This window comes from Ralstonia pickettii (genome assembly GCF_001699815.1).
In the GTDB taxonomy this organism is placed as follows: Bacteria; Pseudomonadota; Gammaproteobacteria; order Burkholderiales; family Burkholderiaceae; genus Ralstonia; species Ralstonia thomasii.
The window spans coordinates 1-56231 of sequence record NZ_MCGB01000087.1; the positions used below are offsets into that span (position 1 = coordinate 1).

General features: G+C 65.2%; 51 protein-coding genes and 2 pseudogenes (1 of these 53 running past the window's edge). 32 read left to right on the forward strand and 21 right to left on the reverse strand.

The window, feature by feature from the left end; genetic code table 11:
- The first annotated feature begins 426 nt into the window (after positions 1–426).
- The 3 genes from leuA (at position 427) to cadR (ending at position 3147) form a co-directional block, all read left to right on the forward strand.
- Positions 427–2139 carry a 2-isopropylmalate synthase gene (leuA, locus tag BEK68_RS18245; protein ID WP_004631387.1) on the forward strand — a complete coding sequence of 571 codons (1713 nt, stop codon included), beginning with the start codon at positions 427–429 and terminating at the stop codon, positions 2137–2139.
- A 127-nt stretch (positions 2140–2266) separates the two neighbouring features.
- Positions 2267–2653 carry a four-helix bundle copper-binding protein gene (locus BEK68_RS18250; protein ID WP_004631386.1) on the forward strand — a complete coding sequence of 129 codons (387 nt, stop codon included), beginning with the start codon at positions 2267–2269 and terminating at the stop codon, positions 2651–2653.
- A gap of 17 nt (positions 2654–2670) precedes the next feature.
- Positions 2671–3147, forward strand: a complete 477-nt coding sequence (cadR, locus tag BEK68_RS18255) for a Cd(II)/Pb(II)-responsive transcriptional regulator (protein WP_004631385.1) — start codon at positions 2671–2673, stop codon at positions 3145–3147.
- A 170-nt stretch (positions 3148–3317) separates the two neighbouring features.
- Here cadR and BEK68_RS18260 read toward each other — a convergent pair whose 3' ends face one another.
- Both BEK68_RS18260 and BEK68_RS18265 read right to left on the reverse strand, forming a co-directional pair.
- Complete coding sequence (locus BEK68_RS18260; RefSeq protein WP_024542115.1) at positions 3318–5687, reverse strand: heavy metal translocating P-type ATPase; 2370 nt, start codon at positions 5685–5687, stop codon at positions 3318–3320.
- A gap of 56 nt (positions 5688–5743) precedes the next feature.
- Positions 5744–6292 (reverse strand): RBBP9/YdeN family alpha/beta hydrolase, encoded by a 549-nt coding sequence (locus BEK68_RS18265; RefSeq protein WP_024542116.1) that lies wholly within the window; start codon positions 6290–6292, stop codon positions 5744–5746.
- A 196-nt stretch (positions 6293–6488) separates the two neighbouring features.
- Between BEK68_RS18265 and BEK68_RS18270 the strand changes: the two genes are divergently transcribed.
- The 7 genes from BEK68_RS18270 (at position 6489) to BEK68_RS18300 (ending at position 12562) form a co-directional block, all read left to right on the forward strand.
- Complete coding sequence (locus BEK68_RS18270; RefSeq protein WP_024542117.1) at positions 6489–7787, forward strand: CitMHS family transporter; 1299 nt, start codon at positions 6489–6491, stop codon at positions 7785–7787.
- A 4-nt stretch (positions 7788–7791) separates the two neighbouring features.
- Complete coding sequence (locus BEK68_RS18275) at positions 7792–9147, forward strand: acyclic terpene utilization AtuA family protein (protein ID WP_029768939.1); 1356 nt, start codon at positions 7792–7794, stop codon at positions 9145–9147.
- 1 nt (position 9148) lies between these two features.
- Positions 9149–9469, forward strand: coding sequence for an AtuA-related protein (locus BEK68_RS18280; RefSeq protein WP_004631380.1), 321 nt, complete (start codon positions 9149–9151; stop codon positions 9467–9469).
- A gap of 26 nt (positions 9470–9495) precedes the next feature.
- Entirely contained in the window at positions 9496–10395 is a 900-nt protein-coding gene (locus tag BEK68_RS18285) for a LysR family transcriptional regulator (protein ID WP_024542119.1), read from the forward strand.
- A 91-nt stretch (positions 10396–10486) separates the two neighbouring features.
- The gene (locus BEK68_RS18290) at positions 10487–10954 is read left to right on the forward strand and encodes a universal stress protein (protein WP_024542120.1); all 468 of its coding nucleotides are present in this window, start codon (positions 10487–10489) and stop codon (positions 10952–10954) included.
- Between the two features lie 105 nt (positions 10955–11059).
- Positions 11060–11503 carry a nuclear transport factor 2 family protein gene (locus BEK68_RS18295; protein ID WP_024542121.1) on the forward strand — a complete coding sequence of 148 codons (444 nt, stop codon included), beginning with the start codon at positions 11060–11062 and terminating at the stop codon, positions 11501–11503.
- Positions 11504–11557: 54 nt separating this feature from the next.
- Positions 11558–12562: an NAD(P)H-dependent flavin oxidoreductase gene (locus BEK68_RS18300; RefSeq protein ID WP_004631376.1), complete on the forward strand. Its 1005-nt coding sequence runs from the start codon at positions 11558–11560 to the stop codon at positions 12560–12562.
- Positions 12563–12565: 3 nt separating this feature from the next.
- Here the strand turns inward: BEK68_RS18300 and BEK68_RS18305 are convergent, their stop codons facing one another.
- Positions 12566–13102 carry a PadR family transcriptional regulator gene (locus BEK68_RS18305; RefSeq protein WP_004631375.1) on the reverse strand — a complete coding sequence of 179 codons (537 nt, stop codon included), beginning with the start codon at positions 13100–13102 and terminating at the stop codon, positions 12566–12568.
- A 179-nt stretch (positions 13103–13281) separates the two neighbouring features.
- Entirely contained in the window at positions 13282–14202 is a 921-nt protein-coding gene (locus BEK68_RS18310; protein WP_024542122.1) for a LysR family transcriptional regulator, read from the reverse strand.
- 136 nt (positions 14203–14338) lie between these two features.
- Between BEK68_RS18310 and hglS the strand changes: the two genes are divergently transcribed.
- From hglS to BEK68_RS18325, 3 genes are read left to right on the forward strand one after another with little or no spacing between them, the layout of a single operon-like run.
- Entirely contained in the window at positions 14339–15748 is a 1410-nt protein-coding gene (gene hglS / locus BEK68_RS18315; RefSeq protein ID WP_024542123.1) for a 2-oxoadipate dioxygenase/decarboxylase HglS, read from the forward strand.
- Positions 15745–16995: a PLP-dependent aminotransferase family protein gene (locus BEK68_RS18320; RefSeq protein WP_004631372.1), complete on the forward strand. Its 1251-nt coding sequence runs from the start codon at positions 15745–15747 to the stop codon at positions 16993–16995. Before hglS ends, BEK68_RS18320 begins: the two co-directional genes overlap by 4 nt.
- 37 nt (positions 16996–17032) lie before the next feature.
- Positions 17033–18472: an FAD-binding oxidoreductase gene (locus BEK68_RS18325; protein WP_024542124.1), complete on the forward strand. Its 1440-nt coding sequence runs from the start codon at positions 17033–17035 to the stop codon at positions 18470–18472.
- Here the strand turns inward: BEK68_RS18325 and BEK68_RS18330 are convergent.
- Positions 18457–19299 (reverse strand): IclR family transcriptional regulator, encoded by an 843-nt coding sequence (locus tag BEK68_RS18330; RefSeq protein ID WP_024542125.1) that lies wholly within the window; start codon positions 19297–19299, stop codon positions 18457–18459. The genes BEK68_RS18325 and BEK68_RS18330 overlap by 16 nt on opposite strands.
- Before the next feature lie 186 nt (positions 19300–19485).
- On the opposite strand from BEK68_RS18330, the gene BEK68_RS18335 reads away from it, so the two are divergent.
- The 8 genes and pseudogenes from BEK68_RS18335 (at position 19486) to amaB (ending at position 27796) form a co-directional block, all read left to right on the forward strand.
- Positions 19486–20550, forward strand: coding sequence for an ABC transporter ATP-binding protein (locus BEK68_RS18335; protein ID WP_024542126.1), 1065 nt, complete (start codon positions 19486–19488; stop codon positions 20548–20550).
- Positions 20547–21404, forward strand: coding sequence for an ABC transporter permease (locus tag BEK68_RS18340; RefSeq protein WP_024542127.1), 858 nt, complete (start codon positions 20547–20549; stop codon positions 21402–21404). Before BEK68_RS18335 ends, BEK68_RS18340 begins: the two co-directional genes overlap by 4 nt.
- A 10-nt stretch (positions 21405–21414) precedes the next feature.
- Positions 21415–22209, forward strand: a complete 795-nt coding sequence (locus BEK68_RS18345) for an ABC transporter permease (RefSeq protein ID WP_024542128.1) — start codon at positions 21415–21417, stop codon at positions 22207–22209.
- Positions 22210–22222: 13 nt separating this feature from the next.
- Positions 22223–22549: a (2Fe-2S)-binding protein gene (locus BEK68_RS18350; RefSeq protein ID WP_024542129.1), complete on the forward strand. Its 327-nt coding sequence runs from the start codon at positions 22223–22225 to the stop codon at positions 22547–22549.
- Positions 22549–23979 carry an NAD(P)/FAD-dependent oxidoreductase gene (locus BEK68_RS18355; RefSeq protein WP_024542130.1) on the forward strand — a complete coding sequence of 477 codons (1431 nt, stop codon included), beginning with the start codon at positions 22549–22551 and terminating at the stop codon, positions 23977–23979. The genes BEK68_RS18350 and BEK68_RS18355 overlap by 1 nt, the downstream gene beginning before the upstream one ends.
- A complete protein-coding gene (locus tag BEK68_RS18360; protein ID WP_024542131.1) occupies positions 23972–25105 on the forward strand; it encodes an NAD(P)/FAD-dependent oxidoreductase in 1134 nt (377 codons plus the stop codon). Before BEK68_RS18355 ends, BEK68_RS18360 begins: the two co-directional genes overlap by 8 nt.
- A gap of 26 nt (positions 25106–25131) precedes the next feature.
- Positions 25132–26197 (forward strand): annotated as a pseudogene (locus tag BEK68_RS18365) (ABC transporter substrate-binding protein).
- A 66-nt stretch (positions 26198–26263) separates the two neighbouring features.
- Positions 26264–27796: an L-piperidine-6-carboxylate dehydrogenase gene (amaB, locus tag BEK68_RS18370; protein WP_027693108.1), complete on the forward strand. Its 1533-nt coding sequence runs from the start codon at positions 26264–26266 to the stop codon at positions 27794–27796.
- A 71-nt stretch (positions 27797–27867) separates the two neighbouring features.
- Here the strand turns inward: amaB and BEK68_RS18375 are convergent, their stop codons facing one another.
- Complete coding sequence (locus tag BEK68_RS18375; protein WP_024542134.1) at positions 27868–29133, reverse strand: serine hydrolase domain-containing protein; 1266 nt, start codon at positions 29131–29133, stop codon at positions 27868–27870.
- Between the two features lie 158 nt (positions 29134–29291).
- Here BEK68_RS18375 and BEK68_RS18380 point away from each other — a divergent pair, with 158 nt between their 5' ends.
- On the forward strand, positions 29292–30209 hold the full coding sequence (locus BEK68_RS18380; RefSeq protein WP_024542135.1) for a LysR family transcriptional regulator: 918 nt from the start codon (positions 29292–29294) through the stop codon (positions 30207–30209).
- An 8-nt stretch (positions 30210–30217) separates the two neighbouring features.
- On the opposite strand, the gene BEK68_RS18385 is transcribed toward BEK68_RS18380, so the two are convergent.
- Together BEK68_RS18385 and BEK68_RS18390 are read right to left on the reverse strand one after the other, a co-directional pair.
- A complete protein-coding gene (locus tag BEK68_RS18385; RefSeq protein ID WP_024542136.1) occupies positions 30218–31126 on the reverse strand; it encodes an alpha/beta fold hydrolase in 909 nt (302 codons plus the stop codon).
- 173 nt (positions 31127–31299) lie between these two features.
- Positions 31300–32370 (reverse strand): NAD(P)H-dependent flavin oxidoreductase, encoded by a 1071-nt coding sequence (locus BEK68_RS18390; RefSeq protein ID WP_024542137.1) that lies wholly within the window; start codon positions 32368–32370, stop codon positions 31300–31302.
- Positions 32371–32517: 147 nt separating this feature from the next.
- Between BEK68_RS18390 and BEK68_RS18395 the strand changes: the two genes are divergently transcribed.
- Both BEK68_RS18395 and BEK68_RS18400 read left to right on the forward strand, forming a co-directional pair.
- Positions 32518–33099 (forward strand): CGNR zinc finger domain-containing protein, encoded by a 582-nt coding sequence (locus BEK68_RS18395; RefSeq protein WP_024542138.1) that lies wholly within the window; start codon positions 32518–32520, stop codon positions 33097–33099.
- A gap of 117 nt (positions 33100–33216) precedes the next feature.
- Positions 33217–33987 (forward strand): SDR family NAD(P)-dependent oxidoreductase, encoded by a 771-nt coding sequence (locus BEK68_RS18400; RefSeq protein WP_024542139.1) that lies wholly within the window; start codon positions 33217–33219, stop codon positions 33985–33987.
- 322 nt (positions 33988–34309) lie between these two features.
- On the opposite strand, the pseudogene BEK68_RS18405 reads toward BEK68_RS18400, so the two are convergent.
- The 5 genes and pseudogenes from BEK68_RS18405 to BEK68_RS18420 all read right to left on the reverse strand — a co-directional run.
- Positions 34310–35161 (reverse strand): annotated as a pseudogene (locus BEK68_RS18405) (M20/M25/M40 family metallo-hydrolase); the annotation flags it as partial.
- Between the two features lie 56 nt (positions 35162–35217).
- Entirely contained in the window at positions 35218–35394 is a 177-nt protein-coding gene (locus tag BEK68_RS26485) for a hypothetical protein (protein ID WP_310735948.1), read from the reverse strand.
- A gap of 57 nt (positions 35395–35451) precedes the next feature.
- Positions 35452–35709 (reverse strand): hypothetical protein, encoded by a 258-nt coding sequence (locus tag BEK68_RS26490; RefSeq protein WP_156506995.1) that lies wholly within the window; start codon positions 35707–35709, stop codon positions 35452–35454.
- A 2-nt stretch (positions 35710–35711) separates the two neighbouring features.
- The gene (locus BEK68_RS18415; RefSeq protein WP_024542141.1) at positions 35712–37118 is read right to left on the reverse strand and encodes an alkaline phosphatase family protein; all 1407 of its coding nucleotides are present in this window, start codon (positions 37116–37118) and stop codon (positions 35712–35714) included.
- 75 nt (positions 37119–37193) lie between these two features.
- The gene (locus BEK68_RS18420; RefSeq protein ID WP_065851846.1) at positions 37194–38453 is read right to left on the reverse strand and encodes an MFS transporter; all 1260 of its coding nucleotides are present in this window, start codon (positions 38451–38453) and stop codon (positions 37194–37196) included.
- Positions 38454–38542: 89 nt separating this feature from the next.
- Here BEK68_RS18420 and BEK68_RS18425 point away from each other — a divergent pair, with 89 nt between their 5' ends.
- The 3 genes from BEK68_RS18425 to BEK68_RS18435 all read left to right on the forward strand — a co-directional run bounded on the left by BEK68_RS18425 (position 38543) and on the right by BEK68_RS18435 (position 41152).
- Positions 38543–39514, forward strand: coding sequence for a GlxA family transcriptional regulator (locus BEK68_RS18425; protein ID WP_024542143.1), 972 nt, complete (start codon positions 38543–38545; stop codon positions 39512–39514).
- A 63-nt stretch (positions 39515–39577) separates the two neighbouring features.
- On the forward strand, positions 39578–40243 hold the full coding sequence (locus BEK68_RS18430) for a glutathione S-transferase (RefSeq protein WP_027693107.1): 666 nt from the start codon (positions 39578–39580) through the stop codon (positions 40241–40243).
- Positions 40244–40291: 48 nt separating this feature from the next.
- Positions 40292–41152: a class I SAM-dependent methyltransferase gene (locus BEK68_RS18435; RefSeq protein ID WP_004631348.1), complete on the forward strand. Its 861-nt coding sequence runs from the start codon at positions 40292–40294 to the stop codon at positions 41150–41152.
- A 12-nt stretch (positions 41153–41164) separates the two neighbouring features.
- On the opposite strand, the gene BEK68_RS18440 is transcribed toward BEK68_RS18435, so the two are convergent.
- The 5 genes from BEK68_RS18440 to BEK68_RS18460 all read right to left on the reverse strand — a co-directional run bounded on the left by BEK68_RS18440 (position 41165) and on the right by BEK68_RS18460 (position 45656).
- Complete coding sequence (locus BEK68_RS18440; protein ID WP_004631347.1) at positions 41165–41497, reverse strand: hypothetical protein; 333 nt, start codon at positions 41495–41497, stop codon at positions 41165–41167.
- A 118-nt stretch (positions 41498–41615) separates the two neighbouring features.
- Positions 41616–41981: a response regulator gene (locus BEK68_RS18445; RefSeq protein ID WP_004631346.1), complete on the reverse strand. Its 366-nt coding sequence runs from the start codon at positions 41979–41981 to the stop codon at positions 41616–41618.
- A gap of 29 nt (positions 41982–42010) precedes the next feature.
- Positions 42011–42544 carry a hypothetical protein gene (locus BEK68_RS18450; RefSeq protein WP_024542145.1) on the reverse strand — a complete coding sequence of 178 codons (534 nt, stop codon included), beginning with the start codon at positions 42542–42544 and terminating at the stop codon, positions 42011–42013.
- Positions 42545–42555: 11 nt separating this feature from the next.
- Positions 42556–43272, reverse strand: coding sequence for a methyl-accepting chemotaxis protein (locus BEK68_RS18455; RefSeq protein ID WP_027693106.1), 717 nt, complete (start codon positions 43270–43272; stop codon positions 42556–42558).
- Positions 43272–45656 carry a HAMP domain-containing protein gene (locus BEK68_RS18460; protein WP_024542147.1) on the reverse strand — a complete coding sequence of 795 codons (2385 nt, stop codon included), beginning with the start codon at positions 45654–45656 and terminating at the stop codon, positions 43272–43274. The genes BEK68_RS18455 and BEK68_RS18460 overlap by 1 nt, the downstream gene beginning before the upstream one ends.
- 466 nt (positions 45657–46122) lie before the next feature.
- Between BEK68_RS18460 and BEK68_RS18465 the strand changes: the two genes are divergently transcribed.
- From BEK68_RS18465 to BEK68_RS18475, 3 genes are all read left to right on the forward strand, one after another.
- The gene (locus BEK68_RS18465) at positions 46123–46518 is read left to right on the forward strand and encodes a DUF1801 domain-containing protein (protein ID WP_024542148.1); all 396 of its coding nucleotides are present in this window, start codon (positions 46123–46125) and stop codon (positions 46516–46518) included.
- A gap of 77 nt (positions 46519–46595) precedes the next feature.
- Entirely contained in the window at positions 46596–46925 is a 330-nt protein-coding gene (locus tag BEK68_RS18470) for a DUF2322 family protein (protein ID WP_024542149.1), read from the forward strand.
- A gap of 159 nt (positions 46926–47084) precedes the next feature.
- Positions 47085–52019 (forward strand): NAD-glutamate dehydrogenase, encoded by a 4935-nt coding sequence (locus BEK68_RS18475; protein ID WP_024542150.1) that lies wholly within the window; start codon positions 47085–47087, stop codon positions 52017–52019.
- 9 nt (positions 52020–52028) lie between these two features.
- On the opposite strand, the gene BEK68_RS18480 is transcribed toward BEK68_RS18475, so the two are convergent.
- Entirely contained in the window at positions 52029–53366 is a 1338-nt protein-coding gene (locus BEK68_RS18480) for a phosphatidylserine decarboxylase family protein (protein ID WP_080693858.1), read from the reverse strand.
- A complete protein-coding gene (locus BEK68_RS18485; RefSeq protein WP_249262939.1) occupies positions 53293–53841 on the reverse strand; it encodes a diguanylate cyclase in 549 nt (182 codons plus the stop codon). The genes BEK68_RS18480 and BEK68_RS18485 overlap by 74 nt, the downstream gene beginning before the upstream one ends.
- A 25-nt stretch (positions 53842–53866) precedes the next feature.
- Between BEK68_RS18485 and BEK68_RS18490 the strand changes: the two genes are divergently transcribed.
- Together BEK68_RS18490 and BEK68_RS18495 are read left to right on the forward strand one after the other, a co-directional pair.
- Positions 53867–54232 (forward strand): hypothetical protein, encoded by a 366-nt coding sequence (locus tag BEK68_RS18490; RefSeq protein WP_137910727.1) that lies wholly within the window; start codon positions 53867–53869, stop codon positions 54230–54232.
- Between the two features lie 58 nt (positions 54233–54290).
- Complete coding sequence (locus BEK68_RS18495; protein ID WP_024542154.1) at positions 54291–54674, forward strand: hypothetical protein; 384 nt, start codon at positions 54291–54293, stop codon at positions 54672–54674.
- Positions 54675–55046: 372 nt separating this feature from the next.
- Here the strand turns inward: BEK68_RS18495 and BEK68_RS18500 are convergent, their stop codons facing one another.
- Positions 55047–56231, reverse strand: partial view of an MFS transporter gene (locus tag BEK68_RS18500; RefSeq protein ID WP_024974317.1) — the 3' portion only. It continues 117 nt past the right edge of the window; 1185 of the gene's 1302 nt are visible here — the last part of the coding sequence; its start codon lies off the right edge, out of view — the gene reads right to left on this strand; it ends in the stop codon at positions 55047–55049.

A 56231-nucleotide genomic window follows, 5' to 3' on the forward strand; every position in this document is an offset into this window, starting at 1 on the left:
AAATTCGCCCAAGCAACTTGACAGCCCCCGGCCTTCCCCATCACTATCGCGAAATGCATTCTCAGCAGACCACCCTCCGTACCGCTCCTGCCCGCACCCTCTCGTGCGTGCGCGGTCTGCTATCCGCTTCCCTACTACGCGTGTAAGCGCGTAGACCTCTCTTTCCCCTCGTTCCGGTGTTTGACCGGTCCGTGCCGTAAGCGGCGACGGGCCTTGAGTGTGGCGCAGTTTGTGCGCCGAATCGTTGGAGCCTCTCATGCACGCCTCGATCCCGCTTTCGCTACGACTACCGACCGGTTGCCAGACCACGCGCCCGTGGCTGTCTGGCCGCCACATCCCGAACCCGATTCCGGCCACCCCGGACGCCGCCCGCGCGGCCGTCCCCGTTGCACGAAACCGATCTCGATCTCACAGGACGCACACACCATGTTGAAGAACCCCGCCACCAAGTACCGCCCCTTCCCCGCCATCGCCCTCGCCGATCGCACCTGGCCCAACAAGACCATCACCCGTGCCCCGATCTGGATGAGCACGGATCTGCGTGACGGCAACCAGGCCCTGTTCGAGCCCATGAACGCCGAGCGCAAGATGCGCATGTTCAAGATGCTCGTGCAGATCGGCTTCAAGGAAATCGAAGCCGCTTTCCCCGCCGCCTCCCAAACCGATTTTGATTTTGTGCGCGAGCTGATCGAAGGCGGACACATCCCCGACGGCGTGGCCATCGAAGTCCTCACGCAGGCGCGCGAAGACCTGATTCGCCGCACGATGGAATCGCTGCGCGGCGCCAAACGCGCCATCATCCACGTCTACAACGCAACGGCGCCGGTGTTCCGCCGCACGGTGTTCAACACCGACCGCGACGGCGTCAAGCGCATTGCCGTGCAAAGCGCCAGGCTGATCCGCGAGATTGCGGAAACGATGCCCGAGACGCAGTGGACGTACCAATACAGCCCGGAAGTCTTCAGCGGCACGGAACTGGATTTCGCGCTGGAGGTTTGCAACGCGGTGACCGAAGTCTGGGAGCCGACGCCCGAGCACAAGATCATCTTCAATCTGCCGGCCACGGTGGAAATGGCCACGCCAAACATCTACGCCGACCAGATCGAATGGATGCATCGCAACCTCGCGCGCCGTGATTCGATCATCCTCTCCGTGCATCCGCACAACGACCGCGGCACGGCCGTGGCAGCCGCTGAGCTGGCCGTGATGGCCGGCGCCGATCGCGTGGAAGGTTGCCTGTTCGGCAATGGCGAGCGCACCGGCAACGTGGACCTCGTCACGCTTGCGTTGAACCTGTACTCGCAAGGCGTGGATCCGGAACTGGATTTCTCGCACATCAATGACGTGGCACGGACCTGCGAAGACTGCACGCAACTGCCGGTGCATCCGCGCCATCCGTACGTCGGCGATCTGGTGTTCACGGCATTCTCGGGCTCGCACCAGGATGCGATCAAGAAAGGCTTTGCGGTGCAGAAGCCCGATGCGCTGTGGGAAATGCCTTACCTGCCGATCGACCCCGCCGACGTGGGCCGCACGTATGACTCGATCATTCGCGTGAACAGCCAGTCGGGCAAGGGCGGCATCGCCTATCTGCTGGAATCCGGCTATGGCGTGGCCATGCCGCGCCGCCTGCAGGTGGAGTTCAGCAGCACCGTTCAGCAGCTGACCGATGAGAGCGGCCGCGAAGCCACGGGCGCCGACATCTGGGCGCTCTTCCAGCAGACGTATCTGCGCGGCGATGGCGTGATCGGCTACGTATCGCACCGCCTGACCGAGCGGGACGACGGCAGTCAGCACATCCGCCTGGTGGTGAACATTGCTGACCGCGAGCACATCTGCGAAGGCGCCGGCAACGGGCCGCTGGATGCGCTGGTGCACGCGCTGTCGCACGTGCTGACGGCCCCCGTGTCGATCCATCACTACGAAGAGCGCGCGCTGGGCCAGGGCGCCAATGCCGATGCCATCGCGTTTGCAGAAATGGCCGCGCAGGGCGTGGCGGGCAGCGTCTTCGGCGTGGGCGTCGATGCCAACCTGACAACGGCGTCGATTCGCGCCGTGGTGGGCGGCGTCAATCGACTCATCGCACGTGCCGGCAACGGCATGCTGCGCAGCGGCAAGAGCGAGGCACAAGCGGTGTAACGCGCAAGTCGGGCTCACGCAGTGGAGCGCGAGTTGCTAAATTGGAGAGACGACGCCCGGGCCGCGCCCGGGCTCATCCCTTCCCAAGCGCGCCAGCGTGCACATCCACTGCCACAGGAGAACCGACATGACCACTCGTCCGACCGCGAAAGAGAATGCCAAGCGTTTTGCCAGTGTGATCCAGGCGCTGCAGGCATGCGAGGCCGCTTGCACTCATTGCGCGACGGAATCCGGCAAGAATGGCCACGCTGAAGCCATGGCGCGCTGCATCAGCGCGTGCACGGATTGCGCCGAATACTGCGCCCTCACGCGCAAATTCCTGGAGCGCAACAGCGAATTCGCAGAATTGCTTCTGGAAGACTGCGCCGAGATCTGTTCCCAATGCGCGGAAGAATGCGATCATCACGGCCAAGGCCATTGCAGCGGCTGTGCAACGGCCTGCCGCGCCTGCCTGGACGCCTGCTTGAAAGTCGCCGGCGTCGAAGCCATCACCGCCGAGCCGACTGTCTTCTGATTGTTTTTTCAACGCGTATGAAAATTGGCGAACTCGCCCAGCGCACGGGCATCAGCATTGAGACCATCCGCTTCTATGAAGCGCAGGGCCTGCTGCCCCCGGCTGCGCGCGCCGCCAATAACTATCGCGTCTACACCCCGGAGCATGTCGAGCAGTTGGCCTTCATTGCGAAGTGCCGGTCGCTCGACATGGCGCACACCGAAATCCGCCGTCTGCTCGAACTGCAGGCCAACCCGCAGGCCTCGTGCGAAGAGATCAACAACCTGCTGGACGAGCACCTGCGCCACGTTGAAGCGCGTATCGCCGAGCTGACCGACCTGAAGGGCCAGATCGAGGCGATCGGGCAACGCTGCACGACGGCCGCGTCCGTGGCTGAGTGCGGCGTGCTGCAATCGCTGCACGAAGAGCCCGTCGCCGCCCATCCTCAAGGCCACAGTCACGAACATGGCGAGGGCGAACACGCGCACCGGCATATTCGCGGCGTGCATCGCTGAGCGATGTGCAGATTCTGGACGCTCGCCGGTACCTGCCTAGCGCAATAGAGAACGCCACCCCGGCGTGATCGCATGGGAGCAGACGATTCCGGCCGGCGAAAGCGCGCGCTGCTCGGCTGACGACCTCATCGCCTGTCTGGGCTGATCGAGTGACCTCGCGCGCCGGCACATCAGGCGCGCACGCGCATCACCCGCAGGCCGTTGAACACCACCAGCAGGCTCGCGCCCACATCGGCAAAGATGGCCATCCACAACGTCGCGTCGCCCATCACGGCCAGCGCCAGAAACACGGCCTTGATGCCGAGTGCCAGCACGATGTTCTGACGCAGCACGGCCACCGTACGGCGGCTGATGCGGATGAAGCTCGCGAGCTTGCGCGGGTCGTCGTCCATGATGGCCACGTCGGCAGCTTCCAGCGCGGTGGCGGTACCGGCGGCGCCCATGGCGAAACCGATGTCGGCGCGCGCCAGCGCCGGCGCGTCGTTGATGCCGTCGCCGACCATGCCGACCAAGCCGTGTTGGGTAGCAAGCTCGCCCACCACGCGCTGCTTATCGGCGGGGAGCTGCTCTGCGTGCACGTTGTCGATGCCGACCGTCTTGGCGATGGCCTGCGCGGCACGGCGGTCGTCGCCGGTGAGCATGACGGGCATCACGCCCAGAGAACGCAGCTCGGCGATGGCCTCGGCGCTTTCGGCGCGCTCGCGGTCCCGCACGCCAAAGAGCGCCACGGCGCCGTTCGCATCGCATAGCGTGACGGCAGACATGCCTTCGGCTTGCAACGACTCTGCAGCGGCCCGCCAGACGGAGGTATCGAAGCCTCGCTCTGCAACAAGCGCCGCGTTGCCCAGATGCCAACGCACGCCGCCCAGCGTGCCCGCCACACCGCGGCCCGGCAGCACCGACAAGTTTTCCACTGAATTCGCATCGACCGCGCCGTGCGCCGCAGCGGCCTGCACGATGGCTACGGCAATCGGGTGCGTGGTGTTGGCATCGAGCGCCGCGGCCACTGCCAGCGCATGCAACTGTGTCGCGTCGGTCGCGGCGTTCAGATCCGCGACGGCGCGGCGTGCGCCGTCGGGCAACATCACCGCGTCGAGCAGCGGCCGGCCTGCGGTGAGCGTGCCGGTCTTGTCCAGCGCCAGCGCGCGCAGGCGCCGGCCGCTTTCCAGATACACGCCGCCCTTGACGACGATGCCACGGCGTGCGGCGGCAGCCAGGCCGCTGACCACCGTGACCGGCGTGGAGATCACCAACGCGCACGGGCAGGCAATCACCAGCAGCACGAGTGCGCGATAGGTCCACGCCAGCCAACCGTCGGCCGTGACCAGCGGGCCGATGACGGCCACCGCCAACGCCAGCAACATCATCGCGGGCGTGTAGATGGAAGAGAACTTGTCGACAAAGCGCTGCGTGGGCGCACGCTGCGATTGCGCTTGCTGGATGGCCCCGGCGATACGCGCCAGCGTACTATCCGCAGCCAGCGCCGTGGCTTGCGCCTCGACCAAGCCGTCGGTGACGATCGTGCCGGCAAGGATGGTGTCTCCAATGGCTTTTTCCACCGGCAGGCTTTCGCCCGTGACCGGCGATTCGTCCAGCGCGGCGCGGCCGCTCACGATGCGCGCGTCGACTGGCACGCGGCTGCCGGTGCGCACACGCAGGCGCGCGCCAACGAAAACGCTGTCGACCGCCACATCGCGCCAGCCGCCCGCGCCATCGGCCAACTCTGCGGTGTCCGGCGCGATGGCGGTCAGGGCGCGTACGGCATCGCGGGCACGCACCAGCGCGCGCGCTTCGATGGCTTCGGCCACGGCAAACAGAAAGATCACCATGGCGGCTTCGGCCCACTTGCCGATCAGCAGCGCGCCGATGACGGCCACCGCCATCAGGAAGTTGATATTGAACGTGAGCGCGCGCACGGCAATCCAGCCCTTGCGCAGCGTGGGACCGCCGGCCAATGCGATGGAAGCCAGTGCCAACGCCAACACCGGCCAGGCGTGATCGCCCAGCGACCAGGCGATGGCTTCCGCACCGAAGGCAGTCACGCCGCCGATACCGAGCAGCCACGTGCGGCGCGAGATCCGGGTGGGCTCCGCAGATGCTGCGGACAGGCGCTCGCGCTGTTCAAGCACCTCGCCATCCATGCCGATGGCCCGCAGCGCCTCCAGGAAGGGCGCCACATCGTCAACGGTGTGGTGGATGGTGAGATGGCGCTCGAGCAAATTGAAATCCAGCGCGACGACGCCATCCGCGCTACCCAGCCTGGCGCGGATCATGCGCTCTTCGGTGGGGCAATCCATCTGCTCGATGCGCACGACGGTGCGGCCGGTGGCGGCTGCGCGTGCCGCCGCATTGGCGGGCGCCGCAACTTCGGGCGCGTGGCCGTGATCATGAACGTGATGGTCGTGATCGTGATGATCATGCGCAGGTTGGGTGGTGTCCCTGGCGACCGGTTGTGCGTGACCGCAGCAACCCCCACAGCCGGAGGCTTCCGGCTTGGCGTGGTCGTGGACAGGCAGGCTGGAGGCGAGATCAGGTTTCATGCCGCCATTCAAAACCCTGAAGAAGCCTCAGGGTCAAGCCCCACGTTCCGGCATCGCTAGATAAGGTCTTTCGTCCACTTTGTGACGATGGCGCGGGCTTCCGGCCATTCACCCAAACCCGATTCGGCGTTGATATGGCCGCGCGCACCCATATCGACGGGCTCCGCTCCCCACACTTCGGCTTGGCCGTGGCTCCAGCCAGCGTCGCTGAACGGATCGTTGGTACTGAACACGAGCACAGCGGGAAACGGCAAACGCTGCTGCGGAATGGGCCGAAAATCCGCCAACTCCGACGGCATGTCAGCGCGATCGAGCTGCGGCGGCGCAACCAGCAAAGCGCCGCGCACGCGCACTGCACGGGCCGAGGTGGCCGCCCAATGCGCCGTCAGCACGCAACCGAGGCTGTGCGCCACCAATACGACGTCGCCAGGGGCTGCGCTCACTTCGGCCTCCAGCGCAGCCATCCAATCCGCACGCTTCGGCGCACACCAGTCGCGCTGTTCGACACGGCGATCACCATGCCGGCGTTCCCAACACGATTGCCAATGCTCGGGGCCGGAGTTCTGCCAGCCGGGCAGGATCAGGACGGTCGGGGTAGCGCTCACGGTGTCTCCGGCAGTGAATGGCGGATTGGAATGCGAGACATTCTGCCGGGATTTGGCGGGCGGCGTCGGCGCCACTCATCGGCGAATCCGCACAATCAATCCAAATATTCTGTTTCACAGGCAGATCACCAACTTCTACAGTCGCTCTTAAATCCCGCCAACAGGGGTTCCGAATCCAAAAAACTCGGAGGAGACCATGCTCGCACTGCTCGGGCTGCTGACCATCGTCGCGCTGTTTGTCGTCATCCTGACCAAACGCATGTCGCCGCTGGTCGCGCTCATCGCCATTCCCGTCATCGCCGCGCTCGTAGGCGGGTTCGGGCTCAACACCAGCAAGTTCATCATCGGCGGCATCAAAGACGTCGCGCCCGTGGCGGGGATGTTCATCTTCGCCATCCTGTACTTCGGCATCGTGACCGACGCCGGCATGCTGGACCCGATCATCGACCGCATCCTGCGCACCGTGGGCAGCCGTCCGCCGCGCATCGTGGTGGGTTCTGCCCTGCTGGCGCTGCTGATTCACCTGGACGGCTCGGGCGCGGTGGCGTTCCTCATCACCATTCCGGCAATGCTGCCGCTTTATGACCGCCTCGGCATGGACCGCCGCATCCTGGCGTGCGTGACGTCGATGGCGTGCGGCGTGAACTTCCTGCCGTGGACGGGGCCGATGATCCGCGCCTCGGCCTCGCTGCATATGCCCGTCACGGACATCTTCAACCCGCTGATCCCGGTGCAGATTGCCGGGCTCGTTTTCGTGTTCGCGTGCGCATGGCTGCTCGGCAAGCGTGAAGAGAAGCGCCTGGGCCTGGCCAACCACGCCGGCGGCACGCAGGTCGTCGCGCGCCCCCTGACGGATGCAGAGCAGGCGTTGCGCCGCCCGCGCAATTTCTGGATCAACCTCATCCTCACCGTCGTGGTGATGGGCGTGATGGTGAGCGGCAAGGTGGACCCGGTGGTGATGTTCATGCTGGGCGTGGTGGCCGCGCTGCTGATCAACTACCCGAACGTCGATCAGCAACGCCAGCGCGTGGACGCCCACGCCAAGGCCGCGCTGATGATGGCGAGCATCCTGCTGGCGGCAGGCGTGTTCACCGGCATCATGAGCAAATCCGGCATGCTCACCGCCATGGCGAAGACGGCGGTCGATTTCATTCCGCCCGGCATGGCGCACCACATCCCAGTGGTGCTGGGCGTGCTGTCGATGCCGCTGTCGCTGCTGTTCGATCCGGATTCGTTCTACTTCGGTGTGCTGCCCGTCGTGGCCGAAGCGTCGAAGATGCTGGGCGTTGCGCCGGTGCATGTGGCACAGGCCGCCGTGCTCGGCCAGATGACCACCGGCTTTCCGGTCAGCCCGCTCACACCGGCGACCTTTCTCGTGGTCGGCCTGTGCGGTATCGAACTGGCAGACCACCAGAAATTCTCGATCCCCTTCCTGTTCGGTGCCTCGCTGCTGATGACCGCAGTGGCCGTGGTGCTGGGCGTGCTTCCGTGGTGATGGCATGAAGACCAAGGTGAAAACACTGCGCATCGGCGGCGGCGCCGGTTATTCGGGCGACCGCATCGAACCGGCGCTGGAATTGGCCGAGCACGGCGACATCGACGTGCTGATGTTCGAATGCCTGGCCGAGCGCACCATTGCGCTCGCACAGCAGGTGCGACGCAAAGATCCGTCGCATGGCTACGACCCGCTGCTCGAAGCGCGCATGCGGGCAGTACTGCCGGCCTGCGCGGCACGCGGCATCCGCATCGTCACCAACATGGGCGCGGCCAACCCGCAGGCGGCGGCGGAGCGCACGCGCGACATCGCCCGCGAGCTGGGCCTCAAGCTGCGCGTGGCGGCCGTGACGGGCGACGACGTGTTCGACCTGCTGCAAGCCCGCGGCCAGGACTTCACGCTGATGGATGGCGGCGCGCCAGTCGCATCGCTGCACACGCGCATGGTGTCGGCCAATGCGTACCTCGGCGCGCAGGGCATTGTCGATGCGCTGGCGCAGGGCGCGGACGTCGTCATCACCGGGCGCGTGGCCGATCCGGCGCTGGCGCTTGGGCCGCTCATCCATGCGTTTGGATGGCGCATGGACGACTGGCACCGCCTGGGCTGCGGCACGCTGGCCGGCCATCTGCTTGAATGCGCCGGACAAATCACCGGCGGCTACTTTGCCGACCCCGGCATCAAGGACGTACCTAACCTCGCACGCCTGGGCTTCCCCATTGGCGAGGTGGGTGAAGACGGCTCGGTGCGCATCACCAAAGTCGCCACGGCAGGCGGCCTTGTCACCGAAGCCACGTGCAAGGAGCAGTTGCTGTACGAGATCCACGACCCGGCGCGCTACCTCACGCCTGACGTGGTAGCGGACTTCTCCAACGTGCGCATGCACGCCGACGGCAAAGACCGCGTCGTCATTGAAGGGGCCACCGGCACACCGCGCACGGGCCAGTTGAAGGTTTCGATCGGCTATCTCGACAGCTATATCGGTGAAGGCCAGATCAGCTATGCCGGCCCCAACGCGGTGGCCCGCGGCAAGCTGGCGCTCGACATCGTGCGCGAGCGGCTTGCGCTCACCGGCGTACAGATGACGGAAACGCGCTTCGAGCTGATTGGCGTGGATGCGCTGCATGGCGCAGCCCTTTCCCGCACCGATGCCGAACCGTACGAAGTGCGCGTGCGCGTGGCCGCGCGCACTGAGTCGATGGCCGAAGCCATCCGCATCGGCAACGAAGTGGAAACGCTGCTGACCTGCGGCCCATCCGGCGGCGGCGGAGCAACGAAAGGCGCACGCGAGATCATCGCCGTGGCGTCGACGTTGATTCCTGCTGAACTCGCCCCGCACGCCGTGCACATCCTGGAGAGCTGACATGCCCCGCACCCTCCGCGATCTCGCCCACACCCGCGCCGGCGACAAGGGCGACATCTCGTGCATCTCCGTCATCGCCCTTCGTCCGGAATGCGCCGAAGAATTTGCCATGCTCGAACAACACGTGACGGCCGAGCACGTGCGCGCGCATTTCGCTGAACTCGTCCACGGCGAAGTCGAGCGCTACGTGCTCCCGCAACTGGGCGCGCTGAACTTCGTGCTGCACGGCGCGCTGGCCGGCGGCGTGACGCGATCGCTGGCGCTGGATGCGCATGGCAAATCGCTGTCCAGCGCGCTGCTCACGCTGGAGATTCCAGGCTAAGCTGGCGCATCACGCCCGGCATCGCCATGAACCTCTCCGTCAAACAGCTCCGCGCCTTTGCCGCGCTGCGCGCGCACAAGAACTTCACGCAGGCGGCACAGACATGCCACTTGTCGCAATCGGCTTTCAGCGCGCTGATCCAGAACCTGGAGGCCGATGCCGGCGTGCGCCTGTTCGACCGCAATACGCGCCATGTTGAACTGACCCCAGAGGGCGAAGCCTTTGCGGAATCGGCGCTGCGCCTGCTGGCCGATTTCGAGGCGACGTTTTCCGAGCTGCGCGATCGCGCCTCGGCACGCACCGGACGCGTGACGGTGGCCGCGCTGCCGTCGATTGCCGCGGGCATCCTGCCGGGTGTGCTGGCCGCGTTCTCCGCGCAGCATCCGGGCATTCAGCTGGCGCTGCACGATCAACTGTCCGACCCCTGCATCGACATGGTCCGGCGCGGGGCGGCGGACTTCGCCATCGCGGCCATGGGCGCCGACATGGCGGGCCTAGCCGCCCAGCAGTTCTGCACCGACGACTTCCACCTCGTCTGCCATCAGGAGCACCCGCTTTCGCGCAAGCCGGCGCTGGCCGTGGGGGATCTTATCGATACGCCGTTCATCCACCTTGCGCGCAACACGAGCATCCGGCAGTACCTCGATGCGGCGCTGCACCCAACCAAGCTGCGCAGCGGCATGGAAGTCGAGCACCTGGCCACGGCGGCCGCGCTGGTGGCGGCCAACCTCGGCATCACCGTCATTCCGGCGCTGGCGTTGTTCCAGTTCCGCCTGCCCGAGCTGGTGGTGCGGCAGCTGCCACTGCCGGGGCTGGTGCGCACGCTGTATGTCATCCGGCGCGACGGGCGCAGCCTGTCGGTCGCGGCCCAGGGGTTGCTGGACTTGCTGCTGGCGCACCCCGTGCGCACGACGGCGCCCGTTTGACGCTGCACAACCCGGGCACATCCGGGGTGCAGCATCGCCCACCTGCGCTGCTACAGTGTGGCATTCCCATTCCGATTCTGCGGAGCGCCCCATGCATCAACGCATTCTTGCCGCTTTCGACGGCACCCATGAATCCCACTTGGCGGTGGAAGAAGCGGCCGCCCTCGCCCGTGCGTTCAACGGCCGGGTCCGGATCGTCTGGGCGATCGGCTCGCCGGCCATGCCGGAATCGCGCGAAATCTACAGCGTCGACACGTTGCGCGAAGAGGCCCACCGGACGGCCAGCGCATCGCTGGTCGAACTGCAGCGCCAGTTCGACGCAGACGGCACCGCTGCTGAAACCGGCGTGCTGATGCTCGACGCCACCGATGACGATATCGGCAACGCGCTCGAGCACGAAGCCGAACGCTGGCAAGCCGACACCATCGTTGTAGGCTCCCAAGGCAAGCACGGGCTCGCGCGCCTTCTACTGGGCAGTGTGGCCGAGCGAACGACGCGCCTGTCGCACCGTACCGTTGTCGTGGTACGCGGCCAGCACCCTCAACATGCTGCCGGCTGAAGTCGAATAGCTCCACTATGCAACCTGTTGCATAGAAAAAGTTGACTGTGCTATGTTGCGTCCCACGTTAATGCAATCCGTTGCACTTTCTGCTCAGGAGCCAGCATGCCGCAGCCGATTCCCCAGACACTGAACGCGCCCGCGCAGGCCACGCTCGAGGCCTGGCATGCCATGCTCGAGAGCGGCAACATGGACGATCTCGACCGGCTGTTCGCCGATGAAGTGGTCTTCCGCTCACCCGTGGCGCACACGCCTTACCCGGGCCGCACGGCGACCACGCTGGTGCTTCGCACCGTCAACACCGTCTTTGAAGACTTCAAATACCACCGCAGCTTCGTCACCGGCGACGGCGCCAGCGTGGTGCTGGAATTCAGTGCCAACGTGAGCGGCAAGGCCCTCAAGGGCATTGACATGGTGCGCTTCAACGCTGAAGGCAAGATCGTCGAGTTTGAAGTCATGGTGCGCCCGGCCAGCGGCCTGCAGGCCCTCGGCGCGGCCATGGGCGCCAAGCTGGGCGACAAGCTCGCGCTGCTCAAGGCCGAAGCCTGACACCCGCTCGCGCCCTTCCCCTCATTCCATAACGATTCCAACGGAGACTGCCATATGTCGCTGCCGCCAATTCTGCAAAACCGCCTGTCCGTGCCCGTAGTGGGTTCGCCGCTGTTCATCATTTCCAACCCCGACCTCGTGATCGCGCAGTGCAAGGCGGGCGTGGTTGGCTCGTTCCCGGCGCTCAACGCACGCCCGGCCGAGCTGCTGGAAACGTGGCTACAGCGCATCACCACGGAGCTGGCCGAATACGACGCCCAGCACCCTGACAAGCCGTCGGCGCCATTTGCCGTCAACCAGATCGTGCACAAGTCGAACGACCGCCTGGAGCACGACCTGGAGCTGTGCGTGAAGTACAAGGTGCCCATCGTCATCACGTCGCTGGGCGCGCGTGAAGACGTGAACCAGGCGGTGCACAGCTACGGCGGCATCGTGCTGCACGACGTCATCAACAATAAATTCGCCAAGAAGGCGATCGAGAAAGGCGCCGATGGCCTGATCGCCGTGGCGGCGGGCGCAGGTGGCCATGCGGGCACAACCTCGCCGTTTGCGCTGATCCACGAAATTCGCGAATGGTTCGATGGCCCGCTGCTGCTGTCGGGCGCCATCGCCAACGGCAACGCCATCCTGGCGGCGCTGGCGGCCGGCGCTGATCTGGCCTATGTCGGATCCGCATTCATCGCCACCGAAGAAGCGAATGCGATCGAGGGCTACAAGCAAGCGATCGTGGAAAGCACCGCCAGCGATATCGTCTACACGAACCTGTTCACCGGCGTGCACGGCAACTACCTGCGCAAGAGCATCGAAGGCGCCGGCCTGGACCCGGACGCTCTGCCGGAATCGGACCCGAGCAAGATGAACTTCGGCTCGGGCGGCGGCGCAAAGGCCAAGGCGTGGAAAGACATCTGGGGCGCCGGCCAGGGCGTGGGCGCGGTCAAGCGCGTGGTGCCGGCGGCGGAACTCGTCAAGCGCTTTGCCGAGGAGTTCGAGGTGGCACGCCGGCGCCTGAACAACATCGAAGCGCTGCGCACCGCGGCCGATAGTAAGGCGACGGCTTAAGGCTTACGCGGTCACTGAGGCTGGCTCCAGCAACGGCAGCACATCGTCTGCCCACGCGAGCCAGCCTTCTTCGTAAACGATGCCGCGCTGCAGCACCGCGTGCTGCAACTGCTGCGCACGCGTGAGATCGGGCCGCGCAAAATCGCGCTGCTCGATTTCGCGGAAGGTGTTCAGCCGCGTGCGGTGCTGCTCGATCAGGCGCTGCATCTCGTCGGCAAAACCGAGCGGGCCGATCACGGCGTCGGCACGCAGCTTCACCAGCACTTCTTCGCGGTTGTCCGACGACACGGTCGGCTCCAGCACCCAGCGCGCGAGTTCGTCCCGGCCCGGCGGCAGGACGGTATACGTCTTCTTGCGGCTGTCTTCCTCTTCTTCCATGCTCACCCAGCCGGCTTCGGCCATGCGCCCGAGTTCGCGGTAGATCTGCTGATGCGTGGCGCTCCAGAAATATCCCATCGACTTGTCAAAGCGTCGAGCAAGCTCGTAGCCCGACGAGGGCTTTTCCAGCAGGGATGTCAGCAGTGCGTGTTGGATGGACATGGGCAGAGATAACGTCAGTTTTGTTTGGCGTCGACCGGGTTTTGAGCACCGCTGACCCGATCCAACCGATTCGATCTGCGAACTCTACAGAAGCCCGGTGGATGCGTCATGCCCTGCTTGGCCACCGTTGGTTTGGTGCCGAACTCGCGCGCTTCTGTGCTGTGCGAAAGCGTTGCGTCTCACTCGGCTGCCTGCGTTGGCATGAAGTCTTGTGCCGCCTTCACCAGCCATGTCCGCAGCGCCTGGAGCGGCGGATAGTCAGCGCGGCTGGTGGGCCAGGCGAGGTAGTAGCGCTCGGCACTTTCCATCTCGGGCACATGCGGCAGCGCCTGCACCAGATCGCCCTGCTGCAGCTCGTGGGTAATCAGAAAACGCGGCAGTAACGCCACGCCCAGCCCCGCGACGGCCGCTTGTGCGGCGGTGGCAAATTGGTCGAACAGCATGCCTTGGGGTTCTGCACCCGCCACGTGATGGCTTGCCAGCCAGCGCGGCCAGGCATCGGGGCGGGAGGCCAGATGCAACAGCGGCGCATGCAGCAGATCGCGCGGCTGCGCAAAGTCGTAGCGGGCCAGCAGCGCCGGGCTGCAAGCGGGGACGACGGTTTCGCTCATCAGCAGGGCGAGTTCCGCCCCCGGCCAGTGCGGCGTACCGAAATGGATCGCCGCATCCACCGCTTCAAGTTGAAAGTCGAACTGCGACAACCGCGTCGTCAGATTGATGGTGATGCCGGGGTGCTGGTCAAAAAACGCCGGCAGGCGCGGCGCCAGCCAACGGGTGCCGAAGGTCGGGAGGATGGCCAGATTCAGACTGCCGCCCTGCGGATTGGCTCGGAACCCCACCGTGGCGCTCGAGATGCGCATCAACGCGCCGCGGATTTCCTCCGCATACGCCTGGCCCGCTGCGCTCAGGCGCACGGTCTGGCGTTCACGCACGAACAGTTCTGCGCCAAGACGCTCTTCCAGCGCGCGAATCTGGCGACTGACGGCACTTTGCGTCAGGTGCAGCTCGGCGGCGGCGGCCGTGAAGCTCTGGTGGCGCGCGGCGGCCTCGAACGCGCATAGCAAGGACATCGGCGGCAGGAAGCGGCGGGACAGGAACATGGGAGCGTGTGAGCTGTGCGGTGCGGAAGTCGCAACGTTCATTCTGTTTTGGAATGACCTACGCCAGGATTATCGTTTGACCAGCCTTCATTCGTCACCCTAGCATCGCTTCACCGCTGCCAAATCCAACTCAGTCATGAGCAATGCGCATCAACTCCCCGCGTCGAACTTCATCCACGCAAATGAAATCCGCTCGCGCTTTTCGCGCGCCATGTCGGCCATGTACCGCGAGGAGGTGCCGCAATACGGCACGCTGGTCGAGCTGGTGGCAGACATCAACGCCGGCACGCTGGACGCCCAGCCCGCGTTGCGCGCGCAGATGGCGCAGTCGGGTGAACTGGATCGGCTGGATATCGAGCGCCACGGCGCCATCCGTGTCGGCACGGCGGCCGAGCTGGCCACGCTGCGCCGGCTGTTTGCCGTCATGGGCATGGAACCGGTGGGTTACTACGATCTGTCGGTGGCCGGCGTGCCCGTGCATTCGACGGCGTTTCGCCCTGTAACCGATGCCGCGTTGCTGGCCAACCCGTTTCGCGTGTTCACCTCGCTGCTGCGGCTTGAGTTGATTGCCGACGCCACCCTGCGCGAGAAGGCCGCTGCCATCCTGGCGCGCCGGCAGATCTTTACCCCGCGCGTGCTCGAATTGATCGCCCAATGCGAAGCCGACGGCGGCCTGGCCAACGCAGATGCCGACGCGTTCGTACGCGAAGCGCTGGAGACCTTCCGCTGGCATAGCACCGCCACGGTTGACGCCGAGACGTATCGCGCGCTGCAAGCCGCTCACCGCCTGGTGGCGGACGTGGTGTGCTTCCGCGGCCCCCACATCAACCACCTGACACCGCGCACCCTCGACATCGACGCCGCACAGGCCGCCATGCCCACACGCGGCATGGACGCCAAGGATGTGGTGGAAGGTCCGCCGCGCCGCGACTGCCCCATCCTGCTGCGCCAGACCAGCTTCAAGGCGCTGCAGGAAGCGGTGCGCTTTACCGACGATGCAGGCGCCCACACGGCACGCTTTGGCGAAATCGAGCAGCGCGGCGTGGCCCTCACGCGCAAGGGCCGCGCGCTCTACGACCAACTGCTGGCGGAGGTGCGCAGCATGGGCAATGCCGGCAGTGCCGCACCCAACTACGGAAGCCGGTTAGCCCAGGCGTTCAGCGCCTTTCCCGACAGCCATGACGCGTTGCGTGCGCAAGGCCTGGCGTTCTATCGCTACACGCTCACGCCGTCGGGCCATGCACAGGCCGACGCAGCCACGGCAGCCGACGCTTCGTTGGATGAACTCCTGGCCAAAGGCTGGGTGCAATCCAACCCCATCACGTATGAAGATTTCTTGCCGGTGAGCGCGGCGGGCATCTTCCAGTCCAACCTGGGCGGCGAAGAACAGAAGCAGTACCAGGCCCACGCCGCACAGCAGGCGTTTGAGGCCGCGCTGGGTGCACGCGTGCATGACGAAATCGCGCTGTACGAGGCAGCGCAGCAGCGCTCCATCGATCAGGTGCGCGCCGTGCTGCGCGGCACGCCCGTGGTGGATGCCGCATGACCGGCCCGCACACGCCAGCCGCCATGCCGGGCTTTGCCGCCCCGTTCGCGAACCCTGCCGGCTCGCCCATCCGTGAACTGTTTCCGTACCTCAGCCAGCCGGGGATGATCTCGCTGGCGGGCGGCTATCCGTCGCCGAGCCTGTTCGACGCTGAAGGCCTGGCGCACGCCGCCGGCCAAGCCATGACGGGCGATACGCAGGCCTTGCAGTACGGCGCGACTGAAGGACTGCCCGTCCTCCGCACGGCGCTCGCCGCATTGATGGACGCACGCGGCATCCAGGCCAGCACCGAACAGATGATGGTCACCACCGGCTCGCAGCAAGCCTTCGACCTGCTGGTGCGGGCGTTGATCGAACCGGGGGATACGGTGCTGGTGGAAGTGCCGGCCTACCCTGCCACGCTGCAAGCCTTGCGCCTGGCGCAGGCCCGCATCGTTCCGATACCGATGGACGAACACGGCCTGCAGACCGATGCACTGGCCGACCTGCTGCATCAACTGCCTGCCACGCAGCGCCCCAAGCTGCTCTACACCGTCCCGAATTTTTCCAACCCGCGCGGCACGCTGCTCGCCGCCCAGCGGCGCGAAGCCCTGGTGCAGCTGGCCTGCGCGCACGGCTTCTGGGTGGTGGAAGACGATCCCTACGGCGAGCTGCGCTTTGATACGGCAGAGGGCGACGCCGCTGCCATGCCACCCACGCTGCGCGCAGTGGGCGATCGGCAGGCCGTGGGCGGCACGAACCCGGTGGTGTATCTCTCCAGCCTTTCCAAGACCGTCGCACCTGCGCTGCGGATCGGCTGGATGCTGGCCGATGCCAGCCTGCTGCGCCGCTGTGCCATCGCCAAACAGACGGTGGATCTGTGTACGTCTCCGCTGGCGCAGATGGTGGCGGCCCACTATCTGGAAAGCGGCCGCTATCCGGCTACGGTGCAGCGCGCCCGCATCGAGTATCAGCGGCGCATGCAGGCGCTGGTGCAAGGCATCGCCACGCAGCTGGATGGCCGTATGCAGTGCACCGCGCCGGCGGGCGGCATGTTTGTCTGGGCCACGTTCGCGCCGTCAATCGACCCGCAAGCGCTCTTTGATGCCGCCGTATCGCAGCAGGTGCTGTATGTGCCCGGCAAGGCGTTCTACCCGGACAACGCGCAGCTCAACACCATGCGCCTGTCGTTTGCCGCGCCCGAGGTGCCGCAGATCGAACAGGCCGTGCAGCGGCTGGCCGCAGCCGTGGCGCTGGCCATGCGTTAACGCCTCCTCAGAAAGAGACAACCTTCATCGCATTGCCATGACACCCGACAACCTGATTCCGGCCTTGCACGACATCGTGGGGGCCGCCAATGTTCTGACCGGCGACGACTGCGCCGAATACGAATCCGATTGGCGCCAGCGCGTGCGCGGCAAGGCGCTGTGCGTGGTGCGGCCCGGCTGCACGGCCGAAGTGGCCGCGGTCGTGCGCGCGTGCGCACAAGCCGGTGTGTCCATCGTGCCGCAGGGTGGCAATACGGGCCTGGTGGAAGGCTCGGTGCCCGATGCCAGCGGCGGGCAAATCATCCTGAGCCTGCGCCGCATGCAGACCGTGCGCGCCATCGACGCCGCCAACATGACGATGACGGTGGACGCCGGTTGCGTACTCCAGTCGCTGCAGGACGTGGCAAGCGAGGCCGGCATGCTGTTCCCGCTGAGCCTGGGTGCGGAAGGCAGTTGCACGATCGGCGGCAACCTGGCGACCAACGCGGGCGGCACGCAGGTGCTGCGCTATGGCAACGCGCGCGAGCTATGCCTGGGGCTGGAAGTTGTGCTGGCCGACGGGCAAGTCTGGGAGAACCTGCAAGGCCTGCGCAAGGACAACACCGGCTATGACCTGCGCAATCTGTTCATCGGTAGCGAGGGCACGCTGGGCATCATCACGGCGGCCACGCTGCGGCTGTATCCGCAACCGGCCGCGCAATTGACGGCGTGGGCTGCGGCGCCGTCGCTGCAAGCCGCCACAGCATTGCTGGCGTTGTCGCACCGGCATCTGTCTGCGGCGCTCACGGGTTTTGAGGTCATGAGCCAGGAAGGGCTCAGGCTGGTCGACACGCACTATCCGCATCTGCGCGTGCCGATGTGGCGCGAAACAATGTGGTGCGTGCTGCTGGAAGCGTCCGACAGTGAATCCGAGGCGCATGCCCGCGCGCAGTTTGAACACCTGTTGGAAACCGCGATGGAAGACGGCATCGTGACCGACGCGATCATTGCCGAAAACATCCGGCAGGCGCACGACCTGTGGCACATCCGCGAAAGCATCACCCTGGCCCAGGCAGCCGAAGGACCCAACATCAAACACGATGTCTCGGTGCCGATCTCACGCATTCCCGAGTTCGTGGCGCAGACCGATGCGCAACTGCAGGCGCTGGCGCCCGGGCTGCGGCTCATCAACTTCGGGCACCTGGGTGATGGGAACCTGCACTACAACGTGCAGGCTCCGGCGGGGGCGGACGCTGCAGCGTTCGTTGCCGCGCATGAGGCTGCGATCGGCGATGCGGTGTACCGGTCCGTCCACCGCTTTGGCGGTTCGATCTCGGCTGAACATGGCATCGGCGCGCTCAAGCGCGATCACCTTCCGCACTACAAGGCGCCGGTCGCCCTGCAGTTGATGCAGACCATCAAGCAGGCGCTCGACCCGCAATGCCTGCTGAACCCGGGGCGCGTGCTCGAACGGCCGCGGGGTCAGATGGCGCGATAGGTATCGCTCACGGCCATTGATTGCATGGGGCGACGCAGCGTCGGATCAAACGGATTGATCTGCGTGGTCAGCCGATTGGCCTCGCGCAGCAGCATGTCGTAGACGATGGGCAGGCGATCGGCGCTCAGGCGGTTGGCGAGCGTACCGACGGAAAGCGCGGCGACGACGTTGCCATTGCGATCGAACACGGGCACGGCAATACCAGCCATGCCTTCAAGCAGCCCGTCCGTTTTGGCGCTGTAGCCGCGCTCGCGTGCCTTCCTGACCTCGGAGCGCAGATAGACCTCGTCGTAGACGCTGTAGTGCCGGATGCGCGGCAGGTTGTAGCGCAGCACTTCCTCCTGCTCGGCGTCGGGCAGGTGCGCGAGGATCACCAGCGCGCCCTGGCCGACGCCGAGTTCGATCCGGCCGCCCACATCGCCGGTGAAGGTGCGAATGGGGTACTGCCCTTCCACGCGATCCAGGCACACCGCATCGAAGCCCGAGCGCACCAGCAGCAGCACCGTGTCGCCCAGGCTGGCATTCAGCCGCAGCAAGGCCGGCCGGGCGACGGAGCGCAAGTCGTTCACCGCGCCCGCCTGGGCCGCCAGGCAGAAGAGGTCCAGGCTCAGCCGGTACAGCTTGTTCTGCTGGTCCTGCTCGACCATGCCTTCCTGCGTGAGCCCCTGCAGCAGGCGGTGGGTGGTGGCGGGGGTCATCCCCAGCGTCTTGGCCAGGTAGGTGACGCGCACACCTTGGTGCTGCTGCTCCGCCATGGTGCGCAGGATCTGGAAGGTGCGGTGCATGGCGCTGCGCTGATGCGCGTCGTCTTCGGAATCGACAGACATAAAGCTGGAATGGACTGAATTTGGTGGATCGATTGTATTCCGATGAACGGAATAAATACGAGAAAAATTCCAATTACAGCGTATACACCTAGGCGTAGTCGACGTTTTGGCACACCTGTTGCAATAGCATATCCATATTGTTCAATTGGAAGAGTCGGCGACGCCCCCAGTCGCAAAGGATCACCGATGAGTTTTCTGCGCCTGAACCATGTCTCCAAGCAGTACGGCGACCTGCGGGTCGTTCAGGACTTCAACCTGAACGTGCATAAGGGCGAGTTCGTCTCGCTGCTGGGCCCATCGGGCTGCGGCAAGACGACGACGCTGCAGATGATTGCGGGCTTCGCGGAGGTGACGGAAGGCTCGATCGAGCTGGACGACAAGGACATCACCCGCGCCAAGGCCAACGCGCGCGGCCTGGGGATCGTGTTCCAGACCTACGCGCTGTTCCCGCACATGACGGTGCGCGAGAACGTGGAGTTCGGGCTGGAGATGCGCAAGTGCCCGGCAGCGGAACGCCGCGAGCGCGCCATGCAGACGCTGGCGCTCGTGCATCTGGACAAACATATCGATCGCTACCCGCGTGAGCTGTCGGGCGGCCAACGCCAGCGCGTGGCCCTGGCACGCGCGCTGGTCATCAAACCGCCGGTGCTGCTGCTGGACGAGCCGCTGTCGAACCTGGACGCCAAGCTGCGCGAAGAGATGCAGTTCGAGCTGCGTGAAATCCAGCGCAAGGTCGGCACGACCACCATCATGGTCACCCACGACCAGGCCGAAGCCATGTCGATCAGCGACCGCGTGGTCGTCATGGAGGCAGGCCGCATCACGCAGGTGGATACGCCGCTGGCGGTGTATGAGCATCCGAGCAATGCATTCATCTCCACCTTTGTCGGCAAGGCCAATCTGCTGCATGCAGCAGTGGTATCCGGCGCCAATGGCGAACTTCGCGCCTCGGTCGGGGCCGTGGAGCTGGCGCTGCCACCGGGCACGCCGGCGGGCAGCAAGGTCGTACTGGCGCTGCGCCCCGAAAAAATGACGTGCAACGCCGACGGCAACGGCCGCTGCGAAGGCCGCGTGACCGAACGCTTCTTCCTCGGCAACCAGTGGATGTACACCGTCGACACGCCGCTGGGCGCGATGCTGGTATCCGCCGTGAACGATGGCGACGCCCCGCGCGAAGTGGGCCAGACCGTGGGCGTGGATTGGCAAGACCGCTATGTGCGCGTGATCGGCACCGAGGGCAACGCAGCATGAGCCGCAGACCGATCTGGGTGCCGTGGAGCATGACCGGCCCGGCGCTGGCGCTCTTCGGCGTGATGTTGTTCGTGCCGCTGGCGCTGAGCGTGATGCTGTCGTTCAACGCGTTCGACGCCGACAAAGGCCCCATTGCGGGCACCTTCACGTTTGCGCACTACCTGCACGTGGTGCAAGACCCGTACTACTACGAAATCTTCTGGCGCACGCTGCGCGTGTCGGCGGTCGTGACGCTGATCTGCATCCTGATCGGCGCGCCCGAGGCCTACATCCTCAGCCGGATGCGCAAGCCCTGGCGCTCGATCTTTCTGCTCGTCATCCTGGCGCCGCTGCTGATCTCGGTCGTGGTGCGCGCATTCGGCTGGAGCATGCTGCTCGGGCCCGAAGGCTTGATCAACGCCGCGTTCAAGGCCGTTGGCATCGGCCCGGTCAAGCTGCTGTACAACGAGACGGCCGTGGTGATTGCGCTGGTGCACGTGATGTTGCCGTTCATGGTGATTCCTGTGTGGACGTCACTGCAAAAGCTCGACCCGTGGGTGGAAAACGCCGCGCTGTCGTTGTCCGCCTCGCATTTCACGACGTTGCGCCGCGTGGTGCTGCCGCAGGTCATGCCGGGCATCCTGTCGGGCAGCCTCATCGTGTTCGGCCTTGCGGCCAGCTCATTCGCCATTCCGGGGCTGCTTGGCGGGCGCCGCGTGAAGATGGTCGCCACGCTCATCTACGACGAATACCTGAACGAACTGAACTGGCCGCTGGGCGCTGCCATTGCGCTGATCCTGCTGGCGGCCAACCTCGTCATCATGCTCGGCTGGAACCGCATGATCGAAGGCCGCTACAAGAAGACGTTGGGCTGAAGGAGCGCACATGCAAAAGAACGGACCGCTCGCGCTCATCTTCAACGCGCTCGTCATCACCTTCATGCTGGCACCGCTGGTGATCGTGTGCATCGTCGCCTTCACGCCCGAAGAAACGCTCACGCTGCCCACCAGCCATTTCTCGCTGCGCTGGTTCGACCAGGTGCTGCATCACCCCGACTTCGTGCAGTCGTTCTGGAACAGCCTCTGGCTGGGCCTGGCGGCGGCCACGCTGTCGACCGCACTGGCGGTGCCGGCGGCCATGGCCATCGTCCGCTTCCGCGCCCCGGGCCTGCAGTATCTGCAAGGCGTGTTTCTGTCGCCGCTGATCATTCCGCACCTGGTGCTGGGCGTGGCGCTGCTGCGCATGTTCTCGCTGGTGGGCGGGCAAGGCAGCTTCGGCTGGCTGATCTTCGCGCACGCGCTGATCGTCACGCCGTACACGATGCGGCTGGTGATGGCGGCGCTGGTGGGCTTTGACCACTCGGTCGAGCACGCCGCCTATTCGCTGGGTGCGAGCAGCTTCACGGTGTTCCGCCGCATGACGCTGCCGATGATCCTGCCGGGCATCACGGGCGGTTGGCTGCTGGCCTTCATCAACAGCTTTGATGAACTGACGATGTCGATCTTCGTGGTGTCGCCCGCCACCGTCACGCTGCCGGTGCGCATGTACATGTACGCCACGGAATCGCTTGACCCGATGATGGCCGCCGTCTCGGCGCTGATCGTCTTCCTCACGCTCGCGCTGATGCTGCTGCTGGACAAGGTCTATGGCCTCGACCGAATTCTGATCGGCAAGCATTGAGACAGGGACCACGATGAATGCTCCTGCAAACCGCTCTGCCCGCGCGCAGCTCCAGCGCCTCAAAGAGCGCAATCGCCCCACAGTGGCCTTCGTGCTAGACGGGCAGCCCGCTGAAGCCCTTGCCGGGGACACCGTCCTGACGGCCGTGCTTACGCAAATACGCCAGTTGCGCATCAATGAATTCAGCCAGCAGCCGCGCGCGGGTTTCTGCCTGATGGGCGCATGCCAGGACTGCTGGGTGCGCCTGGCCGATGGCAAATCGCTGCGTGCCTGCCAGACCATGATCGAACCCGGCATGCACATCTGCACGCAGCCGGCCGGCAACCAGGGGGCCGCGTGATGACGCAACCCGCCCCCACGCTGCAGCGGCAGTCGCAAGAGGATCTGCCGCCCGTCGTCATCGGTGCCGGGCCGGCAGGTGTGCGTGCGGCGCAGACGCTGCTGGCGCACGGGCTCAAACCCATCGTGCTGGACGAAGCTCCGCGCGCCGGCGGCCAGATTTATCGCCGCCAGCCAGATGGCTTCGCCCGGAGTGCCGCAGATCTGTACGGCACCGAAGCCGAACGTGCGCAGGCAATACACGCCACCTTCGACCGCCTCCAATCCCAGATCGATTACCACCCGCAGACCCTGGTCTGGAATGCCCAGCCCGATCTGCTCGACCTGCTGCATGTGCCGACGCGCGCGGTCAGTAGCCTGCCGTGGCGCGATGTGATTGTCGCGACCGGCGCCACCGACCGCGTGCTGCCCGTCCCGGGTTGGACGCTGCCCGGCGTCTATACGCTGGGCGGTGCGCAAGTCGCGCTCAAATACCAGGGCTGTGCGATTGGCGATGCCGTGGTGTTTGCCGGCACCGGCCCGCTGCTGTATCTGGTGGCCTGCCAGTACGCGAAGGCCGGCGCGAATGTCGTGGCGGTGCTCGACACCGCACCGGCCTCCGCGCGCTACAAGGCGGCACCGGCCATGCTGGGCCAGCCCGCCGTCATGGCCAAGGGGTTGGCGCTGGTCGCCTGGCTCAAGCTGCACGGCATTCCCATGCACCACGGCGTGCGACTGCTGTGCGCCGAAGGCAATGCGGCGATCGAACAACTCGTGTGGCAAGACAGCGCCGGCCGCGAGCAGCGCACCGCATGCTCCGCGGTGGGCATGGGTTACGCGCTGCGGCCCGAAACGCAACTCGCCGATCTGCTGGGCTGCGCGTTCGAGTTTTCGGCGCTGCACCGCTGCCATGTACCGCGCATTGATGCGATGCGGCGCAGCTCCGTCGCGGGCGTCTATCTGGCAGGCGATGGCGCGGGCATCATGGGCGCCGACGCAGCCGAGTACTCCGGCGAATTGGCCGCGCTCGCCCTGTTGCAGGATCGGCAAATCACCGTCGACGCCGATCGCTTGGCCGCGCTGCGCCAGCGCCTGCAGAAGATCGAGCGGTTCCGCCACGCGCTGGAAGTCGCCTTCCCGTTTCCCGATGACTGGGCCGCGCACGCCGGCGACGACCTGGTGGTGTGCCGCTGCGAAAACGTCACCGCCGGCACCCTTCGCCAGACGGCCGCCGAATGCGGCGTGCATGAACTGAATCGGCTGAAGGCACTGTGCCGGGTCGGCATGGGCCGCTGCCAGGGCCGGATGTGCGGCGCAGCGGCAGCCGAAATCCTGGCGCAAGCGCAGTCCGTTCCGCTGGCACAGGTGGGCCGGTTGCGCGGGCAGGCACCGATCAAGCCGCTGCCGCTGGATGTGACCGAGGTGATCGAACCGGAGGACCACCATGCGTGAGCAGCTTGCATGCGACGTGGCCATCATCGGCGGCGGCATCATGGGCAGCGCCACGGCGCTGTTCCTGCGGCGGCGCGGGCTGACCGTCACCTTGCTCGAACGCGACCTGTGCGGCTCACGCTCCAGCGGCGTCAATTTTGGCGGTGTGCGGCGCCAGGGCCGCTCCATCGAGCAGCTGCCGCTGGCCCAGCGTTCGCACCAGATCTGGGGGCGCCTGACCGAGCTGATCGGTACCGAGGCCGAGTACGAGCGCAGCGGGCACTTCAAGATCGCGCGCAGCGTGGCCGACATGGAATCGCTGGCCAGCTATGCAGCGCGCAGCGAGGGTTTTGGCCTGGGGCTGCAGCTCATCGAAGGCCGGGCTGCGCTGCAGAAAGTTTTTCCGATGGGCGGCGAGCAGATCGTCGGCGGCTCGCTGTGCCCGGAAGATGGACAAGCCAATCCGCGCCTGCTGTCGCCCGCGTTCGCTCGCGCCGCGCAGGCTGCCGGCGCCGATGTGCGCGAGCACGCGCCGGTGCAATCGGTCGAGCACGATGGTGCGCGCTTCGTCGTCCATGCTCGTCAACATGACCGCGATCTGGAGGTCAAAGCCTCCGCGCTGGTCAACTGCGCCGGAGCCTGGGCAGCCCAGTTTGCCGCGCAATGGGGCGAGCCCGTGCCCATGTTCACCATCCCGCCCACGATGGGCGTGACCGAACCGCTGCCGTTCTTCCTGCCCTGGAGCCTGGGCGTGGAAGGCGGCGGCATCTACTGCCGCCAGGTGCGGCGCGGCAATGTGGTGTTCGGCGGCGGGCGCGGCTACGTGCTGGACGACCAGCGAGCACGCTCGTCGCACGTGGCGATCCTGCGCCAGCTGCCGCAGTTGGCTGCCCTGCTGCCGCAACTCACGGGCGCCCACATCATCCGCACCTGGAGCGGCACGGAAGGCAATCTGCCCGACGACCAGCCCGTGATTGGCCCCAGTGCCCGCCGCCCTGGCCTGTTCCACGCCTTCGGCTTTGCCGGCGCCGGCTTCCAACTCGGCCCCGGCGTGGGCGATGTCATGGCCGAGCTGATTGCCGAAGGCCGCACCACCACGCCGATCGAGCCCTTTTCCATCCAACGCTTTCTGCCACCCGCAGCTTGATGCACTTGATGCCCCAGGAGACCACCATGCTTGTGAAACACGCGAAAACATCGTTCACGTCCATCATTGCTGCGGCTGCCGGAACCGCGCTGCTCGCCGCCGGCGCCGCCCATGCGGAAACCAAGACGCTGTACATCGGCATGAACGGCGGCAACATGGAACGCACATACACGCAGTTCGTGTTCCCGCCGTTCGAGAAGGCCAACAACGTCAAGGTCGTCGTCGTGCCGGGCACCTCGACCGACATCCTCGCCAAGGCGCAGGCGACCAAAGGCAAGGCTCAGATGCACGTGATGACGCTGGACGACGGTGTCATGTTCCGCGCCATCGGCATGGGGGCTGTGCGAAAAGCTCAAGCCCACGGCCAACCTGTCGGCCGTGCCCGCCATTGCGCACCTCAAGGGGGACTACGCGGTGGGCCTGTCGATGGGGCTGACCGGCCTCGCCTACAGCACCAAGATCTTCGCCGACAAGGGCTGGACGCCGCCCACCTCGTGGGGCGATCTGGCTGACCCGAAATACAAGGGCAAGGTGGTCGTGCAATCCATGCCGGCTTCGTCGTTCGGGCTGGACGCTTTCCTGATGTTCAACCGGCTGAAGGGCGGCACCGAAAAGAACGTCGACCCGGCTTTCAAGGCATGGCCCACGACCATCGGCCCGAACGTGGTCGAGTACATCCCCAACTCGTCGAAGGTGGTGGAGATGATGCAGGCGGGTGATGCGGCGCTGTTCCCCTACACGCTCACGCAGGTGGAGCTGATGAAATCGAAGGGCATCCCCATGGAATTTGTCGCACCCAAGGAAGGCGCTGTCGTTCTGCTGACGGCGCAGTGCGTGCTGGCCAACAACCCGGATGCCGAGCTGGCGCAGAAGCTCGCGGACTACCTGATCAGCCCCGAGGCGCAGGCACTCGCCATGGAAAACGGCTCCTACAATCCAGTTAACCCCAAGGCCCCGCTCAAGGGCAAGGCGGCGGAAGAGCAGAACAAGATGAACACCATCCTGAAGACGGCCGTTGCGCTGGACTGGGACGTGATCAACGCCGAGCGCCCGGAATGGAGCAAGCGCTGGAACCGCATCGTCGAGCGTTGAGCGTCAGCACCGCCGCACCGCAACAGTTTTTCGATTGAACACGAGAGAACAGCAAGGATTCGCGCCATGTCAGATTCCCGAACACGATTGCAGACCGTACTGAAGGCCCTCGGCCTGAACCTGAAGGCCTATGAAGGCACGGACTGGACGAGCCGCGCCCCGCGCGATGGCACGGTATTGGCGACCGTGAAATCGCATACCGCCAGCCAGGCCGAGGCGGCCATCCAGAGTGCGCATCAGGCGTATCTGGCGTGGCGTACCGTGCCGGCGCCCGTACGCGGTGAACTGGTGCGCCGCCTGGGCGAGGTACTGCGCACGCACAAGGCGGCGCTGGGCGAACTGGTATCGCTGGAAGCGGGCAAGATCACCTCCGAGGGCCTGGGCGAAGTGCAGGAGATGATCGACATCTGCGACTTCGCCGTCGGTCTGTCGCGGCAACTGCATGGCCTGACCATCGCCAGCGAGCGCCCTGGGCACCGGATGATGGAAACGTGGCATCCGATGGGCGTGGTGGGCATCATCTCGGCGTTCAATTTTCCGGTGGCGGTGTGGTCGTGGAACGCCGCGCTCGCCCTGGTGTGCGGCAACGCCATCGTGTGGAAGCCGTCGGAGAAAACGCCGCTCACCGCCATTGCATGCCAGCACCTGATGCAACAGGTGGTCGACGCGTTCAATGCCGAGAAGCCCGGGGCCATTCCTGCCGGACTGAGCCAACTGCTGATCGGCGGGCGCGACGTGGGCGAAGCGCTGGTGGCCAGCCACCTCGTGCCGGTGGTCAGCGCCACGGGCTCGACGCGCATGGGCCGCCAGGTGGGCGTGAAGGTGGCGGAGCGCTTCGGCCGCTCGATCCTGGAGCTGGGCGGCAACAACGCGATGATCGTCACCCCTTCGGCGGATCTGGAACTGGCCGCGCGCGCCATCACCTTTGCCGCCGTCGGCACGGCAGGCCAACGCTGCACCTCGCTGCGGCGTTTGATCGTGCACCGCTCGGTGGCCGATACGCTGCTGGCTCGCCTGGAAAAGATCTACCAGAGCATCGCCATTGGCGACCCGCTGGCTGACGGCACGCTGGTCGGCCCGTTGATCGACCAGGCTGCCTTCGACGGCATGCAACAGGCACTCGCGCAGGCTCGCGCTGAAGGCGGCGAAGTGCTGGGCGGCGAGCGCGTGCGCGAAGACCTCGGCGCCGACGCCTGGTACGTGCGTCCTGCGCTGGTCAAGATGCCGAAGCCGACCAAGGTGATGGAAAGCGAGACCTTCGCACCGATCCTCTATGTCGTGACGTACGACGGCGACACCGAACAGGCCATCGCGATCCAGAACGGCGTGCCGCAGGGCCTGTCGTCTGCCATCTTCACGGCAAGCCTGAGCGATGCCGAGCGCTTCATGTCGTCGGCCGGCAGCGACTGCGGCATCGCCAACGTCAACATCGGCACGTCGGGCGCCGAGATCGGCGGCGCATTCGGCGGCGAGAAGGAAACCGGCGGCGGCCGCGAATCCGGCTCGGACGCGTGGAAGGGCTACATGCGCCGCGCCACCAACACCGTCAACTACAGCGGCGCGCTGCCGCTGGCGCAGGGCGTTCGATTCGACGTTTGATCAGCGCCTGATCGATGGGATATTCGGGCGGCGGCGCCAGATGCACCGCCGCCCTGATGGTCAACGCGCGCTCAACGCGCCGCGCCGCCTACATCGGTGATCGCGCTGTAGACCAGCGTGCGCAATTGCCGGCGCACAGGGTAGGCGGACGAAGGTAGCACCTGTGTCAGGAACAGGCCGATCAGATCCTCCTGCGGATCCACCCAGAAGAAGGTGCCGGCCGCGCCGCCCCAGAAGAAATCGCCCGTGCTGCCGGGAATCAACGTGGCGGCCTGCGAGATCGTGGTCGCGAAGCCCAGTCCGAACCCGACGCCGTCATACGCGGCCTCGCTGAACATCGAAGGCGACGACAGGCTAGACATGTCGCGCCCGCCCGGCAGATGGTTGGCAGTCATCAGCGCCAGCGTTTTCGGCGCCAGCAGGCGAACCCCATCCAGCTCGCCGCCCTGCAGCAGCATGCGCGAAAAACGCAGGTAGTCCGCCGCCGTGGAAACCAGACCACCGCCGCCTGAGATGAAGCTGGGCGGCTTCAGGTAGGGGCTGGTGCGCGGATCGTCCTGCAAGACCGGTCCACGTTCAGACACCGCCTTCGAGCCCAGCGCGCCCACGGCATAGCACGCGCAGAAGCGCGATGCTTTCTCCTCCGGCACATGGAAGGCGGTATCGACCATGCCCAGCGGATCGAAAATCCGTTCCTTCAGGAAGGTCTCGAACGGCATGCCGCTGATCTTGCCGACGAGGTAGCCGAGCACGTCGGTGGAAACGGAGTAGTTCCAAGCCTCACCGGGCGAGAACTCCAGCGGCACGCCGGCCAGCTTTTCGATCATCTCGTCGAGCGTGCCATCGGTCGCGATATCGCCCAGCTTCAGCCGGCGGTACGCGGCGTCGACATTCGTGTTCTGGTGGAAGCCATAGGTCAGGCCCGAGGTGTGCCGCAGCAGGTCGACCATGCGCATGGCACGTTTGACCGGCCGCGACTGGAAGCCTTCCATGAAGCCGCCGGCGTGCACGCCCAGGTTCGCCCATGCGGGGATGAATTTGCTGACCGGATCGTCCAGCGCGACCTTGCATTCTTCCACCAGCATCATGAACGCCACCGACGTGATCGGCTTCGTCATGGAGTAGATGCGGAAGATCGAATCTTCGGCCAGCGGCACCTGACGCTCGCGGTCGGCCAGGCCCAGCACGGAGTTCAACGCAAGCTCGCCGCGCCGCCACACCTGGGTGAGCGCACCGGGCAGCTTGCCGGTCGCAATGTAGGCGTCATCGATAAAGCGCTCGACCCGTTCGAGCCGATCGCGGGACATCCCCTGCGTTTGCGTGCCTTGCCTGTCCATGCTTTCTCCTTGCATTGATCCCGACTCCGATCCAGCCTGCGCCGATTCTGACGCGCGCAGCCCGCCCAGCGACACTGTACAGCGCCGAATCATTGGCCGCGAGAGCGCCCTGCCAGCGCCTATGCTTCAATGCAGTTCGACCGCAACCCCGTCCCAACATGAAGCGCTTCGACGACCTGTACCTCTTCACGCGCGTGGTGGAAGCCGGTGGCTTTTCCGCTGCCGAGCGCGCCACGGGCATTCCCAAGTCACGCCTGAGCCGTCGCATTGCCGAATTGGAGGTGCAGCTCGGCACGCGGCTGCTGCAGCGCTCAAGCCATCGCGTATCGGTCACGCCGGTGGGCGAGGCGATATATCGGCATGCGCGCGACATGGCCGATGCGTCGGCAGCCATTGAAGCGCTGGCCGGCGCGGCACGCAGTGAACCGGCTGGCGTCCTGCGCGTCGGCACGTCGACGCTACTGGCAGAAACGCTGGTGGCCGGCTGGCTGGCCGAATTTGCCGATGCACATCCGAAGCTGCGCATCGAACTGGACTTGTCGAACACGTACGTCGACCTGATCGAGCAGCGCATTGACGTGGCGATCCGCGCGGCCACGGGGCCACTGCCCTCGCGCGACGTGGTAGCGCGGCATCTCGCGGTCTCGCCGCGCGTGCTGGTGGCAAGTCCCGCGTTGCTTGCCCGCGTGGGTGAACCCGACACGCCGGCCGCGCTGGAAGACTTTTCCTGCCTGGGGCAAGGCTCGCTCACCCGCAGCCGCGATTGGGTACTGCACGATGCGCGCGGGCACCGGCGGTCGCTGCCGATTCGCCCGCGCTTTGCCAGCGACAACATCATCGCCCTGCGCGAAGCTGCCATCGCAGGGCTCGGGCTGGCCATCCTGCCGCAGCATTGCTGTCATGCCGCGCTCGGCAGCGGCAGCCTGCGTACGGTGCTGCGGGGTTGGACACCCGAGCCGGCCGACCTGCACGCACTCTATCCATCGCGTGCAGGCGTACCGCCGTCGGTGAAGGCGCTGGTGGCGTTCCTGCGCGAGCGCTTTGCCGCGGAAGCCACCATGCAACCGTTGACCTGAACCGCGCGTTACTTCACCACGCGGCCAAGAAAGTCGAGCATGCGCGCACCAATTTCCGCATGGTGCGTCTCCAGCGCAAAGTGGCCGCTATCGACAAAGTGGACCTCCGCATCGGGCAGGTCGCGCTTGAAGGCCTCCGCGCCGGGCGGAATGAAAATGGTGTCATTGCGACCCCATACCGCGAGCAGCGGCGGACGATGCGCGCGGAAGTACGCATGCAGCGCCGGATACAGCGCCACGTTGCTCGCGTAATCCAGGAACAGATCCATCTGGATGTCGAGCTGGCCCGGACGGCTCAGGAAATATTGATCGAGCAGATAGCCATCCGGCGCGACGCGCGTCGGGTCGGGCACACCATCCAGGTATTGCCACTGCGTCATCTCGTCTGAAACGATCGGATGCAGCTCACGGCGATGCGCTTCGTCCGGGTTGTCCCAATACGCCTTGACTGGCGCCCACGGACCTTCGCCCAGCCCTTCCTCATAGCCGTTGCCGTTTTGCGTGACGATGGCGCTGATGCGCTCCGGGTGCGCCATCGCCAGGCGCCAGCCGACCGGCGCGCCGTAGTCGAACACATAGATGGCGTAGCGCGACAGGCCGACCGCCTGCGTAAAGCCGTCCACCACATGCGCGAGGTTGTCGAACGTGTAGCGGAAATCGCTCGGCACCTGCGTCAGGCCAAAGCCGGGAAAGTCCGGCGCCACCACGTGATAGCGCCCGGCTAACTGCGGAATCAGGTTGCGGAACATATGCGATGCGCTCGGAAAGCCATGCAGCAACAGCACGGTCGGGGCATCGCTTGGGCCGGCCTCCCGATGGAACACGCGCACACCTTCGACATCCACCGTGCGATGACGCACAGCGGTGGGGGCATACGCATCGACAGCCAGATCAGCGGTTCGGGCAGGGGCGTTCATGGCAAGGCTCCGGATGGGTTTCGAGAAAGAGCAACGAAACCATCGTAACCATGTAAATACTATTTTTCAAGTTACATAAAATTTTCACATCGCTCGCATGACGATTTGAGATGCGAAACAAAACGGGCACGCCGTCTGGCGTGCCCGCGCGGGAAACAATGCAGCAGGAAAACTCAGGTGAGCCGCTCGAGCGCCTGGGCGGCAATGCGCCGCGTGATGGCTTCGGCCGAGTCTTCCGTGGCCAGCCGGCCCGCTTGGCCGGACCACAGGTTGATGAAATCGCCTGAGCCGGTCGGCTCCGTCTTGGCGCGCAGCGGCGCCAACGCGCCGCCGGCTGTCGGGAAGGCCGGCGCAAACGTGCTCATCGGGCCAATCTCACGCATCAGCCGGTTGACGATGCCGCGCGCCGGTCGGCCGGTAAACAGGTTGGTGAGCGCGGTGTCGGCGTCTGTAGCCTGCTTGAGCGCCGCGCGATGAATGGCCGATGTCTTGGCCTCCGGCGACAGCATGTAGGCCGTGCCGATCTGCACCGCCGATGCCCCCAGCGCCAACGCCGCCACCACACCGCGCGCATCGCCGATGCCGCCGGCCGCAATGACCGGCACCTTCACCGCATCGGCCACCTGCGGCACCAGCGCGAACGTGCCGACCTGCGATTCGATCGTCTTGGCGAGGAACATGCCGCGATGGCCGCCTGCCTCGTTGCCCATGGCGATGATGGCGTCTACGCCGCGCGCTTCCAGCCAGCGCGCCTCTTCCACCGTGGTGGCGGCGGAGATGATCTTCGCCCCCGTGGCCTTCACGCGGGCCTGCAACTCCGGCGCGGGCAACCCGAAGTGAAAGCTCACCACCTCCGGCCTCAGTTCCTCAACCAGCGCGCACGTTGTCTCGTCAAACGGCGCGCGGTTTGCGGCCGGCGCTTGCGCATTCAGGTCGATACCGAACTCGGCGTAGTACGGCGCCAGATGGGCTCGCCATCTGGCATCGCGCTCGGGATCCGGCTGCGGCGGCGTGTGGCAGAAGAAGTTCAGGTTGACGGGGCCACGCACGGCCGCCCGAAACTGCCCGACCTGCTGCCGGATCTGTTCGACGCTGAGCATCGCACACGGCAACGAACCAAGCCCGCCGCCACGCGCCACGGCAATCGCCAGCTCCACGCCCGCCACCCCCGCCATCGGCCCCAATACGATGGGCACTTCGATATTGAACAACGCCAGCACGCGTGCATCGGGCCATGCGCTCATGATCATCTCCGGCAAGTTACTTGGATCAGACATGGTAATGCGGCGGCTTTTCACCGGATTGATCCGTTGAAACACGCGTGCAACGCGTAACTGTCATAGCCTATTAAATTGGTTACAATTCAACCAACTGTCTTTTTGAAAATCGCCATGCCCGCACTCGCAGCTGCCACCGATGCTCCCCTGCTGATCGCCGACGATCCGGTGCTGGACATGCTCAATACCGTGGCCAACGTCAACGGCCAGCCCCACGATTTCTGGCAGAGCGACGTCGATGTCTCCGATTGGCTGGTGCGCGCCGGCTGGCTCGCGGAGCCTGTGGCAGGCCGTTATCCGCCTGGCGTGCTGCTGGCCGTGGCGCGGCACCTGCGCGAAGTGATTCGCACCTTGGTGGAGGCACGCAAGTCGGGCCGTGCGGCCAGCGCCGATGCGCTGAATGTGTTCCTGCGGCAGGCGCCAAGCCATCCCGTGCTGGTGTGGGAAAACGGCACCCCGCGCGTCGAACGCCTGCGCCCCAACGATTCGGTCGAGCAATGTCTGGCGCCGCTGGCCGAAGCCGCTGCGCATCTGCTCGCCGAGGGCGATTTCCAGCTCGTGCGCGTGTGCGAACACCCCGAATGCACGCTGTGGTTTTACGACCGCACCAAGTCGCACAAGCGCCGCTGGTGCAGCATGGCCGTCTGCGGCAACCGGCATAAGGTGGCCGAATACCGCAAACGCCAGCAGGGCTGATCGCGGCCCCGGTCGTTCCAATGCTGGAACGCCGCGTCGCGGCCGAACGGGCTGCGCACAAGCCCGCTCGTTCGTAACCTGTTCTCCGGAAACATCGCACCCATTCAGGAGAACAGCATGTCCGCAACTCAAACCACCCAGTCCACGCCCCAACGCCTGGCAGGCCGCACCGCCATCGTTACCGGAGGCTCGCGCGGCATCGGCGCCGCCGTGGCGCATCGACTGGTCGCCGACGGCGCCCGCGTGGCCGTGGTCTATCGCAGCAACGCCGCAGAAGCCGACGCCGTGGTCAACAGCATCCGCAGCACCGGCGGCCAAGCCATTGCCGTGCAGGCCGACGTGAGCGATGCCACTTCCGTCGACGCGATGGTGAGCACCGTGCGCGAGGCCTTCGGCGCCATCGACATCCTCGTCAACAATGCCGGCATTCTGGAAAACCAGCCGGTCGGCAGCATCGATCTCGCATCGTTCGACGCGCAGTTCCGCACCAATGCCTTCTCGACGATTCTCGTCACGCAAGCGGTGCTGCCGCATGTGCCGGCGCGCGGCGGGCATATCGTGAACGTGTCTTCCAGCCTGGTGTACCGGCCCCGCGCAGGGCTGGCGGTGTACGCGGCAAGCAAGGCCGCCGTCAGCGCCCTCACCCACGCGTTTGCCGTAGAACTGGGCCCGCGCAACATCACCGTCAACGCCGTGGCACCGGCGCTTACACGCACTGACATGACCGCCCCGATTCCCGATGAAGTCAAAGCGCGCATGCGCGAATCGACACCGATGGGACGCCTGGCCGAACCGGACGATATCGCCGACGCCATCGCCTTCCTGGCCTCGGACGACGGCCGCTGGATTACCGGCCGCACCTTGATGACCGACGGCGGCTTCATCTGAGAAGTACCCACCCAGAACACGCGCCGCGCCGCCAACTCCTGCACGCAGAGGGTGTGGCCGTACCCTGCCCTAGATGGCGCCTTGGATTTTTGTCACGGGGAGGCAAAAGAGGGGAGACTGTCTGAGCGCAGCGAGTTTGCCTCCCCTCCCTCCCGTGACACAAATCCAAGGGGAAGTCGCCATCTCGGGCGCGCCTTTCATTGCCTACCTTTCTTTGGCAAGACAAAGAAAGTAGGTCGTCCCCTGCAGGGGACGAAACCCAACACAAACCAGCACTAACAAGCCGCGCCCGAAGACAAACACGAGCGCAGCGCCCAACAATTTACTCGGCCGACCGCTTCACAAGCCGATAAAGAAACTCCCGCCCGTCATACAACCGTGCAATCTCGATACGCTCATCCAGACCATGCGTGCGCAGGTCAGCCGGCTCGGTAAACAACCCCGACACGCCATACATCGGAATGCCCGCATTGCGCATGAACCGGCTGTCGGTCGCGCCCGTGCTCATCGCCGGAATCACCGGCACATTCCACATCTGCTGCGTCAGCGCTTCCACCGTCTTCATCAAGTCGCCGTTGAGCGGCGACGCGGGACTCGCCAGCGGCTTGTTGACGTAACGCACGCTGATCTTCTCGTTGCTGATCACCTGCTTCAGCTGACGATCGATATCCGCCAGATCATCGTGCGGCAGGATGCGGCAATTGACGGTCGCCTTGGCCGATTGCGGCAGCGCGTTCTCGGCGTGGCCGGCGTTGACCATGGTCGCCACGCACGTCGTGCGCAACTGTGCGTTGTAGAACGGAATGGCCGAGAGCCGATCGATCGCGGCCTGGTCCGGCTTGCCGGTGCCCACCGAACGCATATCGTCCGCCAGTTGCCCCGTGGCCAGAGGCGCGCTGCGGGCAAAGTAAGTCTGCGTGACGTCGACCAGCTTGACGGGAAACTGATACGCCCCCAGCCGATCCAGCGCGGCTGACAACGCATAGATCGGGTTTGTCTTCGTGGGCACCGCGCTGTGGCCGCCCACGTCACGCACTTCCAGCTCGTACGTCGAGTACATCTTCTCGGCCACCTGAATGCGGTGGAGCACCGGCTTGCCGTTGCGCAACTCGCCACCGCCGCCTTCGTTGATGCCGAACTCGGCCTTCACCAGCTCGGGCTTGTTGCTGACGATCTTTAACTCCATTCCGAGGGTTTCCCCGAAGAACAAAGCCTCGTGCCACTCTTGGCTCACGCCTGCATGCGCACCATCAACGCGTTATCGAGCAAGACACCGCGCACCGTCACTGCCTGGCGTGCGATCACTTCAAACCCATTGCAGGCAAAGAAGGGCTCGGCGCTCAAGCTCACGTGCGCTTGCACACGCGGCATGTCGCGCTGCGCTGCCAACCCGAAGATGTGGCTCATGAGTTGTTGCCCGATGCCTTGTCGCGCATGGTCGCCGGATACGAAGAAGTGATCGATCTATCCATTCGCCTGCAAATCGGCATAAGCGACGGGCTGCGCGTCGAGTTCCGCCACGAACGGCTGGATGCGGCGGATGCGCTCATGCCACTGGGCGACGTCGTAGTCGGTAGGTGCCCAGGCTTCGCATTGCTCGGGGGCGTACCGGCGAGCGGCGATGCCGTGCACAGCGCAATGGAAGACGGCGTGCAAGAGCGGCTCGTCGCCAGGTCTGAAGGCGCGGATGACAACGGGCGAGTGCTGAAGCGGTGCGTTCATGATCATTGCCCCGCATGCGGCAGATCCATCGACGCCAGCACATCCTTGATGTGCTGCGCTGCCTGCTGGGCATTCTGTGCGGCGGGCACGGGCGGCTGTTGATCGGTCGACAAGTTGCGCACGTGGTCATCAATGCTGATACCGGTACCCAGCGGCGCCAGCATCGCCGCCGATTCGTGCATTGCCCATTGGAAGTCGTTGAGCGGTGCGTTGCGTGCCGCCTGCAAACCGGCCGGGTTCGCTGCCATGGTACGGGCGACGACGGGCTCGCGGTTGTCGTCGGGCACGCTCAGCTCCAACACGTGGCCAAGGTCGGGCGCGCTGGCATCGCGCGCGGTAAGCGGCGTCTGGATGTTGTAGCGCACGCGCAGCGTCTTGATGATGGCGGTGTGATCGTACGGCTGCGCCACGGTCGAGCGGAAGATCGTGCCCTTGGCAATCCACGGCGACACCACTACCGCCGGCACGCGCACGCCCAGCCGGTCGAACGCGAAGAGTTGCCCCGGTTGCGGCGGGCTGGGCGGCACCACGGCAGGCGGCGGCACGTGGTCGAAGCAGCCACCGTGCTCGTCAAAGGTGATGACGAGCAGGGTCTGATGCCACTGCGGCGAACTGCGCAGCGCGTTGTACACCTGCGCGACCAGCGCATCGCCGTAGCCGACATCGTGCGGCGGATGCATATCGTTGGGCCAGTCGAGATCCGCAAAGTAACGTGGCTCGATAAAGCTGTACGAGGGCAGCTTTCCGCTGGACGCATCGTCGAGAAAATCGTCGAACAGGTGAAAGTGATCCAGGTGCAGCCATAGCCGCGTCAGCGTGAGCGACTGCGCGAAGTCGTGGTAATAGACAGCCCAATCGTCGGGCACCACGCCGTCAAGCGCATTGAACAGCGTCGGCATCAAGTACGGAAAGTGCACCGGCGAGTTGTTCGGATAACCGTGCGCGGTGCCGGTGTGCACAAAGAACCGGTTGGGCCACGTCTGGCACGGCGCCGAGGCAAACCACGCATCGCACACGGCGTAGTTGCGCGCCAGCGTGCTCAGTGCTGGCACTTGGTCCGCCGTGAAGAAATGCATGATGTCGCGCGGGTCGCCACCGTTCTTGGCGTAGTTGGTGGTGAAACCCTGCATGGTGGGCGTCTGCCCCAGCGGCATCTGCTGGCCGAAGAGCTGCTGGTTGATGTCGGTGAAGAGTTCGCCCGGGTCGGGGTTGGGCAGCGTCATCACGTTGGGCGGTGCGGGCGTCGTCCACACGCGGATGGCCTGGCCGCCGCCATCCGGGTTGGTCTCTTCGCCCGACAGCCCGTCGAACTCCGCGCTCTTTGAATACAGCGTGCCGAACAGGTTGTCGAACGACCGGTTCTCCAACATCAGCACGACCACGTGCTCGATTGCATTCAAGCCTGCCATGGTGGCCCCCTCGTTTCGTTGCGTTGTTCTGCGGGGCACTATAGGAAGAAACGAGGGGATTGGCGTTGCGCGCGTCTACTGACGTACCGCCGGCAGCACTCGCCATGCAATCAGCGCGCTGCCGGCCGCCACCAGCCACACCACCGGCCACGACGACCACGCCAACACCTGCGGCAGGCACAGCGACGTCAGCCCGAGTGCCGCAAACGCGCCCGTGTTGCCGAGCCCCAGCGCCGTGCCGGCGCGCTGCGCACCGGCCAGCGTGGCCAATTCGGTATAGCCCACGCCATGCCACGCTGATACGCAGATGCCGCCCGCCACCACGGCCGCCACCAGCGCAACGCGCATGACCGACAGATCGATCGACAGCGCCGACGTCATCCACGCCACGCCGGCCAGCCCAACGAACAGCGCAACGCTCAACCGCGCACACGCGAGCAGATAGGCGCGGCGATTGCCGTGGCGGTCGGTCCAGCGCCCGCTCCATACGCGCATGACGGCCGCCCCGCCCTGCACCGCTGCCATGGTCAGGCTGAGTGTGAGCACATTGGCGTGTGCGAAGTCGCGCAGGAACACCGTGGCAAAAGCAACCACCGCGCCTTGCGGCACGCACAGCAGCCCAATGGCCAGGGCCATGCGCAACAGCGTTGGATCGCGCAGCGGGCCAGTGCCCCCGGGCGGGGCTGCTTGCGCAACCGCATTCACCGTGTCCGGCGCGTCATGCACCCACAGCCACGTCAGTACCGCAGTCAACGCACATGCCGCCGCCAGCACGCCATAGACGGCGGCAAACCCGGCGTGCGCGGCGATAGTCGGCAGCACGAGCGCGCCAATGCCGCCGCCCAGCGGTACGGCGGTCTGGCGGATGCTCATGGCCAGCCCGCGCTCGCCTTCGCGAAACCAGCCCATGACGGCGCGGCCGCTCGATCCGTTCACGCTGCCGCCCAGCAGGCCGACGCTGAGCATGCCGCCCACCAGCCACGCAAGCGGCGGCACGTTGCCATGCAGCGGCACCACGCAACATGCCATCACGAACAGTGCCATCGCGGTCAGCCCAAGCCCCGTCAGCAGCACCGTGCGATCGCCCCAGCGGTCGGTCAGCAAACCCCAGGGCAACTCGCTGATGGCGATGCCGAGCCCCAGCGCGCCCAACGCCACGCCCAGCTCCGCATTGCCTAGGTGATACGCCGAGCGGATGAACACGGCAGTCGTCGGGATGCCCGAAAACGCGGCCGAAAAACTTGCATTGGCCGCCACACCCACGCCCAGCACCTTCCAGCGGTGATGGCGCGACATGGGCGTCGACGTGGCCGGCAAGCCCATCGCGGTTGTCATGATCGTCTCTCCAGAAATGCGTTTGACAGCAGCAGTCTGGCGGAGCAACATCAGGCCTAAATGACTTTAATCCCTCATTTCAAGACATCATGCGCAGAATTGGCTTTTTGGTGTTTCCGGGCTGCAGCCTGCTCGATTTCACCGGCCCGCTGACAGCCTTTGACGTGGCGAACCGGCTCGCGGCCCAGCCGGAGTACCGGATCGACGTGCTGTCCGAAGGCGGCGCGCAGGTGCAGAGCGCGCCCGGCCTCGTCATGCAGACGCAGGGCCTGGACGATCCGGCCTTCGATACGTTGGTCATCTCGGGCGGCAACGGCCCGCGCGAAGATGCGTTCTCGCCGCGGCTGATCGCCTTCGTGCGGGAAGCGGCAGACCACTCGCGGCGCATGACGAGCGTGTGTTCCGGCGCGTTTGCGCTGGCGGCGGCAGGCCTGCTCGATGGCCGCCGCGCCACCACACATTGGCGCATGGCAGCGCTGCTGCAGCGGCGCTATCCGCGCGTGCAGGTGCAGAGCGACCACATCTTCACCCACGACGGGCCGGTGTGGACGTCGGCCGGCATCTCGTCGGGCATCGACCTGGCGCTGGCGCTCATCGAAGAAGACCTGGGCGTCGACTTGTCACGCGCCGTGGCCCGCGAGCTGGTGGTCTATCACCGGCGCCCCGGCGGGCAGTCGCAATTCTCCACCTTGCTGGAGCTGGACCCGGCATCGAGCCGCATCGCGCGCGCGCTGGGCTATGCGCGCGAGCACCTTCACGAAGCCCTGGACGTCGACCGGCTGGCCGAAGTTGCCCATCTGAGCCGCCGCCAGTTCGACCGCGCCTTTGTGGCCGAAACCGGCCAGACGCCCGCCAAGGCCATCGAAAAGCTCCGTGCCGAAATCGCGCGGCCGCGCGTGGAAGCGGGTGACGAATCGCTGGAACAAGTCGCGCGCGCCGTGGGCTTTGCCGACCCCGAACGCATGCGGCGGGCGTTCATCCGCGTGTTCGGCCAGCCGCCGCAATCGGTGCGGCGCTCGGGGCGGTCAGGACGACCGGGGCACACACGCCTGGTGGCCTAGCGCGCCGCGCCATGCATCCGCTACCCTGGCGCGCCTGAAATCCGTAGCCTCGCATTCGCACCGATGTCCGACAATCCAGTCTTGCCCCTGCTCTACAGCTATCGCCGATGCCCCTACGCCATGCGTGCGCGCCTGGCTATGCTGCAAGCCAATCGACGCTTCCAGACGTTCGAGATCGTCATGCGCGACAAGCCTGCCGAACTGCTGGCGCTGTCTCCCAAAGGCACCGTTCCCGTCTTGCGTTTGACCGATGGCAGCGTGCTGGAAGAAAGCCTCGACATCATGCGCTGGGCCTTCGAAGCACGCGACCCGGAAGGCTGGTGGAGCCGCGCGCAATCCGACGACAACCTCGCCCTGCTGCGCACCAACGACGGCGAATTCAAACGCCAGCTCGATCGCTACAAGTACCCCGATCGCTATCCGCAAGAGGCAACGCCGCGCGAGACGGCGCGTGCCCGGGCAACAGAAACGCTGCTGATGCCGCTGGAATCGCGCTTGCTAGATCAACGCTATCTTGGCGGCCCAACGCCGTGCGCGACGGATCTGGCGATCTTTCCGTTCGTGCGGCAGTTTGCGGCGGTGGAGCCGGACTGGTTTGCCCGCCAGCCGCTGCCCGCAGTACAGGCCTGGCTGGCCGGGTGGCTCACCAGCCACCTGTTCGAGGTCTGCATGACGAAGCAACCCGTGCAGGCCATTGCCGTGTTTCCCGAGTATCAGCATCTGGATTGATCCAGTGACCGACTGACCGACTGATCCACCGATGGAGGCGTGTAAGCAATGGACGAACCACAGACAGCATCCCCCGACAGCACCGCAGCACGCGTCGCGTTGTGGCGCGCCTTGCACATGCACAGCGATGCACCGCCGCACGTGCTGGAAGACGCAGTAGGCTTGAAGCTGCTCGCCCCGGAGCCCGGCTGGCAACGACGCGGCGACATGGACCCGCAGTTCACGCGTCCGTTTCGCGCGTCCATTGTGGCGCGCGCACGTTTTATCGAAGACCTCGTCATCGAACAAGCGGGCCGTGGCTTGAGCCAGTACGTGATTCTCGGGGCGGGGCTGGACAGCTTTGCGCAACGCCGACCCGATGTGGCATCGCGCATGACGGTGTTTGAAGTCGATCAGCCCGGCCCGCAGGCCTGGAAGCGCCAGCGTCTGCAAGCGCTGGGCTTCGGCATTCCGCGTTGGCTGCGCTTCGTGCCGGTGGATTTCGAGGCGCGCGAATCCTGGCAGGATGCGCTGGGCGCAGCCGGGTTTGATACGCGCAGGCCGGCCATCGTGGTCTCCACGGGTGTGAGCATGTATCTGTCGAAGGAAGCCAATGCGGCGACGCTGCGGCAGGTGGCGTCGATGGCGCCGGGATCGATGCTGGCGATGACATTCCTGCTGCCGCTGGAGATGGCGGACCCGGACGTCCGCCCCGGCCTTGAGATGGCGGAGAAAGGTGCACGCGCGAGCGGCACACCATTCATCAGCTTCTTCACGCCGCCAGAGATGCTCGCGCTGGCCCGCGAAAACGGCTTTCGCGATGCCCAGCACATTTCGGCTGACACATTGACGGAACGCTATTTCTCCGGCCGGACCGATGGCCTGCGCCCGCCGCGCAACGCAGAAGAATTGCTGCTGGCGACGGTTTAGCCGCGCACGCGCCTACCGCTCGCGCAGCGGCCCGGGCAGCGCTTTCAGGCCGATCCACAGCACCCCGATGACTACGTTGACTGGCACGCTCAACGCGCTGGGCACATAGAACAGCACCGACAGCCCCGGCGTGTTGAGCCCCAGCTCCAGTACGCCGCCCAGCGTGTAGCAGAGCAATCCGCACCACAGCCAGCGTCGCATATAGGCCAGCAGCCAGTGCGCGTGCGCCTGGTTGAAACGCCAAGCGGCCGACCGTTCGAACAGGTTGCCGCGGCTGGCATCCTTGAACAGCCAGCCGAAGAAGAAGTAGCGGTACAGCAGCGTGCGAAAGGCGAGCTCTTGCATGATGGCTCCCTCGGCCAAACGAGCTTCAGGCAAGCAAGTTTGGCTCCAAAATCGCGCGGGCGCCATGCCCTGCAGCGCCGGGTTGAGCATGGCGCACCCGGCTGCGCTGCCTCGCCTCTCAGCTTGCCAGCTTCTTGAACGTCTCAAGCACCGCGTCGCCCTTGAACGGCTTGACGATCCAGCCCTTCACGCCGGCGGCCTTGCCACGGTCTTTCATGGCAGGGCTGCTTTCGGTGGTGAGCATGATGACGTTGACCGTCTTGTTGCCCAGCTCGCCGCGCACCTTCTCAACCATGGTCAAACCGTCCATGTTGGGCATGTTCACGTCACTGATGACGAGCTTGACGCCGGGGTTGGCCTTGATCTTGGCCAGGCCGTCCTTGCCGTCCACGGCGGTATCCACCGCCAGACCGTGCTTCTTCAGAAAGCCGGCCACCTCATCACGGACGGTGCTCGAATCGTCGACAACCAGAATCTTGCTCATGACGCTTTCCTCGTTCTCAAACTTCCAAATCAAAACAATTCCAGCTCGCCACCGGATTCCACTTCGTCGCTCACATCGGCCACGAAATCCAGGGGAGCATGGGCACACACGCACACGGTGGCGTCCACGCGCACCGTGTCGTTGATGGTGACCGCGTAGGTGGCCACGTAGCCTGGCTTGAGCACATCCAGATACGGCAGGCAGCGCGCGCTCACCACATAGGGCGTGGACATGCCAAGGTCGGGAAACACCTGCAGCAGTTCCTGGTTCAGTGCGCCGCAGCACAGGTTGCCGATTTCCAGACGCGCTTCTTCAAAAGAACGCCCGGCGCCTTCGCCCGTGAAGTACGTGCGCGTGGCGTCGGATTCATCAAATCGCAGCACCAACAGAAGACGGAAGGCGATGGACGAGATGGTGAGGATCAGCGCCTCTTCGCCGTTGATGGAGTCGCCTTCGGCTGCGGTGCCGATCTGGCACATGTCTTCGGCCTGCCGCACAAGCCGCGTACGCGCGGCCTTGCGGAAGATGCGATCGAAACTCTCTTGTGCGTTGCTGCGGATCACGTCAGACCTGCCTAGTGAAGCTGGTGTTGAAACTGGCTCGCCAGCGCCTCGACGCTCGACAGCGATGCAGTGATCATCTTGCCGCCCGCCTGGATGTCCTGAAACGTGGCGGTGGTGGTCAGATCATTCAGGTGCAGGCTGTTGCGATAGCTCTTTGACAATTCTTCCGAACGCGCAGCCAGCGAACGCACCTCACTGGCCACCACCGCAAAACCGCGGCCCGCCGTCCCCGCACGCGCCGCCTCGATGGACGCGTTGAGCGAGACGATCACCACATGCCGGACGATGGACTGCAGTTCCTCGTTCTTCGCGTGCATGTCGTGGTTCTGCTCCATGAGCGAGATCATCTGCTCGTGCCAGCGCTCAAACGTCAGCGCCAGGCCGCGCAGGCGCACCGCTTCTTCGGCAATCTGCCCCGCGCGGCTCGCCCAGTGCTCCTTGGCAGCCGTGGCCGACTGCAGTTCGGTACGCAGTTGTTCGATGACCTCCAGCTGATCGGCAGCGGCATCGCGCATCTGGCCGACCGTGGTTTCCAGTGCAGCAACTTCCTGCATGCCCGTTTCGACCAGCGCGGCGTGCTTCGAAAGATCCGCTGACAGATCAGCAATGCGGCGATCGGCATCGCCCAAGGTGCGCACGAGCGCATTCACCTTCCGCTGCCGGATCATCCACATCAGCACACCGGCAACCAAGCCGCCAGCGATGACGGCCATAACAATCGTCCCCATCACGATGCTTCCTTATCAAGATCCACGCGTACTGCCGGTGCCGCGCCGAGCGTCGTGTTCACGCTGTCAACGGCAAAGCGTTCGGGCAGGCACACCACCGTCTGGAACTGGCGGAACGCTGCGCCCTTGTGCTCGTCGGTGAAGCGCAGCTCAATGCGGCCATGCTCGCGCTTGAGGAACTCCAGCACGGCATCCATGCCAACGCCGCGCCCTGACACTTCCGTCACCTTGTCGGCAGTCGAGAAACCCGGGCGGAAGATGCACTGCGCGATGTCTTCGTCGGTGGCGTGCTGGTCTGCGCCAATCCAGCCGCGCTCCACGGCGATACTGCGGATGCGCTCGAGCGCCAGGCCGCGGCCGTCATCGCACAGGGTGATCTGCAGCATGCCCTGGTCAACACCAACTTCGATGTCGACCTTGCCTGCGGCCGGCTTGCCGTGGGCGATACGCTCTTCGGCCGGTTCGATGCCGTGGTCGATGGAGTTGCGAAGCAGGTGCATGAACACGTTCTGCAGGATGCCGCGCGCCTCGGCGCGTACACGGTAGCCGTTGTCGTCGATGCGCACAGCCACCGGCTCCTTGCCCAGCTCCTGCGCCAGCGACGGTAGCGATTGCAGCGCGCCGGACAACAGCGTGTCCACCGTCTCGCTGCCCAGCAGGCGCAGCAGTTGATGGACGGAATCGCGCATCGCCAGGAGTTCGTGCAGGTTACCCGGGTTGGCCGATTCCACCAGGCGCAGGCTTTCCTGAATGCGTGCCATCACATCGGGCGCGGCATGCGTGGCATTGCCCTGCGCCGCGTCCCCCTTGCGGCCCAGCTTCACCTCGTTGATGCGGGCGTAGTTCTCGATGGCCTCGCGCACGCGCGACAGCTCTTGCATCAGCCAGTCCTGATCCCAAGCGTGCTCGCTGTCGGGTTCGCGCAGCGCGTGGTAGGTCTGCTCGGTCTCGTGCACCACGTTGGTCAGGTGCTGCAGGTTGTATGTGCGCGCGTTGCCCTTGATGGTGTGCATGTTGCGGAACAGCGCCGCAATGGCTGCGCTGTCCGCCTGCGAATACTGGCGGATGATCCGTTCGTTCTCGTGCACGAAGGTCGTAGAGCTGTCGATGAAGTGCTGGAACTTCTCCTGGCTCACCGCCAGGATCTCGCCAATCATCTCCAGGTTGCGGCGCTGCTCGCTGGCCTCGGCGGCCAGCTTGCGCAGTTCGGTCACATCGCGCACGCACAGCATCAGGCGCAGGATCGTGTCGCTCTCATCGGTGATGGCCGACCACGACAGGTCGAGCGTCTTCACGCGCCCATCCGGCATGAGCTTTTCCACCTCGCTCGCCAGCAGATGCTGGTTGAACGCGAAGTTGATGATGTCCTGCCCGAGGCAGGCATCGACCGCCGCTTCCACCTGCGACAGCGTATCGGCGCCCAGGCTGGTATCGGCAAAGATCAGCTCCATCAACTTGCGGCCCGCGATCTCCTGCGTCTCAAAGATCGATTCGAGGTAGACCGAGTATTCCTCGTGCACCACACCGCCATCCACCACGGTCAGGATGCCCTGCTGCATGTTCTGCAGCATCGCCTGGATGTCGGCCGTCTTCTGCTTGAGCAGCGCGGCGTTCTCCTGGATCTTCTCGATCATCTGGTTGAACGCGACGACCGAGTGGCCGATCTCGTCCATGCGTCCCACCGGCACACGGCGCGTGAAATCCTGGCTGCTGGCGATCTCGCTCATTTCGGCCTGCATGCGCGTGAGCGGCCGGGTGATCTGGCGATACAGCAGCATGCCGATGGCGGTGAGCAGGACGACCGCCACGCCGCTCACCACGCCAATGGTGGTGGCCGTGCTCGCAAGCTTGCCATTCAGGCCGGCAATGGCTTCATCCTTTTCGCGGTTCTTCTCGATGCGCAGCGTCTCGACAATCTTTTCCAGCACGTCGCGGTAGCTGGCCACGTTGGCAAACAGGAAGGCCTGTGCCAACTCGTCCTTGCCCGCGAGCTTCATGTCGGTGGTCTGCTGGATGGCGTCGACGTAGCTGTCGACGGCCTCTTTGGCCTGGGCAACCAGACCTTCCTGCGCGTGGCTGTTGGCGCGTTTGGCCTGTACATCCAATGCCGCACGCAGGGCGGCTTCTTTCGCCTTCAGGTCGTCCTTGGCCTGCGCGACGATGTTGGCGTCCGGTGCATACACCAACACCATCGTCGCCAACTGCACGTCCTTGACGAGCGATACCAGGTCGGCCGACGCCAGCGCGCTCGGCACCACACCTTCGGTCACCTGGCGGACCTCTGCAGCGCTGCTGCGGGTCTGGTAGACCGCGTATCCGCCGATGGCCGCCAGCGCGACAAACATCAACACCACCAGCAATGTAATGCGATGACGAATGGTCATTTGAAATTCTCTCGATTCAACCGCTCCCCCTGAAAGAAGGGGGCGGTCCAATATGCTTTCCTAAACATCGGAGACGTAATTATTGAAGTCGGAAGATGACCACTCGATGACTGCCACATCAACCATCCGGGCATTTCGGCATTGCGTTTCCGATGATGATGGGGTTGCGGCGCGTATCCGCTCGCCACTTCGTTACCAGCGGAATCGTTTGGCACCCCTACTCAAGTGGGGAATTGTGCGAAAGCGCTAAAGTTATTTTCCCAGTCGCCGTTAATTAATTGCCTTTTTATTTTTCTTTTTTATTTCGCGAATGATTCTTTCGCGTTGATTCCAAAAATAGAAAAAAGGTATTTCTCAGTTTCCCGGCATGCAGCCTGATGGGGCGTCTCGCCCACTGTTGCGAATTGGCTACCGGCCCATGTTCCTGCCAGAATGTTTTGCTTGGCCCCTCCACCGAGGCAGACACATGAAGAAAAGCACGCAGGACACCGCCACACCCGCATCCGAGCTGATCGACGCACGCATTGCAGAGCTGGACGACTGGCGCGGCGAGATGCTCGCCCGCCTGCGCGCCGTCATCAGCGCGGCCGACCCCGACGTGGTGGAAGAATGGAAATGGAGCGTGCCCGTGTGGTCGCACGATGGCCTGATCTGCACCGGCGAGGCCTATAAGCAGACGGTCAAGATGACGTTCGCCAAGGGCGCCTCCGTGCCTGACCCGTCTGGCCTCTTCAATTCCAGCCTGGACGGCAACACGCGCCGCGCCATCGACTTCCGCGAGGGCGACAAGGTGAACGAAAAAGCGTTGAAAGCGCTCATCCAGGCGGCCATTGCCGTGAACCAGGCCGGCGCCAAGCGTTGAAGAACGTGCAAGCTCGCGCGGGTCGGTCCGGAGCCGTTAACATACGGCCCGCCTGATCAACCAACGGAGCAACCGCAGTGATTCAACCGACCAGCGTATTCAAGGACAACCTCGCCCAACTGCCCGCCATTGACGGCATCGAGCGCATCGATCTGGTCGACGGCCAGGGCGCCGTGGTCGCCGACATCGAAAACAAGCCGGGCAAACAAGGTTCGGTGGCGGTGTACCACTACCTGCAGCAGGCGTTCGACCAGCTTGATGCCAAGGCCGCCGAGCACGGCCTCGCCGTGTTTGCCGAGCACACCATCGACGCGCGCAACCGCCCCGGCGCCCACCCGAATGTGGACCGCCTGCTGTCCATCGCGGCCGGTGAACCCGCACTGCGCATCAACGTCGTGAAGGCCTGACGACGCATCGCTGATGCCCGCTACAAGTAGCGGGTGAACCACCCGTTTTCTCGCTGCACCGCACACAGCCGCATCAACAAAGTGGAGCGCCGCCGACGCGGATTGCCAGCCATGGGCACGCGGCGTAGCATGAGGCAGCCCTTCTTCGGGAGCCGCCTCATGTCTGCCCAGCACGAAGACAAGGTCCGCCAGCACATGGCGGATGCCGTGGCCCTGGCGCGCGAACGTGCGCCCGATATTGCCGACCTGTTCGAGCCGTTCCTGCGGCACTACTACGGTCTGGCAGACCCCGAAGACGTGATCTCGCGCAGCGTGGCCGACCTCTACGGCGCAGCGATGGCGCACTGGCAGCTGGGTCAGAAATTCGTGTCGGGGCAACCGCGCGTACGCGTCTACAACCCGAGCCTCGAACAGCACGGCTGGTACTGCAGCCACACGGTCGTTGAAATCGTCAACGACGACATGCCGTTCCTGTTCGACTCCGTGACAATGGAGATCAACCGGCAGGGGCTGGCGCTGCATTCCGCCTTCCACCCGGTCTACCGCGTACAGCGCGATGGCGCAGGCATGCGCGTGGCGGTCGAGGCCGGCGGCGGCGTACAGCGCCCGGCGGCACTCGCGGGCGACATGCCCGACACGCCCGCCGATGCGGACAAAGAAGCTCACGGCGTTGCTCGCTTCGAGTCGGCCATCCACATCGAGGTCGACCGGTTCTCCGAGGCGGACCGCCTGCAGGCTTTGCACGACGGCCTGATGCGTGTGCTGGGCGACGTGCGCGCCGCGGTGGAAGACTGGAATCCCATGCAGGCTGCCGCCCAGACCGCCATCGACGCGCTGGCCGCACGTGCCGCACAGCCCTCGACCGGCGACGTGGAACGCGCCGAGATTGCCGAAACACAGGCCTTCCTCAGTTGGATGCTCGAGCGGCACTTCACCTTCCTTGGCTACCGTGACTACGAACTGATTACGCAAGACGATGGCCATTACCTGCGCGGCATACCCGGCACAGGCCTGGGCGTGCTGCGTGAAGCGCTGCGCGACACCTCCACGCCGGACACGACGCGCCTGGCACCGGGGGCCGCAAAATTCATCGACGCGCCCGAGCCCATCTTCCTCACCAAGGCCAATTCGCGGGCGACCGTGCACCGGCCCGGGTATCTCGACTACATCGGCATCAAGCTGTTCGACGCGCAGGGGCGTGTCTGTGGGCAGCGGCGTTTCCTGGGCATGTACACGTCGAACGTCTACATGGTCCCGGCCGAGGACATTCCGCTGGTGCGCCGCAAGGTGGCCGACGTCATCCGACGCACGGGCTTCCTTCCCGACGGACATCTGGCCAAGACACTGGTCACGATCCTGGAGCAATACCCCCGCGACGAACTGTTTCAGATAGACGCCGAAGCGCTGCACGACATCGCACTGGGCATCCTGCGGTTGCAGGAGCGCCAGCGCACGCGCCTTTTCGTGCGGCGCGATCCGTTTGACCGCTTCGTGTCGTGCCTCGTGTTTGTGCCGCGCGAGAAGTTCAACACCGACCTGCGCGTGCGCATCCAGGGCCTGCTGCAGGCGGCGTATCGCGGCACCGCCGTGGAGTTCACGCCGCAGCTGTCGGAGTCGATGCTGGCGCGCATCCATATCACCGTGCGCACCCAGCCGGGCAACGTGCCCGAGGTGGACGTGGCCGAGTTGGAAGACCGCATCGTGCAGGCCGCCCGGCGCTGGCAGGACGACCTGGCCGACGCGCTGCTCGAACGCGGCGGTGAAGAGCGGGGCAACCGCCTGTTGCGCCGCTATGCCAGCGCGTTTCCCGCCGGTTTCCGCGAGGACTATGCCGCACGCCTGGCCGTGCGCGACATCGAACTGATGGAGCCGCTGCTCGCCGCCAATGCGGCGGATAACCTGCTGACCATGCAGCTCTACCGGCCGCTCGAAGCGCCGCCCGGTGCACTGCGTTTCAAGATCTACCGCGCCGGCCAGCCGACTTCGCTGTCGCACAGCCTGCCGATGCTTGAACACCTGGGCGTGCGCGTCAACGAAGAGCGGCCCTACTGCATCGAACCCGCCGACGCCGCCCCCATCTGGATGCACGACTTCGGCATGGAGACCATCGACGGCAGCGAAGTCGATCTGGACGAAGCCCGTGCACGCTTTGAAGACGCATTCGCGCGCATCTGGAGCGGCGAGCTGGAGAACGACGATCTCAACCGCCTCGTGCTGCAGGCTGGTCTGACCTGGCGCGAGGTGCGCATCCTGCGCGCGTATGCGCGCTACATCCGCCAGATCGGTTCGACCTTCAGCAACGCGTATATGGAAAGCGCGCTGAACGGCAATCCTTCGATTGCGCGGGCGCTGGTGCGGCTGTTCCTGGTGCGCTTCGACCCCACGCTTGCCGAGGCCGAGCGCTCGCGTGCGAGCGAAACGCTGCGCAAGCAGATCGACGAGGCGCTCGAAGACGTACCCAACCTGGATGAAGACCGCATCCTGCGGCAGTTCCTGGGCGTGCTGGAAGCCACGCTGCGCACGAACTACTTCCAGAGCCCGCCGGACACGGCACACGGCCAGGGACAGGGGCAGCCCAAGCCGTATCTCTCGTTCAAATTCGACCCGGCGCGCGTGCCCGGCCTGCCCGAGCCCAAGCCGATGTTCGAAATCTGGGTGTATTCACCGCGCGTGGAAGGCGTGCACCTGCGCGGCGGCAAGGTCGCGCGCGGCGGCTTGCGCTGGTCTGACCGGCGCGAGGATTTCCGCACCGAGGTGCTGGGCCTGGTCAAGGCCCAGATGGTCAAGAACACGGTGATTGTGCCGGTGGGTTCCAAGGGCGGCTTTGTCGTCAAGCAACCGCCGCCGGCCGCCGACCGCGATGCGTATCTGGCCGAGGGCGTGGCGTGCTACCAGACCTTCCTGCGCGGGCTGCTCGACCTGACCGACAACTACGTCGACGGCCGCGTCGTGCCGCCGCGCGATGTCGTGCGCTATGACGAAGACGACCCCTACCTGGTCGTTGCCGCCGACAAGGGCACGGCCACCTTCTCCGACTACGCCAACGCCATCTCGGCCGAATACGGCTTCTGGCTGGGCGATGCGTTCGCCTCCGGCGGCTCGGTGGGCTACGACCACAAGAAAATGGCCATCACCGCGCGTGGCGCATGGGAATCGGTCAAGCGCCACTTCAGCGAGATGGGCGTCGATACGCAGACGCAGGACTTCACCGTCGTGGGCGTGGGCGACATGTCGGGCGATGTGTTCGGCAACGGCATGCTGCTCTCGCGCCATATCCGCCTGCTCGCGGCGTTCGACCATCGCCACATCTTTCTCGACCCGTCGCCCGATGCCGCCACGAGCTTTGCAGAGCGCGAGCGCCTGTTCAACCTGCCGCGTTCAAGCTGGGCCGATTACGAGCGGGCGCTGATCAGCCCCGGCGGCGGCATCTTCCCGCGCACGGTCAAGTCGATTGCGCTCACCCCAGAAGTGCGCGCCATGCTGGACGTAACGGCGACCGAGATGGCACCGAACGACCTGCTGCACGCCATCCTCAAGGCGCCCGCCGATCTGCTCTACAACGGCGGCATCGGCACGTACATCAAGGCCAGCACCGAAACGCATGCCCAGGTGGGCGACCGCGCCAACGATGGCCTGCGTGTGAACGGCGCCGAGCTGCGCTGCAAGGTCGTGGCCGAGGGCGGCAACCTGGGCTGCACGCAACTCGGCCGCATCGAGTACGCGCAGCATGGCGGGCGCATCAACACCGATGCCATCGACAACTCGGCCGGGGTGGACTGCTCCGATCACGAAGTCAACATCAAGATCCTGCTGGGCCTGGTCGTGGCCGACGGCGAGATGACGCTCAAGCAACGCAACACGCTGCTGGCCGAGATGACCGACGAGGTGGGCGAACTGGTGCTGCGCGACAACTACTTCCAGACGCAAGCGCTGTCACTGGCGCGTACGCGCACGGCGCTGTGGCTCGACCCGGAAGCACGGCTGATGCGGCATCTGGAACGCAGCGGTCGCCTGAACCGTGCGATCGAATTCCTGCCCGCCGATGAAGAGATCGACGCCCGCCGGGCCAGCGGCGGTGGTTTGACCACGCCCGAACGCGCGGTGCTGATGGCCTACAGCAAGATGTGGCTGTACGACGTGCTGCTAGGCAGCGATCTGCCCGATCAACCGTTCGTGGCCGATGGTTTGCCGGCGTACTTTCCACGGCCCCTGCACACGCGCTGCGCCACGTCGATCCCCCGGCACACGCTGCGGCGCGAGATCCTGGCGACGATGCATGCGAACGCGCTCGTCAACCGAGCCGGCGTGACGTTCGTGCACCGGATGGCCGAAGAAACCGGCGCGGAACCGCTTGCAGTGGTGTGGGCAAGCCTTGTTGCGCGCGCTGTCTACCGGCTCGACGGGCTCTGGGAAGAAGTCGATGCCCTCGATGCGCAGGTGCCGCACGAGACGCAAACCGCCCTGTTCACCTCACTCGCGCAACTGCACGAGCGCGCCACCCTGTGGTTCCTGCGGCGGCGCGTGTCGGACGTGCCGACCGCGGTGGAACGGTTCCGGGCTGCGGTGGATGCGCTCGCTCCCGAAATCAGCGCGCTGCAAACGGAGGAATCCGCGCAGGCCGCCGCGCAACAGCAGCAGGTGTTCAGCGAAGCCGGTGTGCCGGAAACGCTGGCGCGTGTGGCGACCGGTGTGCCGGCGCGCGTGTCGTTGCTCGACATTGCCGAAGTTGCAACCACCCGCGGCTGCGATGCACGGCTCGCCGCCCGCGTGTACTTTGCCCTCGACCAGCCGCTGGGTTACGGATGGCTGCAAGGCGGCATCCTCGGCCTGCCGACGCAAACGCATTGGCAGATGCTGGCGCGTGCAACGCTGCTCGAAGAACTGGGGCAACTGCGACGGCGGCTTACGCAGTCGGTGTTGCAAGATGCGGCGCCCGGCGCAAGCGCCGACGCCCTCATCGAGACCTGGCGGGCAACACGGCAGGAAGCGCTGGCGCGCTATAACCGCGTCATCGCCGACCAGGTGGCTACCGGCTCGCCTGACCTGGCGATGCTGTCGGTGGGGCTCCGGGCACTGGCCGAGGTCGATGCCTGATGCAGTCCGCTATCGGGCGCGTGCCAGTGCCGCATTGACGCGCACCGGCGGCGTGTCGTGCGAAAACGGCGGCTGCACAACGAAGGCATCCACCACGCCGGGCTCGAAGAACAGGCAGTACGTCGAGCCGCCGTACTGGAAGAAGCCAAGCTCCTCGCCCTTGCGTACATGCTGGCCCGGCGTCACGTCGACCATGCACGACGACACCTCGGCCATGCCGATGAACACGCAACCCACGGTGCCCATGTCCGGGTCGTCGCAGGCGATGGTGATGATGGCGCGGGCGGCCATGGCCGCGCTGTAGCCTTGCGAATCGTTCAGCCCTTCCGGGTCGGCGCCCTCGGATTCCACGCACGAGTAGTACGTGCCGTCCACATGATAGGTATCAACGATGGTACCGGCGACGGGCGCGTGCCAGCGGTGGTAGTTGTAGGCGCTCAGGAACGCCTGATACACGCTGCCGCCGGCGTAGCGTTCCGCCAACTGCGCCTTGTCCGGCCCGAAGATGTCGCGCAATGAGTACGGTTGCGCCTTGATCCAGAACGCATCTTCATAGCGTGTGTCGTGGCTGATGTTGTAGGGCGCTGCCTCGCAGGCGCTGACGATCAGCTTGTTGTCGTCCTCGCCCGCGACCGGCCGCACGCCGGCACGAAAGCGGCGCGTGAAGAAGTCGTTCCACGAGGTGAAGCCCCAATACGGCAGCGACGGATCACACAGAAACTGCTCCATGCCGATACGCCGTGTCGCTTCGGGGCTGAACCAGCCGTCCGGCTCGTGCGTGTTCAGGTACGCACGCGAATGCGGGCCGCCGAGGAAAGCGCTCCAGCCATTGAGCACCGCCTTGAGCGCATCGTTGAAGCGTCGATCACGGAACAGCGCATAACCGGAAGGCATGCACATCGGCCAGTCGAGCAACGCGTTGAGCGGACAGATCACCAGGGCTTTTTGGCTGAAGCGCGGCGCGCACGTGACGATGTGGTCGATGGCAAGCAGCAATTCTGAGCTGTCCTTGTAGCCAAGTTCGTATCCGAGGTCCGTCGCTTCGTCGATGGCCCGAGCAAGGTGCATGCGCAATGCGGGCTCGCCATCGATCAGGCTGGCGAGTACGCGCACGGCAGCCACCGAGGGTGTCTTTGACGGACGTGACAGTGCTTGTGCGACAAGCTCGGTGCGAAACGCCGCCAGCTGCGCCTCGCCTTCGGGCAACCAGTGGCCGAGCCGGCGGCGCCGGTCCAACAGAACATTCGATACTGCTTTCAAAGAAGAGGCCTCCTTAAACCCGCCGCTGCCCCGCAAGCAGAGGCCGAGCGCGCCGTTGCCGCAGGCAACGCACCAGCTCTTCCGCATACGGCAACAACTCAAGCACCACGAAAACCGACACGACGGCCGCCACGTAGCCCCACGGCAGGGGCGGATCTTTCCAGCGCAGCGAAAAATCGGGCGATACAGACCCCATACCGAACAAGCCGAGCACCTCATCCCAATGCAACAGCACGACAACGGACAGGGCCATGAGCGGGATCATCTCCAGAAAGCTGTGCACGTGCTGCTCGAACGGCTTCACGGTGCGATGCGCCACGGCATAGCTGACGTCCCACATTGCAGTGGCCTGATGCACGACATAGGCAACGGTCATTGCCACCAGCACCAGGGCATTGATCCGCAGGAACAAGGCCGCCAGCACAGGCACGCCCATCTCGGCGAGCATCAGCAGGTGCAGCATCGATTCCTTGGCGCCGGAGGTTCTTTCAATGCGCGTGGCCCGGTGGCAGCACCAGTCGGCCACCCCGGCCGCCACCCATAACGGGATCAGGAAGTACATCAGGTACGACTCAAATGGCTCGCGCATGGGCCGGCTCCACGGAGATTGCGATACACATGTGCAGGCCGAGACCCCACGCAACCCGCGTTCCAGCAGCGGCGGTGGCATTGACGTTGCTGAGAATTCCTCCCGCAGGATTCCCGCCGATGAAAGCGCCGCCGCCCACCTCCCCGAGCCCGATGAGACCGACCCGCACCAGCCGGCGTCGCTTGGCGATGCACGCGCACGCCTGCAAGACCACTTCAACAGGCCGGTGCGACATGAAGGGCGTACGGTGTTGGCAACTTGGCATCCTTCCTACGCACTTCGCGCCCCGGACCCGGCCGCGCGCGCCTATCTCGACATCGTGACTGCCCTCAAAGATGCGCGGCGGCTGGCCGCCGGCAAGTAGCCGCACGGGCCCGCGAGTTGCGTCGGTGGCACCGACACTGACACTTCACGAGAGGACGATGATGCATCGCACCACCTATCCGGCACGTGCATTGTGCGCGGCGGCCGCAATGTTCATGTCACTGGGCGGCGGCGCGGTATTCGCACAAGCAACGGGCGGCCAATCCGGCAGCAGCGACAACGCACGCGCAGCCCGCGCAGACAGCACCACCGCGACTGGCACCACGAGCCGTACCGACAGTCTCACGGGGCGTGATGCCACACGCAACCACACCCGCAACGACCGCGCCAATCCTTCCGGCGAATACGTACCGCGCACGGGTTCCACTTCGCATCAAGACAGGAATGGCAACGTGGTCAAGGACAGATCAACCGGCGGCAGCCCACAGGGGCGGGAGCGGCCGCCGGCCAGCCCGGCGAACACGCCTGCAACGCAGCCTTGAAGCGACACGTACCGCGCCACGCAGGAGCACTTCATGAACAATGAAAATCCCATCCCTGGCACGCCGCCCGCGCCCGCCGCACCCGGCGACGAAGCGCGCCCGGAGCGCCCGGCAGCGGCGAAGCGATCTGCCCGGAGTGCAACGGGACGGGCCAACGCGACGACGGCAGCCCGTGCCCGTCTTGCGAGGGCAGCGGCAAGATCATTCAGGGGATTGGCGGAGGGTGAGCACCAACCTCCTCGGCGTGTGCGCGCGATGCGCGACAGACTCGGGATACTGCGTTACTTGATGAAGCTGAGCTGCTTGTTGATGCGTTCAAGCACGGGGGCGCTTCCAATTGGCGTGTGGGAAAGAGCTGAGGTGAAGGCCGGTTTAGTGAGCCACGGCCTGCGCTGCAGCCGCCTTCGACTTCTGCGTGCATGACATCACCAGCGTGAGCACAGCCGAGAGCATGAGCAGGCCGGCGACGAAATAGAGTCCGCCTGCGAAGCTACCGGTTCGGTCTTTGATCCAGCCGATCATCGCGGGGCCAAAGAAACCGCCAAGGTTGCCGATTGAGTTGATGGTGGCGATGCCAGTGGCGGCGGCCGCCCCGGACAGGAACATCGTGGGCATGCTCCAGAGCGGCGGCTTGGCGCAGCTAATCCCGACGTTCACAAGCGTGAGTGCCGCAATGAGGCCAATCACACCGCTGGCACTGCCGGCCACCACCAGACCCACGGCGGCAGCCACGCACGCAATCACGACGTGCCACGTACGTTCCCCACTCCGATCGGAATGGCGAGACCAGAAGACCATCGCGACCACCGAGACAATTGGCGGAATGGCGTTCAGCAGACCAACCCTCATGGACGACATGCCCAACTGCTTGATGATCTGGGGCGCCCAGATGCCGAGCGTGTAGAGGCCGGCGGAGGTGCCGAAATAGATCAGCGCCAACGCGATCACCCGCAGATCAGCCAGGCCACGGAGAATGCTGTGATTGGCGCTCGCTGTGTTGCTGCTGGATTCCTCGTGCATGACTTTGACCAGCCAGGCGCGTTCGTCTTCTTTCAGCCAGGACGCCTGTTCCGGGCGATCCGTCATGTAGAAGAACACCACCACGCCGAGAATGAATGCCGGAATGGCTTCGAGAATGAACATCCACTGCCAGCCGGCCAGCCCCATCACACCTTGCATTTCCAGCAATGCGGCAGATATCGGCGAGCCCAGTGCGGTGGACAGTGGCGCGGCAGCCATGAAGAATGCGGTGACCCCTGCCCGGTGACGCGCCGGAAACCAATAGCTGAGATACAGGATGATGCCGGGGAAGAATCCAGCCTCTGCGGCGCCAAGCAGGAACCGGATGATGTAGAAGCTGGTTGCCCCCTGGACAAAGGCCATCGCTGCCGAGATGATCCCCCACGTGACCATGACGCGGGCAATCCAAATGCGCGCCCCGATCTTGTGCAGCACGATGTTGGAGGGCACTTCAAACAGGAAATAGCCCCAGAAGAAAATGCCCGCTCCAAAGCCAAGAATCGACGCCGTAAAGCCGAGGTCCGCCTTCATCGTCAG

What these genes read in the sequence shown, in the direction of transcription:
- leuA (WP_004631387.1), top strand. Translation starts at nt 427, where the DNA reads ATGTTGAAGAACCCCGCCACCAAGTACCGCCCCTTCCCCGCCATCGCC.
- BEK68_RS18250 (WP_004631386.1), top strand. Translation starts at nt 2,267, where the DNA reads ATGACCACTCGTCCGACCGCGAAAGAGAATGCCAAGCGTTTTGCCAGT.
- cadR (WP_004631385.1), top strand. Translation starts at nt 2,671, where the DNA reads ATGAAAATTGGCGAACTCGCCCAGCGCACGGGCATCAGCATTGAGACC.
- BEK68_RS18260 (WP_024542115.1), bottom strand. Translation starts at nt 5,687, where the DNA reads ATGAAACCTGATCTCGCCTCCAGCCTGCCTGTCCACGACCACGCCAAG.
- BEK68_RS18270 (WP_024542117.1), top strand. Translation starts at nt 6,489, where the DNA reads ATGCTCGCACTGCTCGGGCTGCTGACCATCGTCGCGCTGTTTGTCGTC.
- BEK68_RS18275 (WP_029768939.1), top strand. Translation starts at nt 7,792, where the DNA reads ATGAAGACCAAGGTGAAAACACTGCGCATCGGCGGCGGCGCCGGTTAT.
- BEK68_RS18280 (WP_004631380.1), top strand. Translation starts at nt 9,149, where the DNA reads ATGCCCCGCACCCTCCGCGATCTCGCCCACACCCGCGCCGGCGACAAG.
- BEK68_RS18285 (WP_024542119.1), top strand. Translation starts at nt 9,496, where the DNA reads ATGAACCTCTCCGTCAAACAGCTCCGCGCCTTTGCCGCGCTGCGCGCG.
- BEK68_RS18290 (WP_024542120.1), top strand. Translation starts at nt 10,487, where the DNA reads ATGCATCAACGCATTCTTGCCGCTTTCGACGGCACCCATGAATCCCAC.
- BEK68_RS18295 (WP_024542121.1), top strand. Translation starts at nt 11,060, where the DNA reads ATGCCGCAGCCGATTCCCCAGACACTGAACGCGCCCGCGCAGGCCACG.
- BEK68_RS18300 (WP_004631376.1), top strand. Translation starts at nt 11,558, where the DNA reads ATGTCGCTGCCGCCAATTCTGCAAAACCGCCTGTCCGTGCCCGTAGTG.
- BEK68_RS18305 (WP_004631375.1), bottom strand. Translation starts at nt 13,102, where the DNA reads ATGTCCATCCAACACGCACTGCTGACATCCCTGCTGGAAAAGCCCTCG.
- BEK68_RS18310 (WP_024542122.1), bottom strand. Translation starts at nt 14,202, where the DNA reads ATGTTCCTGTCCCGCCGCTTCCTGCCGCCGATGTCCTTGCTATGCGCG.
- hglS (WP_024542123.1), top strand. Translation starts at nt 14,339, where the DNA reads ATGAGCAATGCGCATCAACTCCCCGCGTCGAACTTCATCCACGCAAAT.
- BEK68_RS18320 (WP_004631372.1), top strand. Translation starts at nt 15,745, where the DNA reads ATGACCGGCCCGCACACGCCAGCCGCCATGCCGGGCTTTGCCGCCCCG.
- BEK68_RS18325 (WP_024542124.1), top strand. Translation starts at nt 17,033, where the DNA reads ATGACACCCGACAACCTGATTCCGGCCTTGCACGACATCGTGGGGGCC.
- BEK68_RS18330 (WP_024542125.1), bottom strand. Translation starts at nt 19,299, where the DNA reads ATGTCTGTCGATTCCGAAGACGACGCGCATCAGCGCAGCGCCATGCAC.
- BEK68_RS18335 (WP_024542126.1), top strand. Translation starts at nt 19,486, where the DNA reads ATGAGTTTTCTGCGCCTGAACCATGTCTCCAAGCAGTACGGCGACCTG.
- BEK68_RS18340 (WP_024542127.1), top strand. Translation starts at nt 20,547, where the DNA reads ATGAGCCGCAGACCGATCTGGGTGCCGTGGAGCATGACCGGCCCGGCG.
- BEK68_RS18345 (WP_024542128.1), top strand. Translation starts at nt 21,415, where the DNA reads ATGCAAAAGAACGGACCGCTCGCGCTCATCTTCAACGCGCTCGTCATC.
- BEK68_RS18350 (WP_024542129.1), top strand. Translation starts at nt 22,223, where the DNA reads ATGAATGCTCCTGCAAACCGCTCTGCCCGCGCGCAGCTCCAGCGCCTC.
- BEK68_RS18355 (WP_024542130.1), top strand. Translation starts at nt 22,549, where the DNA reads ATGACGCAACCCGCCCCCACGCTGCAGCGGCAGTCGCAAGAGGATCTG.
- BEK68_RS18360 (WP_024542131.1), top strand. Translation starts at nt 23,972, where the DNA reads ATGCGTGAGCAGCTTGCATGCGACGTGGCCATCATCGGCGGCGGCATC.
- amaB (WP_027693108.1), top strand. Translation starts at nt 26,264, where the DNA reads ATGTCAGATTCCCGAACACGATTGCAGACCGTACTGAAGGCCCTCGGC.
- BEK68_RS18375 (WP_024542134.1), bottom strand. Translation starts at nt 29,133, where the DNA reads ATGGACAGGCAAGGCACGCAAACGCAGGGGATGTCCCGCGATCGGCTC.
- BEK68_RS18380 (WP_024542135.1), top strand. Translation starts at nt 29,292, where the DNA reads ATGAAGCGCTTCGACGACCTGTACCTCTTCACGCGCGTGGTGGAAGCC.
- BEK68_RS18385 (WP_024542136.1), bottom strand. Translation starts at nt 31,126, where the DNA reads ATGAACGCCCCTGCCCGAACCGCTGATCTGGCTGTCGATGCGTATGCC.
- BEK68_RS18390 (WP_024542137.1), bottom strand. Translation starts at nt 32,370, where the DNA reads ATGAGCGCATGGCCCGATGCACGCGTGCTGGCGTTGTTCAATATCGAA.
- BEK68_RS18395 (WP_024542138.1), top strand. Translation starts at nt 32,518, where the DNA reads ATGCCCGCACTCGCAGCTGCCACCGATGCTCCCCTGCTGATCGCCGAC.
- BEK68_RS18400 (WP_024542139.1), top strand. Translation starts at nt 33,217, where the DNA reads ATGTCCGCAACTCAAACCACCCAGTCCACGCCCCAACGCCTGGCAGGC.
- BEK68_RS26485 (WP_310735948.1), bottom strand. Translation starts at nt 35,394, where the DNA reads ATGAGCCACATCTTCGGGTTGGCAGCGCAGCGCGACATGCCGCGTGTG.
- BEK68_RS26490 (WP_156506995.1), bottom strand. Translation starts at nt 35,709, where the DNA reads ATGAACGCACCGCTTCAGCACTCGCCCGTTGTCATCCGCGCCTTCAGA.
- BEK68_RS18415 (WP_024542141.1), bottom strand. Translation starts at nt 37,118, where the DNA reads ATGGCAGGCTTGAATGCAATCGAGCACGTGGTCGTGCTGATGTTGGAG.
- BEK68_RS18420 (WP_065851846.1), bottom strand. Translation starts at nt 38,453, where the DNA reads ATGACAACCGCGATGGGCTTGCCGGCCACGTCGACGCCCATGTCGCGC.
- BEK68_RS18425 (WP_024542143.1), top strand. Translation starts at nt 38,543, where the DNA reads ATGCGCAGAATTGGCTTTTTGGTGTTTCCGGGCTGCAGCCTGCTCGAT.
- BEK68_RS18430 (WP_027693107.1), top strand. Translation starts at nt 39,578, where the DNA reads ATGTCCGACAATCCAGTCTTGCCCCTGCTCTACAGCTATCGCCGATGC.
- BEK68_RS18435 (WP_004631348.1), top strand. Translation starts at nt 40,292, where the DNA reads ATGGACGAACCACAGACAGCATCCCCCGACAGCACCGCAGCACGCGTC.
- BEK68_RS18440 (WP_004631347.1), bottom strand. Translation starts at nt 41,497, where the DNA reads ATGCAAGAGCTCGCCTTTCGCACGCTGCTGTACCGCTACTTCTTCTTC.
- BEK68_RS18445 (WP_004631346.1), bottom strand. Translation starts at nt 41,981, where the DNA reads ATGAGCAAGATTCTGGTTGTCGACGATTCGAGCACCGTCCGTGATGAG.
- BEK68_RS18455 (WP_027693106.1), bottom strand. Translation starts at nt 43,272, where the DNA reads ATGGGGACGATTGTTATGGCCGTCATCGCTGGCGGCTTGGTTGCCGGT.
- BEK68_RS18460 (WP_024542147.1), bottom strand. Translation starts at nt 45,656, where the DNA reads ATGACCATTCGTCATCGCATTACATTGCTGGTGGTGTTGATGTTTGTC.
- BEK68_RS18465 (WP_024542148.1), top strand. Translation starts at nt 46,123, where the DNA reads ATGAAGAAAAGCACGCAGGACACCGCCACACCCGCATCCGAGCTGATC.
- BEK68_RS18475 (WP_024542150.1), top strand. Translation starts at nt 47,085, where the DNA reads ATGTCTGCCCAGCACGAAGACAAGGTCCGCCAGCACATGGCGGATGCC.
- BEK68_RS18480 (WP_080693858.1), bottom strand. Translation starts at nt 53,366, where the DNA reads ATGCGGAAGAGCTGGTGCGTTGCCTGCGGCAACGGCGCGCTCGGCCTC.
- BEK68_RS18485 (WP_249262939.1), bottom strand. Translation starts at nt 53,841, where the DNA reads ATGTACTTCCTGATCCCGTTATGGGTGGCGGCCGGGGTGGCCGACTGG.
- BEK68_RS18490 (WP_137910727.1), top strand. Translation starts at nt 53,867, where the DNA reads ATGGGCCGGCTCCACGGAGATTGCGATACACATGTGCAGGCCGAGACC.
- BEK68_RS18495 (WP_024542154.1), top strand. Translation starts at nt 54,291, where the DNA reads ATGATGCATCGCACCACCTATCCGGCACGTGCATTGTGCGCGGCGGCC.